The sequence below is a fragment of the Streptomyces sp. NPDC014801 genome (genome assembly GCF_043082085.1).
In the GTDB taxonomy this organism is placed as follows: Bacteria; Actinomycetota; Actinomycetes; order Streptomycetales; family Streptomycetaceae; genus Streptomyces.
Map to the genome: position 1 here is coordinate 446,635 of NZ_JBIBXG010000007.1, position 56,116 is coordinate 502,750.

General features: G+C 73.3%; 53 protein-coding genes (2 of these 53 running past the window's edge). 23 read left to right on the forward strand and 30 right to left on the reverse strand.

Annotated elements, in window-relative coordinates; genetic code table 11:
- The 4 genes from ACF1AL_RS19610 to ACF1AL_RS19625 form a co-directional block, all read right to left on the reverse strand.
- Window positions 1-232: the 5' end (the start) of a hypothetical protein gene (locus ACF1AL_RS19610; protein WP_391826630.1), read on the reverse strand. The gene continues 521 nt to the left of window position 1, outside the view; only the first 232 of its 753 coding nucleotides appear in the window; its start codon is at window positions 230-232; its stop codon lies beyond the left edge, outside the window.
- A 188-nt stretch (window positions 233-420) separates the two neighbouring features.
- Window positions 421-951, reverse strand: coding sequence for a copper chaperone PCu(A)C (locus tag ACF1AL_RS19615; protein ID WP_391826632.1), 531 nt, complete (start codon window positions 949-951; stop codon window positions 421-423).
- Complete coding sequence (locus tag ACF1AL_RS19620; RefSeq protein ID WP_391826700.1) at window positions 948-3,347, reverse strand: heavy metal translocating P-type ATPase; 2,400 nt, start codon at window positions 3,345-3,347, stop codon at window positions 948-950. Before ACF1AL_RS19620 ends, ACF1AL_RS19615 begins: the two co-directional genes overlap by 4 nt.
- Window positions 3,348-3,454: 107 nt before the next feature.
- Window positions 3,455-3,670 carry a hypothetical protein gene (locus ACF1AL_RS19625; RefSeq protein WP_391826634.1) on the reverse strand — a complete coding sequence of 72 codons (216 nt, stop codon included), beginning with the start codon at window positions 3,668-3,670 and terminating at the stop codon, window positions 3,455-3,457.
- Between the two features lie 257 nt (window positions 3,671-3,927).
- Between ACF1AL_RS19625 and ACF1AL_RS19630 the strand changes: the two genes are divergently transcribed.
- Complete coding sequence (locus tag ACF1AL_RS19630) at window positions 3,928-5,505, forward strand: carbohydrate-binding protein (protein WP_391826636.1); 1,578 nt, start codon at window positions 3,928-3,930, stop codon at window positions 5,503-5,505.
- A 103-nt stretch (window positions 5,506-5,608) separates the two neighbouring features.
- On the opposite strand, the gene ACF1AL_RS19635 is transcribed toward ACF1AL_RS19630, so the two are convergent.
- Complete coding sequence (locus ACF1AL_RS19635) at window positions 5,609-6,385, reverse strand: MBL fold metallo-hydrolase (RefSeq protein WP_391826638.1); 777 nt, start codon at window positions 6,383-6,385, stop codon at window positions 5,609-5,611.
- Window positions 6,386-6,478: 93 nt separating this feature from the next.
- Between ACF1AL_RS19635 and ACF1AL_RS19640 the strand changes: the two genes are divergently transcribed.
- On the forward strand, window positions 6,479-7,096 hold the full coding sequence (locus tag ACF1AL_RS19640) for a CGNR zinc finger domain-containing protein (RefSeq protein ID WP_391826702.1): 618 nt from the start codon (window positions 6,479-6,481) through the stop codon (window positions 7,094-7,096).
- Window positions 7,097-7,582: 486 nt separating this feature from the next.
- Here the strand turns inward: ACF1AL_RS19640 and ACF1AL_RS19645 are convergent, their stop codons facing one another.
- The 4 genes from ACF1AL_RS19645 to ACF1AL_RS19660 all read right to left on the reverse strand — a co-directional run bounded on the left by ACF1AL_RS19645 (window position 7,583) and on the right by ACF1AL_RS19660 (window position 11,848).
- Window positions 7,583-9,034: an ATP-binding protein gene (locus tag ACF1AL_RS19645; protein ID WP_391821824.1), complete on the reverse strand. Its 1,452-nt coding sequence runs from the start codon at window positions 9,032-9,034 to the stop codon at window positions 7,583-7,585.
- Window position 9,035: 1 nt separating this feature from the next.
- Entirely contained in the window at window positions 9,036-9,752 is a 717-nt protein-coding gene (locus ACF1AL_RS19650) for a response regulator transcription factor (RefSeq protein ID WP_366842053.1), read from the reverse strand.
- A gap of 333 nt (window positions 9,753-10,085) precedes the next feature.
- Window positions 10,086-10,691 (reverse strand): FMN reductase, encoded by a 606-nt coding sequence (locus ACF1AL_RS19655; protein WP_391781120.1) that lies wholly within the window; start codon window positions 10,689-10,691, stop codon window positions 10,086-10,088.
- Window positions 10,688-11,848 (reverse strand): LLM class flavin-dependent oxidoreductase, encoded by a 1,161-nt coding sequence (locus tag ACF1AL_RS19660; RefSeq protein WP_391826640.1) that lies wholly within the window; start codon window positions 11,846-11,848, stop codon window positions 10,688-10,690. The genes ACF1AL_RS19655 and ACF1AL_RS19660 overlap by 4 nt, the downstream gene beginning before the upstream one ends.
- Window positions 11,849-12,068: 220 nt before the next feature.
- On the opposite strand from ACF1AL_RS19660, the gene ACF1AL_RS19665 reads away from it, so the two are divergent.
- On the forward strand, window positions 12,069-13,493 hold the full coding sequence (locus ACF1AL_RS19665) for an MFS transporter (RefSeq protein WP_391826642.1): 1,425 nt from the start codon (window positions 12,069-12,071) through the stop codon (window positions 13,491-13,493).
- A gap of 126 nt (window positions 13,494-13,619) precedes the next feature.
- Here the strand turns inward: ACF1AL_RS19665 and ACF1AL_RS19670 are convergent, their stop codons facing one another.
- Window positions 13,620-14,504, reverse strand: coding sequence for an NADP-dependent oxidoreductase (locus ACF1AL_RS19670; protein WP_391826644.1), 885 nt, complete (start codon window positions 14,502-14,504; stop codon window positions 13,620-13,622).
- Between the two features lie 124 nt (window positions 14,505-14,628).
- Here ACF1AL_RS19670 and ACF1AL_RS19675 point away from each other — a divergent pair, with 124 nt between their 5' ends.
- The 3 genes from ACF1AL_RS19675 (at window position 14,629) to ACF1AL_RS19685 (ending at window position 17,168) form a co-directional block, all read left to right on the forward strand.
- Entirely contained in the window at window positions 14,629-15,045 is a 417-nt protein-coding gene (locus tag ACF1AL_RS19675) for a helix-turn-helix domain-containing protein (protein ID WP_366842060.1), read from the forward strand.
- Between the two features lie 171 nt (window positions 15,046-15,216).
- A complete protein-coding gene (locus tag ACF1AL_RS19680) occupies window positions 15,217-16,323 on the forward strand; it encodes an LPXTG cell wall anchor domain-containing protein (protein ID WP_391826646.1) in 1,107 nt (368 codons plus the stop codon).
- A 149-nt stretch (window positions 16,324-16,472) separates the two neighbouring features.
- Entirely contained in the window at window positions 16,473-17,168 is a 696-nt protein-coding gene (locus ACF1AL_RS19685; protein WP_391826648.1) for a class F sortase, read from the forward strand.
- Window positions 17,169-17,251: 83 nt separating this feature from the next.
- Here ACF1AL_RS19685 and ACF1AL_RS19690 read toward each other — a convergent pair whose 3' ends face one another.
- The gene (locus tag ACF1AL_RS19690; protein ID WP_391706906.1) at window positions 17,252-17,725 is read right to left on the reverse strand and encodes a MarR family winged helix-turn-helix transcriptional regulator; all 474 of its coding nucleotides are present in this window, start codon (window positions 17,723-17,725) and stop codon (window positions 17,252-17,254) included.
- 73 nt (window positions 17,726-17,798) lie between these two features.
- Window positions 17,799-18,365 carry a hypothetical protein gene (locus ACF1AL_RS19695; protein WP_391826650.1) on the reverse strand — a complete coding sequence of 189 codons (567 nt, stop codon included), beginning with the start codon at window positions 18,363-18,365 and terminating at the stop codon, window positions 17,799-17,801.
- A 139-nt stretch (window positions 18,366-18,504) separates the two neighbouring features.
- Between ACF1AL_RS19695 and ACF1AL_RS19700 the strand changes: the two genes are divergently transcribed.
- The 4 genes from ACF1AL_RS19700 to ACF1AL_RS19715 all read left to right on the forward strand — a co-directional run bounded on the left by ACF1AL_RS19700 (window position 18,505) and on the right by ACF1AL_RS19715 (window position 21,300).
- Window positions 18,505-18,843, forward strand: a complete 339-nt coding sequence (locus tag ACF1AL_RS19700; protein WP_384204226.1) for a YnfA family protein — start codon at window positions 18,505-18,507, stop codon at window positions 18,841-18,843.
- Between the two features lie 250 nt (window positions 18,844-19,093).
- A complete protein-coding gene (locus ACF1AL_RS19705) occupies window positions 19,094-19,870 on the forward strand; it encodes an SDR family NAD(P)-dependent oxidoreductase (RefSeq protein ID WP_366842065.1) in 777 nt (258 codons plus the stop codon).
- Window positions 19,870-20,022, forward strand: coding sequence for a hypothetical protein (locus tag ACF1AL_RS19710; RefSeq protein WP_384204223.1), 153 nt, complete (start codon window positions 19,870-19,872; stop codon window positions 20,020-20,022). Before ACF1AL_RS19705 ends, ACF1AL_RS19710 begins: the two co-directional genes overlap by 1 nt.
- 6 nt (window positions 20,023-20,028) lie before the next feature.
- On the forward strand, window positions 20,029-21,300 hold the full coding sequence (locus ACF1AL_RS19715) for a tyrosine-protein phosphatase (RefSeq protein WP_391826652.1): 1,272 nt from the start codon (window positions 20,029-20,031) through the stop codon (window positions 21,298-21,300).
- Here ACF1AL_RS19715 and ACF1AL_RS19720 read toward each other — a convergent pair.
- Window positions 21,290-22,483: an RtcB family protein gene (locus tag ACF1AL_RS19720; RefSeq protein ID WP_391826654.1), complete on the reverse strand. Its 1,194-nt coding sequence runs from the start codon at window positions 22,481-22,483 to the stop codon at window positions 21,290-21,292. The two genes, ACF1AL_RS19715 and ACF1AL_RS19720, sit on opposite strands and share 11 nt — an antisense overlap.
- 200 nt (window positions 22,484-22,683) lie before the next feature.
- Between ACF1AL_RS19720 and ACF1AL_RS19725 the strand changes: the two genes are divergently transcribed.
- The 3 genes from ACF1AL_RS19725 (at window position 22,684) to ACF1AL_RS19735 (ending at window position 26,087) form a co-directional block, all read left to right on the forward strand.
- Window positions 22,684-23,532 (forward strand): DUF3558 domain-containing protein, encoded by an 849-nt coding sequence (locus ACF1AL_RS19725; RefSeq protein WP_384204217.1) that lies wholly within the window; start codon window positions 22,684-22,686, stop codon window positions 23,530-23,532.
- 133 nt (window positions 23,533-23,665) lie between these two features.
- Complete coding sequence (locus tag ACF1AL_RS19730; RefSeq protein ID WP_386420915.1) at window positions 23,666-24,580, forward strand: DUF3558 domain-containing protein; 915 nt, start codon at window positions 23,666-23,668, stop codon at window positions 24,578-24,580.
- A 154-nt stretch (window positions 24,581-24,734) separates the two neighbouring features.
- Window positions 24,735-26,087, forward strand: a complete 1,353-nt coding sequence (locus ACF1AL_RS19735; RefSeq protein ID WP_391826656.1) for a DUF2637 domain-containing protein — start codon at window positions 24,735-24,737, stop codon at window positions 26,085-26,087.
- A 129-nt stretch (window positions 26,088-26,216) separates the two neighbouring features.
- Here the strand turns inward: ACF1AL_RS19735 and lysS are convergent, their stop codons facing one another.
- Entirely contained in the window at window positions 26,217-27,971 is a 1,755-nt protein-coding gene (gene lysS, locus ACF1AL_RS19740; RefSeq protein ID WP_391661907.1) for a lysine--tRNA ligase, read from the reverse strand.
- A 211-nt stretch (window positions 27,972-28,182) separates the two neighbouring features.
- Here lysS and ACF1AL_RS19745 point away from each other — a divergent pair, with 211 nt between their 5' ends.
- From ACF1AL_RS19745 to argS, 4 genes are all read left to right on the forward strand, one after another.
- Window positions 28,183-29,505 carry a hypothetical protein gene (locus ACF1AL_RS19745; protein WP_391826658.1) on the forward strand — a complete coding sequence of 441 codons (1,323 nt, stop codon included), beginning with the start codon at window positions 28,183-28,185 and terminating at the stop codon, window positions 29,503-29,505.
- Window positions 29,506-29,562: 57 nt separating this feature from the next.
- Window positions 29,563-30,693 carry a hypothetical protein gene (locus ACF1AL_RS19750; protein ID WP_391826660.1) on the forward strand — a complete coding sequence of 377 codons (1,131 nt, stop codon included), beginning with the start codon at window positions 29,563-29,565 and terminating at the stop codon, window positions 30,691-30,693.
- 4 nt (window positions 30,694-30,697) lie between these two features.
- Window positions 30,698-31,168: a hypothetical protein gene (locus tag ACF1AL_RS19755; RefSeq protein ID WP_391826662.1), complete on the forward strand. Its 471-nt coding sequence runs from the start codon at window positions 30,698-30,700 to the stop codon at window positions 31,166-31,168.
- 94 nt (window positions 31,169-31,262) lie between these two features.
- Window positions 31,263-33,026 (forward strand): arginine--tRNA ligase, encoded by a 1,764-nt coding sequence (gene argS / locus ACF1AL_RS19760; RefSeq protein ID WP_391821955.1) that lies wholly within the window; start codon window positions 31,263-31,265, stop codon window positions 33,024-33,026.
- Window positions 33,027-33,102: 76 nt separating this feature from the next.
- On the opposite strand, the gene ACF1AL_RS19765 is transcribed toward argS, so the two are convergent.
- From ACF1AL_RS19765 to ACF1AL_RS19775, 3 genes are all read right to left on the reverse strand, one after another.
- Window positions 33,103-33,378 carry a hypothetical protein gene (locus ACF1AL_RS19765; protein WP_391707183.1) on the reverse strand — a complete coding sequence of 92 codons (276 nt, stop codon included), beginning with the start codon at window positions 33,376-33,378 and terminating at the stop codon, window positions 33,103-33,105.
- 236 nt (window positions 33,379-33,614) lie between these two features.
- Complete coding sequence (locus ACF1AL_RS19770) at window positions 33,615-34,817, reverse strand: PLP-dependent aminotransferase family protein (protein WP_391826664.1); 1,203 nt, start codon at window positions 34,815-34,817, stop codon at window positions 33,615-33,617.
- Window positions 34,818-34,908: 91 nt separating this feature from the next.
- Window positions 34,909-36,282 (reverse strand): helix-turn-helix domain-containing protein, encoded by a 1,374-nt coding sequence (locus ACF1AL_RS19775; RefSeq protein WP_391826666.1) that lies wholly within the window; start codon window positions 36,280-36,282, stop codon window positions 34,909-34,911.
- A gap of 218 nt (window positions 36,283-36,500) precedes the next feature.
- Between ACF1AL_RS19775 and ACF1AL_RS19780 the strand changes: the two genes are divergently transcribed.
- On the forward strand, window positions 36,501-37,277 hold the full coding sequence (locus ACF1AL_RS19780; RefSeq protein WP_391826668.1) for a DUF4232 domain-containing protein: 777 nt from the start codon (window positions 36,501-36,503) through the stop codon (window positions 37,275-37,277).
- Between the two features lie 128 nt (window positions 37,278-37,405).
- Window positions 37,406-37,750 (forward strand): hypothetical protein, encoded by a 345-nt coding sequence (locus ACF1AL_RS19785; RefSeq protein WP_391826670.1) that lies wholly within the window; start codon window positions 37,406-37,408, stop codon window positions 37,748-37,750.
- Here ACF1AL_RS19785 and hemB read toward each other — a convergent pair.
- On the reverse strand, window positions 37,714-38,706 hold the full coding sequence (gene hemB / locus ACF1AL_RS19790) for a porphobilinogen synthase (RefSeq protein ID WP_366841989.1): 993 nt from the start codon (window positions 38,704-38,706) through the stop codon (window positions 37,714-37,716). The two genes, ACF1AL_RS19785 and hemB, sit on opposite strands and share 37 nt — an antisense overlap.
- A 191-nt stretch (window positions 38,707-38,897) precedes the next feature.
- Here hemB and ACF1AL_RS19795 point away from each other — a divergent pair, with 191 nt between their 5' ends.
- Window positions 38,898-39,758, forward strand: a complete 861-nt coding sequence (locus ACF1AL_RS19795; protein WP_391826672.1) for an alpha/beta fold hydrolase — start codon at window positions 38,898-38,900, stop codon at window positions 39,756-39,758.
- A 65-nt stretch (window positions 39,759-39,823) separates the two neighbouring features.
- On the opposite strand, the gene ACF1AL_RS19800 is transcribed toward ACF1AL_RS19795, so the two are convergent.
- The 5 genes from ACF1AL_RS19800 to ACF1AL_RS19820 all read right to left on the reverse strand — a co-directional run bounded on the left by ACF1AL_RS19800 (window position 39,824) and on the right by ACF1AL_RS19820 (window position 45,541).
- Entirely contained in the window at window positions 39,824-41,530 is a 1,707-nt protein-coding gene (locus ACF1AL_RS19800) for a uroporphyrinogen-III synthase (protein WP_391707202.1), read from the reverse strand.
- Complete coding sequence (gene hemC / locus ACF1AL_RS19805) at window positions 41,527-42,522, reverse strand: hydroxymethylbilane synthase (RefSeq protein WP_366841987.1); 996 nt, start codon at window positions 42,520-42,522, stop codon at window positions 41,527-41,529. The genes ACF1AL_RS19800 and hemC overlap by 4 nt, the downstream gene beginning before the upstream one ends.
- Window positions 42,519-44,210, reverse strand: a complete 1,692-nt coding sequence (locus ACF1AL_RS19810) for a glutamyl-tRNA reductase (RefSeq protein WP_366841986.1) — start codon at window positions 44,208-44,210, stop codon at window positions 42,519-42,521. The genes hemC and ACF1AL_RS19810 overlap by 4 nt, the downstream gene beginning before the upstream one ends.
- Window positions 44,207-45,016 carry a redox-sensing transcriptional repressor Rex gene (locus ACF1AL_RS19815; protein ID WP_366841985.1) on the reverse strand — a complete coding sequence of 270 codons (810 nt, stop codon included), beginning with the start codon at window positions 45,014-45,016 and terminating at the stop codon, window positions 44,207-44,209. Before ACF1AL_RS19815 ends, ACF1AL_RS19810 begins: the two co-directional genes overlap by 4 nt.
- Window positions 45,017-45,262: 246 nt before the next feature.
- Window positions 45,263-45,541 (reverse strand): glutaredoxin family protein, encoded by a 279-nt coding sequence (locus ACF1AL_RS19820; RefSeq protein WP_391661920.1) that lies wholly within the window; start codon window positions 45,539-45,541, stop codon window positions 45,263-45,265.
- Window positions 45,542-45,786: 245 nt separating this feature from the next.
- Here ACF1AL_RS19820 and ACF1AL_RS19825 point away from each other — a divergent pair, with 245 nt between their 5' ends.
- The 3 genes from ACF1AL_RS19825 to ACF1AL_RS19835 all read left to right on the forward strand — a co-directional run bounded on the left by ACF1AL_RS19825 (window position 45,787) and on the right by ACF1AL_RS19835 (window position 49,984).
- Window positions 45,787-46,728: an HAD-IB family hydrolase gene (locus ACF1AL_RS19825; protein WP_366841983.1), complete on the forward strand. Its 942-nt coding sequence runs from the start codon at window positions 45,787-45,789 to the stop codon at window positions 46,726-46,728.
- A 995-nt stretch (window positions 46,729-47,723) separates the two neighbouring features.
- A complete protein-coding gene (locus ACF1AL_RS19830; protein WP_366842181.1) occupies window positions 47,724-48,503 on the forward strand; it encodes an ECF subfamily RNA polymerase sigma factor, BldN family in 780 nt (259 codons plus the stop codon).
- Window positions 48,504-48,736: 233 nt separating this feature from the next.
- Window positions 48,737-49,984 carry a DUF5667 domain-containing protein gene (locus ACF1AL_RS19835; protein ID WP_366842180.1) on the forward strand — a complete coding sequence of 416 codons (1,248 nt, stop codon included), beginning with the start codon at window positions 48,737-48,739 and terminating at the stop codon, window positions 49,982-49,984.
- Window positions 49,985-50,057: 73 nt separating this feature from the next.
- Here ACF1AL_RS19835 and ACF1AL_RS19840 read toward each other — a convergent pair whose 3' ends face one another.
- From ACF1AL_RS19840 to ACF1AL_RS19870, 7 genes are all read right to left on the reverse strand, one after another.
- Window positions 50,058-51,155 (reverse strand): lysophospholipid acyltransferase family protein, encoded by a 1,098-nt coding sequence (locus ACF1AL_RS19840; RefSeq protein ID WP_391826674.1) that lies wholly within the window; start codon window positions 51,153-51,155, stop codon window positions 50,058-50,060.
- A gap of 14 nt (window positions 51,156-51,169) precedes the next feature.
- Window positions 51,170-52,231, reverse strand: a complete 1,062-nt coding sequence (locus ACF1AL_RS19845; protein WP_366842178.1) for an NAD-dependent epimerase/dehydratase family protein — start codon at window positions 52,229-52,231, stop codon at window positions 51,170-51,172.
- Window positions 52,232-52,474: 243 nt separating this feature from the next.
- Entirely contained in the window at window positions 52,475-52,573 is a 99-nt protein-coding gene (locus ACF1AL_RS19850) for a 30S ribosomal protein bS22 (RefSeq protein WP_003948845.1), read from the reverse strand.
- Window positions 52,574-52,733: 160 nt separating this feature from the next.
- The gene (locus ACF1AL_RS19855) at window positions 52,734-52,943 is read right to left on the reverse strand and encodes a helix-turn-helix domain-containing protein (protein WP_181139929.1); all 210 of its coding nucleotides are present in this window, start codon (window positions 52,941-52,943) and stop codon (window positions 52,734-52,736) included.
- Window positions 52,944-53,072: 129 nt separating this feature from the next.
- On the reverse strand, window positions 53,073-53,888 hold the full coding sequence (locus ACF1AL_RS19860; RefSeq protein WP_391781098.1) for a phosphatase: 816 nt from the start codon (window positions 53,886-53,888) through the stop codon (window positions 53,073-53,075).
- Between the two features lie 276 nt (window positions 53,889-54,164).
- Window positions 54,165-55,337 carry an acetoin utilization protein AcuC gene (locus ACF1AL_RS19865; RefSeq protein WP_366842176.1) on the reverse strand — a complete coding sequence of 391 codons (1,173 nt, stop codon included), beginning with the start codon at window positions 55,335-55,337 and terminating at the stop codon, window positions 54,165-54,167.
- Window positions 55,288-56,116: the 3' portion of an MFS transporter gene (locus ACF1AL_RS19870; protein ID WP_391707220.1), read on the reverse strand. Its footprint extends 392 nt past the window's final position; only the last 829 of its 1,221 coding nucleotides appear in the window; its start codon lies beyond the right edge, outside the window; the stop codon is at window positions 55,288-55,290. Before ACF1AL_RS19870 ends, ACF1AL_RS19865 begins: the two co-directional genes overlap by 50 nt.

Consider the following 56,116-nt stretch of genomic DNA (forward strand, 5'->3'; position numbering starts at 1 on the left):
CCTGGTGCAGCAAAGCCTGGGCGGTGACGACGACGGCCACGATCGCGGGCAGGCCGCGTTCGCGTCCCGCCATGCACCAGCCCGCGGCGGCGGTGACGGCCGCGCCGGCGGCCAGCGCCCAGGCCGGCACGTCACGGCCGGACATCAGGACGTGGCCCAGGGCGGCGAGCAGCACACAGACGGCCGCGAACACCGCGGCCCGTACCGTGCGCGCACACCACCCAGCAGTCATGGCGTCTCATCCTCGCATCCGGGCGCCGGCCGTCCCGGATATGTACGGAATACGACCCCGGTCGACTCGCACTCGACCGCACCTGGACCGGCCACGACCGCGACCGGCCACCCGACGGACGGTCAGCCGACGGACGGTCAGCCGACGGACGGTCAACCACGTGGCCGTGCACACGAGATGGCCGGCCGTCACGGTGTACGACCGCCCGGTCGCACCACGACGGCTACGGCGTCGATCGCGCCACTGTGCCGGAAGCGCAGGGTGAACGGCACGCGGTCGCCCACCCGCCACCCGGCCCGCGCACGCAGGGTGACGTCGACGCCGTGGGCTGACATCGCCAGGGTGCCGCCCGCCGGGACGGTGGCCGCGTCCACCTCGGCCTTGGCGGCGGTCCCGGCGCCGGCGGCGCGGTGCCGGCTGAGGGAGGGGGTGCCGTCGGCGGCCGGGGAGGTGACGGCGACGAGCCGGTCGTCGGTGCCGCCGAGGTTGGCGAGGTCGAAGAACGCGGCGGTGGGGGTGGTGTCGCCGTACGGCAGGAAGACCCGCCCGGACGTGACGGTGATCCGGGGCGGGCTCCCCGCTTGCCCGGCAACGGTCCAGGCGGTGAGCCCGCCGAGGGCGAGCGCGGACACCGCGAGGGGTGCGAGGGCCGCGCGCAGCGCTTCGGTGACCCGCGGCCGGGTGGGCCGCCACGACCCACGGTCGTACGCCGCGTTCACCGGTCGGCTCCGCGCGCCCGCGGCCCGGCGCCGCTCCCCCGGCCCGCGGGCCGGTACGGCGCCCGCCCGCGCCCCGGGGGCTGCCATCCGCGCAGGCGCAGGCTGTTGGCCACCACCAGCACGGAGCTGGCGGACATGGCGGCCGCGGCGAGCATGGGGTTCAGCAGGCCGACCACGGCGAGCGGCAGGGTGACGGCGTTGTAGCCGAAGGCCCACAGCAGATTGGCGCGGATCGTGCCGAGCGTGCGCCGGGCGAGGAGGACCGCGTCCGCGAGGGCGTCGATGTCGCCGCGCACCAGGGTCACGTCGGCCGCGCCGATGGCCACGTCGGTGCCGCCGCCCATGGCGATGCCGAGGTCGGCGCCGGCCAGCGCGGCGGCGTCGTTCACGCCGTCGCCGACGACGGCCACCCGGTGCCCGCGCTCCCGCGACCGCCGTACGAGGGCGGCCTTGTCCTCGGGACCGCAGCGGGCGTGGACCTCGTCGATGCCGAGGGCCGCGGCGACGGCCCGCGCGGGCGCCTCACGGTCACCGGTGGCGAGGACCGGCCGCACGCCGAGCCGGCGCAGCCGGTCCACGGCGCGGTAGCTGCCGGGCCGTACGGTGTCGCCCACCTCGATCAGCGCCTCGGTGCTTCCGTCCACCCGGACCACGACGGCCGTGCGGGCGGCGTCCTCGGCCCCGCGCAGCGCGTCCGCGAGCGCGGGCGGCAACGCCCCGTCGGGGGCGAGCACTTCGACGATCCGCCCCTCGACCCGGCCCCGTACGCCATGCCCCGGCAGGGCGGCGAAGTCCCGGACGTCCGGCAGCGGTTCCGGCCGGCCGGCCGCGCCGACCGCCTCGCTCGACGGGCGTCCTGCCCCCTGCCCGGCCCGGTCCTGCGCACCGCGCTCCCGCCCCGGCGGGTCCTGCCGGGCCCCCTCCCCGGCCCGGGCGTGCGCGGCGATCGCACGGCCCAGCGGGTGCTCGGAGCCCTGCTCGACCGCGCCGGCCAGGCGCAGGACGGCGTCCCGGCCCAGCCCGCCCGGTACGGCGGTGACGCGGGTGACGGTCATGCGGCCCGACGTGAGGGTGCCGGTCTTGTCGAGGACGACGGTGTCGACGTGCCGGAGCCCCTCCAGGGCCCGCGGGCCGGACACCAGCACCCCCAGCCGTGCGCCCCGCCCGGTCGCGGCCATGAGCGCGGTCGGGGTGGCCAGGCCCAGCGCGCAGGGGCAGGCGACGACGAGCACGGCCACGCTCGCGGTGACGGCCGCCTGCGGATCGGCCCCGACGCCGAGCCAGAAGCCGAGCGTGGTGACGGCGAGGGCGAGCACGGCGGGGACGAAGACGCCGGCCACGGTGTCGGCGAGCCGCTGCGCCCGCGCCTTGCCGGCCTGGGCGTCGCCGACCAGCCGCGCGATGCGGGCGAGCCGGGTGCCGTCGCCGACGGCGGTCGCCTCGACGAGCAGCAGTCCGCCCGCGTTGACCGCGCCGCCCACCAGGGCCGACCCGGGCCCGGCCTCGACCGGTTCGCTCTCCCCGGTGATCAGGGACAGGTCCACGGCGGAAGCGCCCTCACGCACCACGCCGTCGGTGGCCACCCGCTCCCCCGGCCGTACGACGAAGAGCTGCCCGACCCGCAAGTCCTCGACGGGGACGAGCCGTTCGCCGCCGTCGCTCTCCCGGACGGTCACCTCCTTGACGGTGAGCCGGGCGAGCGAGCGCAGTGCCGCGCCGGTGCGGTGCCGGGCGCGGGCCTCCAGCAGCCGCCCGGCGAGCACGAACAGCGGTACGCCGACGGCCGCTTCGAGGTAGAGGTGCGCGGCGCCGTCCGACGCGGAGGGCAGGAGGGCGAACGGCATCCGCATCCCGGGCGCGCCCGCGCCGCCGAGGAACAGGGCGTAGGCCGACCAGGAGAAGGAGGCCGCCACGCCCAGCGAGACCAGGGTGTCCATGGTGGCCGCGGCGTGCCGCAGCCCGCGGACCGCCCGGACGTGGAAGGGCCATGCGCTCCACACGGCGACCGGCGCGGCCAGCGCGCAACACAGCCACTGCCACCAGCGGAACTGCAGCGCGGGCGCCATCGACAGCACGAGCACCGGCACGGCGAGCAGTGCGGTGACGAACAGCCGGAACCGCTCCCGCCGGGCGGCGTCCTCACCGTCGAGACCGGAGCCCCCGTGGTCGAGGGCTTCGGTCTCGGCACTCCGCCCCGCGCGAGACCGCTCCCGCGGCGGTTCGGGGAGGGCGGCCGTGTACCCCGCGCCCTCGACGGCGGCGACCAGTTGCGCGGGGCTGACATCCGGCGGGTGACTGACCCGCGCCCGGCCAGTGGCCAGGTTGACGGTCGCGGTGACGCCGTCCAGCCGGCCGAGCTTCTTCTCGACCCGCCGCACGCAGGCCGCGCAGGTCATCCCGCCGACGGTGAGATCGGTCGTCACCGGCACGACGAGCGGTTCGGCGACCGCAGGGCCCCTCCCCGCTTCGACGACCGTCGGCGGCTTGCCCGCTTCGACGGCCATCAGCGGCCTCCCCCGTGCATGCCGTGCATGCCGCCCATGTCGTCGGCATCGCCGTCGCCGGGTCGCGAGTGGCCGGCCGGGCCGCCGTGCAGACCGGGCGAGACCGGTCCGACGGCGGCCCCGACGGCGTAGGAGACGGCGAAGACCGCGACGAGGAGCAGCAGGAAGCCGAACAGGGCGGGTGGGGGCGAGAGGTTCCGCCGGGGTGCGTCCATCGACTGCGCCTCCTGATCACGTCGTACGACTGTGGCGCGGTAGGAGTCGGGGCGGGGACGGGGTGAGTTCCGCGGGAGCCGTGTGGCGTGCGTCACCCGAACCGCACACCGCGGCAACGACCGACGCGATTCACATATCTGAATAACAATCATGGACAAGACCGTTGACGTGTCCACACCACCACCTTACGGTCCCTGAAAGCGCTTTCCAGCACCCAGGCAGTTCATTCCTCTGACCCCCCTGTGGAGGCGACCGCATGCATCTCCGACCACTTCTCGCGTCCGTGGGCCTGCTGGCCGGCACGCTCGTCGCGCTCTCCGGTACGTCCGCGCAGGCGGCCACCGCGCGGTACGAGGCCGAGTCCTCGCCGGCCGTGTGCACGGGCACGATCGACTCCGACTGGAGCGGCTACTCCGGCAGCGGTTTCTGCAACGGCACCAACGCGAGCGGCGCCTACGCCCAGTTCACGGTGAACGCCGCGAGCGCCGGCTCGGCGACGCTGAACATCCGCTTCGCCAACGGGACGACCAGCGCGCGGCCCGCCTCGCTGATCGTCAACGGCACGACCGTGCAGACGCCGTCCTTCGAGGCCACCGGCTCCTGGTCGGCCTGGGTCACCAAGACGGTGACCGTGCCGCTCGCCGCCGGCGGCAACACCGTCCGGCTGAGCCCGACCACCTCGGGCGGCCTGCCCAACCTCGACTACCTGGACGTCACCACCACCGACTCCACCCCGCAGCCGACGGGCCCGGTGCTGTACGTGGCACCCAACGGCACCGACGGTGCCGCCGGGACCCAGTCCGCGCCGACGACGCTGCCCTCGGCGATCAGCCGCATCACCCCCGGCGGCACGATCTACCTGCGCGGCGGGACGTACAGCTACTCCTCGACCGTCACGATCCCGCTGGGCACCGACGGCACCTCGTCCGCCCGCACCACACTGTCCGCCTACCCGGGCGAGACTCCGGTGCTGAACTTCTCCGCGCAGACCGAGGACCCGGCCCACCGCGGACTGCAGCTCTTCGGCTCCTACTGGCACCTGTACGGCCTGGTCGTCGAGCACGCCGGGGACAACGGGATCTACGTCGGCGGCAGCCACAACGTCGTCGAGCGCACGGTGACCCGCTTCAACCGCGACACCGGGCTGCAGCTCGGCCGGATCGCGTCCACCACGCCGAAGGACCAGTGGCCGTCGGACAACTTGATCCTGAGCGCCGAGTCGCACGACAACGCCGACTCCGACGGCGAGGACGCGGACGGGTTCGCGGCGAAGCTGACCACCGGCACGGGCAACGTCTTCCGCTACGCCGTGTCCCACAACAACATCGACGACGGCTGGGACCTGTACACCAAGACCGACACGGGCGCGATCGGCCCGGTGACCATCGAGTACTCGCTGTCGTACACCAACGGCACCCTCTCAAACGGCACCGTCAACGCCAACGGCGACCGCAACGGCTACAAGCTCGGCGGGGACGGCATCGCCGTCGACCACGTCGTGCGGCACAGCATCGCGTACAAGAACGGCAAGCACGGGTTCACGTACAACTCCAACCCCGGCTCGATGACCGTCTCGAGCAACATCGGCATCGACAACGCCCAGCGCAACTTCTCCTGGGACACGGGGACGTCGGTGTTCCGCGACAACACCTCGTGCCGGTTCACGGTCAGCGGCTCCAACGACAAGACCGTCGGTGACGCGGACGCCTCCAACCAGTTCTGGACCGGCACCAACGGCTCCCGCTGCGCCTCCTACAGCGGCGCCCTCGGCTGGTCGTTCGCCTCGGACGGGCACCTGGTGGTGACGCTCGGCGGGAAGGTGGTGACGCCGTAACCGACGCGCCGGGGCGGGCCGTTGCCCCACCGGCCCGCCCTTCGCGAGACCCGGCCCGCGACGAGCGGGCGTGACGGGCCGGGCGTCACGGACCGGGCGTCGGTCAGTCCACCACGAGCCGGTCCGCGAGCCCGGCGTCGGCGAAGGCCTTGACGATGTCCTCGCGGCCCTCGGTGAAGTGGGCCCAGCTGTCGCAGTGGACGGGGACCACCCGGCGGGCGCCGAGCAGACGGGTGGCCTCGGCGGCCCCGGCGGCGTCCAGGACGAGCAGCGCGTCGTCGAAGAGACCGGTGCGGGGCGCGCCCGCGAACAGCACCGCGGTGTCGACGGGGCCGAAGCGGCCGGCGATCTCCCGGACGGCGTCCAGGGAGGCGTTGTCGCCGCTGACGTAGACGGTGGGCAGGCCCTCGCCGGTCAGGACGAAGCCGGTGACCTGGCCGGTGACCGGCTCGACCTCCTCCTTGGCGCCGGGGCCGTGCACGGCGGGCACGCCGGTCACCGTCAGGGTGCCGCCGCCGGGCCGCTCCAGTGCGACGGACTCCCAGTCGGCGAGGCCCTTGGCCGTTCCGCCGAGCCGCGCGGCGCCGCCCGGCGTGGTGAGCGTGAGCGGCACGTCCGCGAGCAGGGCGCGGCCCGCGTGGTCGAGGTTGTCGGGGTGCTCGTCGTGGGAGAGCAGGACGACGTCGACGCGGCCGAGGGCGGCCGGGGTGGTGCGGGACGGGGCGAGCTTGGTCAGGGAGCGGCCGCCGCCGATCGGGTAGGTGCCGGGCTCGTCGAAGGTCGGGTCGGTGAGGAAGCGCAGGCCGCCGTACTCGAAGAGGGCGGTGGGGCCGCCGTGGACGTGGACGGGGACGTCGGGCGAGGACACGGAAGCGGACACGGAGCAGCACCTCACAGCTGAGTCTCACGGATGACCAATTGGCTATCCGTGAGAGACGGTAGTCCTGTCTCACGGATGGGCGCAAGCCGTACCATGAGATGCATGACGGATTCCGCGCCCGCCGAGACCCTGGAACCGGCCGCCCCGCCCGCGCCGGGCGCCGAGCAGTACCCGGCCCTCGACCTCGCCAACAGCGCGATGGCCCTGCCGGGCGGGCACACGCTCGACCTGCTCGCGACCCCGGCGGACGCGGGCCACTGGCTCACCGGGCACGGCCTCGCCCCGGCCGACGCCGGGCTGCGGGAGGTGTGCGCGGCCCAGCTGCGCTCGCTGCGCGAGCAGATCCGCGCCCTGATCGCCTCCCGGGTCGACGGGCATCCGGCGCCGGCGAGCGCGCTGGCCGCGGTCAACGAGGCGATGACCAAGGCGCCGGCGGCGGCGCTGCTGCACTGGGACGCGACGCGCGGCCTGCACCGGGCGTCCGCCCACCCCACGACCCAGATCCTCGAACACGCGCTGGCGGCCCTCGCCGCGGACGCCGCCGAGCTGCTCACCGGCGCCGACGCCGAGCGCCTCACCGCGTGCGGCTCGCCGCCCTGCACCCGCTACCTGCTCCGGCACGGCCGCCGGCAGTGGTGCTCCGTGCGCTGCGGCGACCGCGCCCGAGCGGCCCGCGCGTACGCCCGCCGAACGGGCCGCGACGACGCCTGACGCTGCGGTGCGCTGCGCTGCGCTGCGCTTGTGCCCCGGGGGTACGGTGCCCGGCGTTGCGGTGACCGCCGTGGGGTGCGCGGCCCGGCGGTGCGGGGTGCCGCTGCGCCCACCCGTGCCGCCCCAGCGGCACGACTGCCCGCAGCTACGCGAGACGGCGGCCCGCAGCTACGGAGGCAGGTAGCGGCGACGGCCCGCAGTCGCCGGCGGCGAGAAGGGGACGTGGTGGGGGGTGTCCGCCCGCAGCGGACGGCATTGCCTTCGGGCGCCCTCTTGAAGAAACGTAAGGCCGTACCGAGGACGGACACCCCCCACCACGGCCCCGACCCACCCACCGGCAGAAGGCGCTACATCAGCCCCCACCGGACAGGAACGGGCCGCCGCAGGCATTCAGGGGCGCGGGGAACTGCGCGACAAGCCACGACGGACCCGCACCCGGCGACGAAACCGCACCCACCCGCACAGCCGCCGCAGGCACCCGCGCCGTCAGCCCGCGCCCCCGCCCCCGTCCTCCTCCCGGCGGGACCCCGCCACCGTGAATCCGATCACCGAGCCCCCACCCTCCCGGTGCTGAGCGAACGGCGCTCCACCGTGCGCCAGGGCCACCTCCCGCACGATGGACAGCCCCAGCCCGGACCCCGGCAGGGACCGCGCGTCAGGGGCCCGGTAGAACCGGTCGAAGACCCGCAGCAGATCGGCGTCGGCGATCCCCGGCCCCCGGTCGAGCACCTCGACGCGCACGGTGCCCGGCCGCGCCGGCCCCGCCACGTTGATCTCGATCGGCCCGGTGCCGTCGCGGTCGAACTTCGCCGCGTTCTCCACCAGGTTGGACACCGCCCGCTGCAGCATGCCCGGCCGCCCGTACGTCGTCGTCTCGCCGCTCACTCGCAGCACGATCTCCCGCCCGGTGCGGCGTCGGGCGAGGCCCGCGACGTCCTCGGCGAGGTCGGCGAGGTCCACCGGCTGCGGCGGCTCGCTGTCGGACTGCCCGGCGGCGAGGTCGACCAGCTCGTTGACCAGGTCGGTCAGCTCGCGGGCCTCCTGGCCGAGGTCGGCGACGAGTTCCTCACGCGACCCCGGCGGCAGTTCGTCGATCCGCTTCAGCAGGGAGATGTTGGTCCGCAGCGAGGTCAGCGGGGTGCGCAGCTCGTGGCCCGCGTCCTGGACCAGGCGCCGCTGGTCCTCCTCGGACTGCGCGAGCCGCCCCAGCATCCGGTCGAAGGCGCGGCCGAGGCGCCCCACCTCGTCGTAGCCGGTGACGGGCACCTGGATGCCGAGCCGGCGGGTGCGGGCGACGTCCTCCGCGGCGGCGGTCAGGATGATCAGCCGCCGGGTGATGCGCCGGGCCAGCCACCAGCCGAAGAGACCGGCCGCGACCACGACGGCCGCCATCAGGATCAGCGTGCGCTGCTGGAGCGCCCGCAGCAGGTCCTCGGTGTCACTGAACTCCTGCGCGACCTGCACCGCGCCCCGCTTCCCACCGAGGGAGACGGTCGCGATGCGGTACACGTCGCTGCCGACGTCGACGTCCTTGTGCAGCACCATCCGGCCGGCGCCCGGGCTGGCCGCTGTGGTGCGGTCGGCCTCGGTGACGGGCAGCGCGGGGCTGCCGCTGTCGGAGACCGCGCCGTCCGCGCCGAGCACCTGCACGTTGGTGCGGGCCGGGCGCACCACGTCGTGGCCGGGCGCCAAGGAGGAGAAGTCCTCGGGGGACATCCGGTGCTGGCGCACCTCGTCGCGCACGTCGTGCACCACCTCGTCGAACACCGACTGCTGGTCGACGCGCACGAGCCGTGCGGCGGCGTTGTACGACAGGATGCCGACGAGCACCGTCACGGCGGCGGTGACGGCGGCGAAGGACACGGCGAACGTGGTGCGCAGGGACACCAGTCCGGGCCGCCGCCCGGACACCAGGCGGCGCAGGCGCCCGCGCCCCATGTCAGTCCTCCCGCAGCACGTAACCCACGCCGCGCACCGTGTGGATCAGCTGGGGGGCGCCGGGCTCGTCGAGCTTGCGGCGCAGGTAGCCGACGTACACGGCGAGGTTCTTGGAGCCGGGGCCGAAGTCGTAGCCCCAGATGCGGTCGTAGATCGTGGAGTGGTCGAGGACGATGCCGGCGTTGCGCACGAGCAGTTCCAGCAGTTCGAACTCGGTGCGGGTCAGTTCCAGCTCGCGGTCGCCGCGCCAGGCCCGGCGGGCCTGCGGGTCCATGCGGATGCCGGCGGCCTCGATGTGCCGCGCGGGCGGCTGCGGGTCCTCGCGCGCCGGGGCGGGGGCGGGGGCGTCGGGGTGGGTGCGGCGCAGCAGGGCGCGCAGCCGGGCGAAGACCTCCTCGACGTCGAACGGCTTGACGACGTAGTCGTCGGCGCCCGCGTCCAGGCCGGCGATCCGGTCGGCGGTCTCCACCAGCGCGGTGAGCATGAGGATGGGCGTGCGGTCGCCCTCGGCGCGCAGCACGCGGCAGACCTGCAGTCCGTCGATGCCGGGCATCATCACGTCGAGGACGAGGACGTCCGGCGGGGACTTGTGGGCCTGGGCGAGCGCCTCCACGCCGTCGGCGACCGCGGTGACCTGGTAGCCCTCCAGGGTCAGGGCGCGTTCCAGGGCGTGGCGGATGGCGCGGTCGTCTTCGGCGAGGAGCACTGTCTGGGGCACGCGACCAGTCTGCCAAGGCCTCCGGCGGCACGGCCGGGCGAGCGGTGCGACGATCACCCTTCTTACTCGGCTCTCACCGTCCCGGGGGACCCCCTGACCAGGACACCACGCCCCACCAAAGCCAGAACCACGAGCCGCAACCACGACCCACCGAAGCCAGAACCGCGAGCCGCAACCACGCCCTACCGAGGCCAGAACCGCGAGCCGCAACCCCGACCCACCCAAACCCGCACCACGAAACCCGCACCCCGACTCACCCAACCCCGCACCACAACCCACCGAAGCCGGGGTCCGTCCGACACCGGCCCCGGCTTCGCCCCCCCCCGCGTTCCGTCAGCCCGCAGGCCGCAGGGCCGCCAGCTGCTGCTCGAAGGGCACGACCTCGAAGGCGTCCCGCTGGGCCGGCGGGCGGGCCGTGGTGAGGCCGTTCATCAGCGCGCCCAGTTCCCGTGCCGCCCGTTCGATCCGCTCGGGCAGGCCCTCCGCGCCCCAGTCCTCGGAGGCGGCGTAGACGCCGGTGGGGACGACGACGGCGCGCAGGTAGGCGAACAGGGGCCGCAGCGCGTGGTCCAGCACCAGGGAGTGCCGTGCGGTGCCGCCGGTCGCGGCGACCAGCACCGGCTTGCCGGCCAGCGCGTCCTTGTCGTGCGCGCCGAGCGCGTCGAAGAAGGACTTGAACAGTCCGCTGTACGACGCCGAGAACACCGGCGTGACCACGATCAGCCCGTCCGCGCCGGTCACGGCGTCGAACGCGGCGGACAGCTCCGTGCCGGGGAAGCCACTGGTGAAGATGTGCGCGATCGCGACGGCGAGGTCGCGCAGCTCGATCACCTGGACCTCCGCCCCGGTGTGCCCGGCGGTCGCGGCGGCCAGCCGGTCGCCGAGCAGCCGGGTGGAGGAGGGCACGCTCAGCCCTGCCGAGACGACGACGAGCTTCATACGGCGGCCTCCTTCTGGTCCGACACGGCGGTCTGCTTCTGGTCCGACACAACGGTCTGCTGCTGCTCCGACCCGGCGGTCTGCTGACGGGCGGTGGCGAGCAGCGAGGCGTGGGTGGGCGCCTCGGGCACGTCGGCCGGGCGGCCGGCGGCGAACTCCTTGCGCAGCACCGGCACGACCTCCTCGCCGAGCAGGTCCAGCTGCTCCAGCACGGTCTTCAGCGGCAGCCCGGCGTGGTCCATCAGGAACAGCTGGCGCTGGTAGTCGCCGGCGTACTCGCGGAAGGACAGCGTCTTCTCGATGACCTGCTGCAGGGAGCCGACGGTCAGCGGGGTCTCCCGGGTGAAGTCCTCCAGGGAGGGGCCGTGGCCGTAGACGGGCGCGTTGTCGAAGTAGGGCCGGAACTCGCGGACGGCGTCCTGGGAGTTCTTCCGCATGAACACCTGCCCGCCGAGGCCGACGATGGCCTGCTCGGGCGTGCCGTGCCCGTAGTGGGCGTACCGGTTGCGGTACAGCTCGATCATCCGCTTGGTGTGGTCGGCCGGCCAGAAGATGTTGTTGTGGAAGAAGCCGTCGCCGTAGTACGCGGCCTGCTCGGCGATCTCCGGGGAGCGGATGGAGCCGTGCCAGACGAACGGCGGTACGCCGTCCAGCGGGCGCGGGGTGGCGGTGAAGCCCTGCAGCGGCGTGCGGAACTTCCCTTCCCAGTTCACCACGTCCTCGCGCCACAGGCGGTGCAGCAGGGCGTAGTTCTCGATGGCGAGGTTGATGCCCTGCCGGATGTCCTGCCCGAACCACGGATAGACCGGGCCGGTGTTGCCGCGGCCCATCATCAGGTCCACCCGGCCGTCGGCCAGGTGCTGGAGCATCGCGAAGTCCTCCGCGATCTTCACCGGGTCGTTGGTGGTGATCAGGGTGGTGGAGGTGGACAGGACCAGCTTCTCGGTCTGCGCCGCGATGTAGCCGAGCATGGTGGTCGGGGACGAGGGCACGAACGGCGGGTTGTGGTGCTCACCGGTGGCGAACACGTCCAGCCCGACCTCCTCGGCCTTCAGCGCGATGGCGACCATGGCCTTGATGCGCTCACGCTCCGTCGGCGTCCGGCCCGTGGTGGGGTCCGGCGTGACATCACCCACGCTGAAGATCCCGAACTGCATGGTCGCTCACTCCCCAATTAGTTGATTGTTGAACTATACCGCCCAACCGTGAGCGCCGCCGCCATATTCCACCTCTCCGCTCCAGGGGTGCGCCCGACGGCCACACCCCCGCCCACCTCGACGTATGCGCACCATGGGCCCGCCACCCGCGGAGACCGCCGCACGGCCACCGCCGGAAAAGACCTTGACGCCCGCCATCGACCCCCCGATATTTATCTGCGTGACACAGACACTGCATCACGCACACTCCAAGAGCCCCCCGCTCACCGCCCGTGCCCGTTGGGCAGTCCTCGGCGTCGTGCTCGCCGCCGACGTGCTCGACCTGCTCGACGCGACGATCACCAACATCGCCGCCCCGACCATCACCGCCGACCTCGGCGGCGGTGCCGCGCTCGTGAAGTGGCTCGGCGCCGCCTACGCCCTCGCCCTCGGCGTGCTGCTCGTCCCCGGCGGCCGCCTCGGTGACCGCTACGGCCGCAGGCGCACCTTCCTCATCGGCCTCACCGGGTTCATCGCCGCCTCGCTGGCCTGCGGACTCGCCCCCACCCCGGCCGTCCTCGTCGCCGCCCGGCTCGTCCAGGGCGCGTTCGGGGCGCTGCTCATCCCCCAGGGCTTCGGCATCCTCGGCGCCACCTGGCCGCGCGAGGAGATCGGCAAGGCGTTCAGCCTGTTCGGCCCGGTCATGGGCCTGTCCGCCGTCGGCGGCCCGGTCCTCGCCGGCTTCCTCGTCGACGCCGACCTCGCCGGCCTCGGCTGGCGCCCGATGTTCCTGATCAACCTGCTCCTCGGCGGCGCCGCCCTGGCCGCCGCCCACCGCCTGCTGCCCCGCGACCCCGGCACCCCCGGCACGGTCGTCGACACCCCGGGCGCGCTCCTGCTCGCCGGGGCGATGCTCGGCCTGCTCGGCGGGCTCATCGACGGCTCCGACCACGGCTGGGCGGGCCGCCCGCTCGTCCTGCTCCTCGCCGGGCTCGCCCTGTCCGCCGGGTTCGCCCGCCGCCAGTCCACCGCCCCCGAGCCGCTCATCCGGCCCAGCCTGCTGCGCCACCGCGGCTTCACCTCGGGCCTGCTGCTCGGCGTCGTCGCCTTCGCCGCCGTCGCCGGCCTGCTCTACGCCCTCTCGCTCTACCTGCAACGCGGCCTCGGCCGCACCCCCACCGGCACCGCGCTCGCCCTGATCCCGCTGTGCGCCGGGATCGTCGTCGCCTCGATCGCCTGCCACCGGCTCCTGCACACGCACGGCCGCCGGCTCGTCGTCACCGGTCTGCTGCTGCTCCTCGCCGGCTGCGGCTGCCTGCTCGCCGTCACCCGGCACGACACCCCCGGCGGGTGGTCGCTGGTCCCGCCGCTGCTGCTGGTCGGCCTCGGCATGGGCACCTGCTTCGGCACCGTCTACGACGTGACCATCGGCGACATCGCCCCCGACGAGGCCGGCAGCGCGAGCGGCTCGCTCAACGCCGTGCAGCAGCTGGCCAACGCGGTCGGCGCGGCGGCCGTGACGACGGTGTACTTCGCCGCCGTACCGCACGGCGGCGAGGGCCACGCCCTGACCGTGACCCTCACCGTGGTCGCCGCCTCCGTCACCGCCTGCCTGCCCCTCGTACGCCTCCTGCCCCGCAGGGCACCCGAGGGCCACGGACACTGACGCGCACGGGACCGGTCGTCGGCTCCTCGGGCGGCCGCATCCACCGGCCCCGTGGACGGGACTCCGCCGCGAGTGCTCCGCGCGGCAACGGCGTCGACGATGTCGGGGGCGGAGAGGAGGCCGGCGCTACGGCACCAGCACCAGGCGGCCACGCACCCCGCCCTCCGCGAGGCGGGCGTGCGCCTTGGCCGCGTCGTCCAGGGCGAACGTCTCGGCCACCCGCAGCGTCAGCACACCGTCGTCCACGAGCCGCACCAGCTCCGCCAGCCGCGCCCCGTCGGCGCCGACCTCGACCGCCGTGGTGCGCACCCCGCGCTCGGAGGCGGGCTGGGCCTGCGGAATCACTCCGGCGTACGCGCCGCCGTCCCGCACCCACGCCAGTGCCGTCCCGCCGAGAACCGCCGCGTCCAGCACCGCGTCGAAGGCACCCGCCGTCCCCTCGGTGACATGCGCGGCGCCCAGCGACCGCACCAGTTCCGCGTCGCCCTCGCGGGCCAGCCCCGTCACCGTGACGCCCCGGTGCGCGGCCAGCTGCACGGCGTACCCGCCGACCGCCCCGGCCGCCCCCGTGACCAGCAGCGACCGGCCCGGCGTCAGCTCCAGCAGATCCAGGGCCTGGACGGCGGTCAGCGCGTTCAGCGGCAGGGCCGCCGCGTGCACGGCGTCCACCGTGGCCGGGGCCGCCGCCACCGCGTCCGTGTCGACGACGACGTACTCCGCGTGGGCGCCGAGCGGCGCGGCCACGCCGGGGTGCAGCGCCACGACCTCGTCACCGACGTTCCAGGCCGAGGCGACCCCGGTCGCGTCGACCGTGCCGGCGACGTCCCAGCCCAGCCCGATCTGCTTGCCGGCGCCGCCGAACATACCGGCGCGCACGCCCGCGTCGACCGGGTTCAGCGCGCTCGCGGCCACCCTGATCCGCACCTGTCGCGCCCCCGGCTCCGGCAGAGCGGCCTCCACGATCTCCACGGCCTCCGGTCCGCCGAAGGTCCTCACGACTGCAGCACGCATGGCAACTCTCCCTGTTTCCGAAGCACTTGACTTGCTTCCTGTCCGGTGGAAACAACCGTAGGAAGAGTTACTATCCAGGGGGAAGTAGTTACCTGAAGGTGCGTACATCACCCGGAGGAGAGCCATGGCGACCACGACCGCCGCCCAGCGCCGCGACCAGGCCCGCATCGCGTACGACGCCTTCCTGCGCGAATGCCCCACCAACCAGCTCCTCGGCCGGCTCAGCGACAAGTGGGTCAGCCTGGTCGTCGCCGCCCTCTCCGGCGGCCCCCTGCGCTACAGCGACCTCAGCCGCAAGATCGCCGGCGTGAGCCCCAAGATGCTCACCCAGACCCTGCGCGCCCTCGAACGCGACGGCATCCTCACCCGCGCCGTCACCCCGTCCGTCCCGGTCCGCGTCGACTACGCGCTCACCCCGCTCGGCAGCAGCCTCGCCGCCCTGCTGACGGCGGTGAAGGACTGGGCGGAGACCCACTTCGACGAGGTCCACGCGGCCCGCGAGCGCTACGACGCCCAGAACGGCGGGCAGCCCGGCGAATGACCAGGCCAGAGGCTGTTACCGGGCGGTGACGGTTCCCGTATCGATCAAGGTCATGCGATCGGCAGACTGAACGCATCGCACACCGCCAGGGCCGAGACCGGGGGGCCGGACGGAACACCGCGCGGGGCGATCTCCTGCCGTCACCACTTTGCCGTCCCTGGGGGGATCACCATGTCTGCCGCATTCCCGCGCCACCGCTCCGTCCTCCGCGCCGCCGTCGCCACCGCCGCGCTCGCCGGCGCCCTGTTCGCCCCGGCCGCCGCCTTCGCCGCCGACGGCCAGGGCACCACCGCCGACGGCGGCTCCGCGTCGCACTGCACGGTGACGCAGACGATCCCCTCCGCCTTCGGCGGCTGGACCGTCGACCTCACCAACAGCCTGGCCAACGGCCCCAAGGCCGTCCTGAAGGACGACAAGGGCGCCACCGTGGCCACGGTGGACCGGGCCCACCCGGCCGACCTCACCAACGGCCTGAAGATCAAGAACGCGGACACGGTCAGCCCCGTCTTCCTGGACCGCAGCCAGGGCGACCCGGCGCCGTGGCGCGAGACGCCGTTCCCGGCCCTGCCGAAGGACTGCGTGCAGACGGGCACGGGCAGCGGCACGGGCACGGGTTCCGGGACGGGGACCGGCTCCGGGACCGGTACGGGGACGGGCACGGGCACGGGTACGGGGACCGGCACGGGCAGCGGTACGGGGACGGGCTCCGGCACCGGGACCGGCGGCGTCACCGTCATCGGCAAGTGCACCGTGCTGCAGACCATCCCCTCCCGCTTCGGCGGCTGGACGGTCGACCTGACCAACAGCCTGGCCAACGGCCCGAAGGCCGTCCTGAAGGACGACAAGGGCCGGGCGGTGTCCACCGTGGACCGCCACCGCCTGGAGGACACGGCCAACGGCCTGAAGATCAAGAACGCGTACGGCACCTCCCCGGTCTTCCTCGACAACAACCAGGGCGGCGACTCCCCCTGGCGCGAGACCCCCTTCCCGAAGCTCCCCAAGGGCTGCGTGAACACGGGCACCGACAAGGGCACCGGCACGGGCACGTCGAAGCCGACCGGCACGGGCACGGGCACCACCACGGGCACGCCGCAGACCGCCGCCAAGACCACCCAGACCAAGGTCGTCCCGGCCGGCGGTGTGGCCGCGGGCGCGGAGGGCACCGGCGGTGAGCAGAACACCGCGCTGCTCGTGGGCGGTACGGCCATCGCCGCGGCCGGTGTGATCGGCCTCGGTTACGTGGTGCGCCGCCGCCGCCGCGCCGGCGCGGGCGTCTGACCCCCCGTCACCCACCCACCCCGGGCGGGCCACCGGACTCCACCGGCGGCCCGCCCGATGCGTCCCCACTCGCTCCCACCCGCCCCACCGGCCCCACCGGCCCCAACCAGCCCCCACCCGGCCCACAGGGGCCCAGCCGAGGAATCCCGATGCACCCGCCCTCCGCCCAGGACGCCCCGTCCGCGCCCACCCGCCGCCGACTGCGCTGGATCGCGGTGGCGGCCGTGGCCGCGCTGGCCGTCGGCGGCGGGATGACGGTCACCGCCCTGCACGACGGCACGAGCGCGCCGGCCGCGCACGACCCGGCCGCACACCTGGCCGCCTCCGCACCGCCCGCGCCCGCCTCACCACCGGCCACGGCTGCGGCATCGCCCCCGCCGGCCCCGCTGCCGGCCTCCACGCCGGTCCGCGTCCGTATCCCCGCGGCCGGCGTCGACACCGCGCCCGTCCTCAGCCTGGGGCTGGCCGCCGACGGAACCGTCGAGGTGCCGTCCGTCGCCCAGGCCGACCGCATCGGCTGGTACCGGGAGGGCGTCACCCCGGGCCAGACCGGCCCGGCCGTCCTCATCGGCCACTACGACACGGTCGAGGGCCCGGCGGTCCTGCGCAACGTCGCCCGCGTCAGGCCCGGCGACACCATTACCGTCGACCGCGCCGACGGCCACGCCGCCGTCTTCGCCGTACGCACCCTGCAACAGGTCGACAAGAAGCGCTTCCCCACCCGCCAGGTCTACGGCGACACCACCCGCCCCGAACTACGCCTCATCACCTGCGGCGGCGACCTGCGCGACGGCCACCGCCCGGACAACATCATCCTGTACGCCGACCTGATACGGACGACCTGATACGGACGGCCTGATACGGACGACCCGATGCGGACGGTCTGACCGCCTGGCGAGACTCCGGCGACCGGGGCCCGCCGCCCCGCCTAGACCTCCCCAGCCCGCAGGCGGGCCACCTGGTGGGTGCCGAAGTCCGTGGTGCGGCGCATGTGGTCGACGATGACGCGGAGTTCGGCGTCGTCCAGGTCGTCGAAGAGGGCGTACCAGCCGCCGCCCAGCCGCTCCCACATGCGGCCGAACTCGGCGATCCGGTCCGGCACGGTTACCACCAGCACCTTGCGCCGGTCCGCCGTGTCCCGCTCGCGGCGCACATAGCCGGCCTTCTCCAGCCGGTCCACCAGCCGGGTCGCGGAACCGGTCGTCAGGCCCGTCAGCTCCGCGATCCGGCCCGTCGTCACCGGGCCGGCCTCCAGCGTGAGCAGGTTCAGGCACTGCAGGTCCGTGGGGTGCAGCCCGAGGTGGTCCGCGACGGCCTGGTTGAACAGCGCGTACGAGGCCATGTACCGGCGGGAGACCCCCGACAGCTCCTCCAGCAGCCGGGACCGCGCGTCCTGCGACATCCACCGCACCCTTCGCTTGCGTGATGCAGAAATCGTACGACGCAGGGACAGCCGCGGTCGCGGCCCGCGGAGGTCAGAAGGAGTACGCGTCCCCGGTGTCCAGGACCAGCACCTCGTGGCGGTCGTTCGCCCGGTTGTGGTCCGCCACGCCGCCGCCCCACAGGGTGCCGATCTCCAGCCGTACCTCCGCCGGCCGGCCGCGCAACCGCAGGTCCAGCGTGATCCGCTCGCCCACCTCGCCCGCGGCGAGCGCGCCCGTGCGGCACACCACGTCCCGCTCCCCCGTGCGCACGCACCCGTCCGGCAGCCGCTGCGCGTCCTGCGCCGGCGGAACCGACCAGCGCAGCCGGACCGCCGCCTCCGGCACCGCGGAGGGGCCGTGGTTGCGCGGCGTCAGCTCGACCCGGATCCGGCCCCGCCGCAGCTCCGCCGACCCGTGGTACGCGAGATCCGCCTCCCCCGCCGCCCGTTCGGACCGCCCGCCCTGCACGGCGCGCTCGGCCTGCTCGCCCCTGACCACCTGCCCGGCTCGGGCCTCCGGCTCCGCCGAGAGCCCCGTCCCGGCGGCGCCCGCCGGACCCGCCGCCGTGACCACGCCGAGCGCCGCCAGCGCCGTACCCCACATCGCAAGCCCGCGCACGCCACCCACTCCTCACCGGCCGTCGGTCACCTCCCTGCGATGTATCCCCCGCACGCCCCCGCGCAGGCGCCGTCCATCAGGTGACAGCCGCCCCGCCGGCACCGGCGGACCCCCTAGGAGCGTGTGCCAAGCTGCCCCCATGGCCGTCCTGCGTTCCGCCGCCCTGTTCGTCCTCGCCGCGATCCTGGAGATCGGCGGTGCCTGGCTGGTGTGGCAGGGCGTGCGCGAGCACCGCGGGTGGCTCTGGGCGACCGGCGGGATCCTCGCCCTCGGCGCGTACGGCTTCGTCGCCACCTTCCAGCCCGACGCCCACTTCGGCCGCGTCCTCGCCGCGTACGGCGGGATCTTCGTCGCCGGTTCGCTGCTGTGGGGCGCCGTCGCGGACGGCTACCGGCCCGACCGCTGGGACGTGACCGGCGCCCTCGTGTGCCTGGCCGGCATGGCCCTGATCATGTGGGCCCCGCGCGGCAACGGCTGACCACCCCGGCCGTACGCCCCCGCCGGGCCCCCAGGCCGCGAGGACTCCGGGCTTCCAGGCCGCCAAGCCGCCGGCCGCCAAGCCGCCAAGCCTCCGGGCACCCAGGCAGCCAGGCTTCCGGGCACCGCGGCCGCCAAGCCGCCACAGCACCCTCCCCCACCCCACCGCCCTAGCGGCGCCCGACCGGGCCGCCACCCCCGTCGCCTACCCTGGGCGCAGACCGATCGCACACGCGCCCGAGGAGCAGCCCATGGCCACCGCCGCCCCGTCCGCCGCCTCCCGCATCGCCGTCGTCACCGGCGCGAGCAGCGGCATCGGCGCCGCCACGGCCCGCCGTCTCGCCGCCGCGGGCTACCGCGTCGTCCTCACCGCCCGCCGCAAGGACCGTATCGAGGCGATCGCCGAGGAGATCAACGCCGCCGGGCACTCGGCCACCGCCTACCCGCTCGACGTCACGGACCGCAACGCCGTCGACGAGTTCGCGACCGCCTTCTCGACGATCGGCGTGCTGGTGAACAACGCCGGCGGTGCCCTCGGCGCCGACCCGGTCGCCACCGGCGACCCGGACGACTGGCGCACGATGTACGAGACGAACGTCATCGGCACCCTCAACCTCACCCAGGCCCTGCTGCCCAAGCTGGAGGCGAGCGGCGACGGCACGGTCGTCGTCGTGTCGTCCACCGCCGGCCACGCCACCTACGAGGGCGGCGCCGGCTACGTCGCCGCCAAGCACGGCGCGCACGTCCTCGCCGAGACGCTGCGCCTGGAGATCGTCGGCAAGCCGGTCCGGGTCATCGAGGTCGCGCCCGGCATGGTCAAGACCGAGGAGTTCGCCCTCACCCGCTTCGGCGGCGACCGGGAGCGGGCCGAGAAGGTCTACCAGGGCGTCGCCGAGCCGCTCACCGCCGACGACGTCGCCGAGACCATCACCTGGACGGTCACCCGCCCCAGCCACGTCAACATCGACCTGCTGGTGGTCCGCCCGCGCGCCCAGGCCTCCAACACCAAGGTCCACCGGGAGCCCTGATGGCCGACGAGCCCGAACCGTCCCTGGAACAGCGCCGGCTGGCCCAGGAGACCAAGGACGAACGCCAGGTGTGGATCTTCCTGGCGTACTTCCTCTTCGGCATCCACATCGTGGCGTTCATCATGATCTACGCCGTCCGGCACGCTAAATAGGACGTCGTGGAACGACACATATCCTTCGACGCCCTGCGCAACTTCCGCGACCTGGGCGGCTACCCGACCCCGGACGGCACCCACCGCGTCCGTCCGGGGCTCCTCTACCGCTCCGACTCCCTGGGCAAACTCGCCCCGGGCAGCGCGGACTGGGACCGCTTCCTGGCCCTCGGCATCGGCACGGTCGTCGACCTGCGCTACCCGTGGGAGATCGAGCGCGCCGGACGCGTCCCCGAGCACCCGTCCCTCACCTACCACAACCTGAGCATCGAGCACCGCCCGTACGACCAGGCCGCGTTGACGCCGGACATCGAACCGGGCCCGTATCTCGCCGAGCGCTTCATGGAGGTGGCGGAGGACGGCGTCAAGGAGATCCGGGCCGCGCTGGAGACGATCGCCGCCTCGGCACGCGCCGGCACCCCCGTCGTCTTCCACTGCGCCTCCGGCAAGGACCGCACCGGTGAGATCGCGGCCCTCGTCCTCGCCCTCCTCGGCCTCGACGAGCCGACGATCGTCGAGGACTTCAGCCTGACGGAACTCGCCACCGCGGCCCTGCTCGCGGACTGGCGCACCCGCAACGGCGGCGCGACCCCCGCCTGGCCCGGCTGGGGCCGCGCCCCCGCGGCGGTGATGCGCCTGTTCCTCGCCGCCCTCACGGAGCGGTACGGCAGCGTCGAGGGGTACGTCGCGCAGGCCCTCGGCCTGGACGCGGACGCCCTCGCGGCCACCCTGCGCGAGGCCCTGCTGGAACCGCGCCCCACCACCTGGCCGCCCCTGACGTTCCGCGAGGCCACCGAGGCCGACGCCGCCGCCCTGGTCCGCCTGCGCGACAGCGCGGCACTGTGGCAGCTGGCCCGCGGCATCGACCAGTGGAAGCCGGGCGAGAAGGACGAGGCGCACTTCGTCCGCCGGATGCGCGAGGGCGAGGTCTGGCTCACCCACGCCGGCGGTGTCCTCGTCGGCGCCTGGGAACTGTGGTGGTCCGACGAGGCGGCCTGGGGCCCCCGCCCCGCCGACGCCGGCTACATCCACCGCCTGATGACGGTCCCCCACACCGCCCCGCCCGGCACGGGCCGCGCGATGCTGGCGCAGGCGGAGTCCCGCATCACGGCAACGGGCCGCCCCCACGCCCGCCTGGACTGCCTCTCCACCAACCCCCGCCTGCGCGCCTACTACGAGTCGGCGGGCTACGAGGTGGCGGGCGAACAGCCCGCAAAGACGGACGCCGGCGGCAGCCCGTACGCCGTGACCCTGCTGGAGAAGCGGCTCAGCCCTTGACGCAGACCACCTGCTTCAGCTTCGCCACGACCTCCACGAGGTCCCGCTGCTGGTCGATGACCTGCTCGATCGGCTTGTAGGCGCCCGGGATCTCGTCGACGACGCCGGAGTCCTTGCGGCACTCCACGCCCTGGGTCTGCTCCTGAAGATCCTTGGTCGTGAAGCGCCGCTTGGCCGCGTTGCGGCTCATGCGCCGGCCCGCGCCGTGCGAGGCGGAGTTGAAGGACTTGTCGTTGCCAAGGCCCTTCACGATGTACGAACCGGTGCCCATCGAGCCGGGGATGATCCCGTAGTCGCCGGAGCCGGCCCGGATCGCGCCCTTGCGGGTCACGAGCAGGTCCATGCCGTCGTACCGCTCCTCCGCCACGTAGTTGTGGTGGCAGGAGATCTCCGGCTCGAAGGTCGGCTTGGCCTTCCTGAACTCCTTGCGGATCACGTCCTTCAGGAGCGCCATCATGATCGTGCGGTTGTACTTGGCGTACTCCTGCGCCCAGAACAGGTCGTTGCGGTAGGCCGCCATCTGCGGGGTGTCCGCGACGAAGACGGCGAGATCGCGATCGACCAGGCCCTGGTTGTGCGGGAGCTTCTGGGCCACGCCGATGTGGTGCTCGGCGAGTTCCTTGCCGATGTTGCGGGAGCCGGAGTGCAGCATCAGCCAGACAGAACCGGTCGAATCAGCACAAACTTCAACGAAGTGGTTCCCCGATCCGAGCGTGCCCATCTGCTTCGTGGCGCGCTCCTCGCGGAACTTCACCGCCTCGGCGACGCCGCCGAACCGCCCCCAGAAGTCCTCCCAGCCGGCGGTGGCGAAGCCGTGCAGGCGGCTCGGGTCGACGGGGTCGTCGTGCATGCCCCGCCCCACCGGGATCGCCTGCTCGATCTTCGAGCGCAGGCGGGAGAGGTCGCCCGGGAGGTCGTTCGCCGTCAGGGACGTCCGTACCGCCGACATGCCGCAGCCGATGTCCACGCCGACCGCCGCCGGGCACACCGCGCCCCGCATCGCGATGACGGACCCGACCGTCGCCCCCTTGCCGTAGTGCACGTCCGGCATCACGGCGAGGCCCTTGATCCACGGCAGGGTCGCCACGTTCTGCAGCTGCTGCATCGCCGCGCCCTCGACCGTCGCCGGATCCGCCCACATGCGGATCGGGACCTTCGCGCCCGGCAGCTCCACGTACGCCATCTCGACTACCTCGTTCCCCCGGAAAACATTTCAAAAGACTCGAATCGCAAAACCGGTGCCAAGGTCGACGAAAAGGACAACGGACCGGCATCCACGGTCGTGCGTGCGATACACATGGTGCACTGGGGGCGCCCCCGTGCGGCAAGCGAATAACCAGCGCGGACGCGACCGTCCCCGCACTGTCGAGAGGAGCCTCACCCGTGCAGCGCAAGGCGTACGTACCCGGCACCGTCGCCCTTCTCGCGGCGCTGCTGGCCGCCTGCACCAGCGGCTCCGACGAAGGCGCCGCCACCGACAACTCCAACCCCGGCCGACCGGGCACCGCCACCGCGGCCGCCGAGCCCGGCAAGTACCGCACCCTGCCCGAACCGTGCGGCGTGGTCGGCCACGACACCCTCGACGCGCTGCTGCCCGGCATCCGGCAGCTCACCGACGAGGAGCAGCGGCAGAAGGCGTACGAGGGCGAGGCGGCCCTGACATACAACACGGACCGCAAGGTGGGCTGCCGTTGGAAGGTGGAGTCCGCGGCCGCCACCGACCACCTCTCCGTCGACTTCGAGCGGGTCGTCTCCTACGACGGTGCCGTCAGCGACGACAGCCAGGCCCAGCAGCTGTTCGCCCGGCTGCAGACCGCGGCCGGCCTGCCGGCGCCGAGCACCTCGGCCACCTCCGACTTCGGCGGCGGCGGCGCGGCCGGCACCCCGTCGGGCGCGCCCTCCGCCTCCACGTCGCCGTCCGGTTCGCCGTCCAACTCCCCTTCCTCCACGGTCTCCGGCTCCACCTCGCCGTCGCCGTCCTCCACGGTCGAGCTGCAGCCACGCACCCTGGACGACGTCGGTGACGAGGCGTTCCTCGACGACCAGCTGGGCGGCCCCGGTTCGACGGCCAAACAGCGCACCGTGACTGTGGCGTTCCGCACGTCCAACGTCATCGTGACCATCCGGTACGAGGAGCAGCCGACGACCGTCGGCGTGGTCCCGGACAGCAAGGAAATGCAGGACAGGGCCCGGAAACTGGCCGCACAACTGGACGATTCGCTGACCGGCTGACCCGCCCCGCGCCGCCCGCGGGGGCCGTCCGGGAAGCGGACGAGGCACGGCGGCGCGGCGTGCGCACGGCGTACCGTGGCCCCTCGGACCCGTTCCGACCGCAGGAACCACGAGCCACATGAGTGAAGGAACCATGCAGCGACGAGCCCAGCGTGACGACCAGCGAGTGAAGCGAGAAGAGCGCCCGCAGCGCGTATCGCGGCTGAACCGCGTCCTTGTCTGCGCGGCCGCCGTCCCCGTGATGCTGGTGGCCGCCGGCTGCTCCTCCTCGGACTCCTCCTCCGGCTCCGGCGACCAGGACAAGGCCGCCTCCGGCGCCGGTGCGAGCACCTCCTCGTCGGCGAGCGCGTCGCCGACCGTGCAGGCGGCGGCGTACGCCAAGCTGCCGCAGGCGTGCGGGGTGCTGACGCAGAAGACCCTGCAGGGCCTGGTGCCCAAGGGCACCAAGGGCAAGGAGGGCAGCTCCAGCGACATCGCCACGCGGGCCAGCTGCTCCTGGAGCAGCCTGGACAACAAGGGCGTGAAGGGCTCGCAGTTCCGCTGGCTCAACGTCGCCCTGCTGCGCTTCGACTCGGACGCCGCGCGCGGCTCCGGCGACCAGCAGGCGCACGCGTACTTCACCAAGCAGGTGCAGGACGCGCGGTCGACGGCCGGCGCGCAGAACACCACCTCGCGGCCGGTCGCCGGGACCGGCGACGAGGCGACGACGGTCCGCTACGACCTGAAGAAGAAGGAGGGCGACTTCAAGCAGCAGACGGTGGTCGCCCGCGTCGAGAACGTCGTCGTGACCGTCGACTACAACGGTGCCGGTCTCGCCGGCGACAAGGCGCCCAGCGCCGACGAGCTGACGAAGGCCGCCGAGCAGGCGGTGAAGGAGGCCGTGGCCTCGGTGGCGGCCGCCAACGGCGACGGCAGCGCGCCGGGCGGGGGTACGGCGTCCAAGGCGCCGTCGGGTTCCCCGTCGGCGTCGAAGCCCGCCTCCCCGTCGGCGTCCGCGTCGCGGTCCGCCACCCCGTCGGCCTCGGCGTCGGCCGCGAAGAAGAGCTGACGCCCTTCCGCTCGGTCAACTGGGCCCGGTCTGGGCCCGTTTGCCGGAGCCCGTCCCTCCGCTGGGGCGGGCTCCCGCCGCACCGGCGACACGTTCGCCGCACACATGTGCCACCCTGTTGCGCGCAACAGCATGCAAGGGGAGGGGAGTACGCGTGGCCGCGCCACCGCAGCTGACTCGGATGCACCGCATACTCATCGGTGTCGTCGTGTCGGGCGCCCTGATCATCGCCGGTATCGGTTTCGCCGGGTCCTACGCCGCCGTCCGCGAACTGGCGATCAAGAAGGGCTTCGGCAACTTCTCCTACGTCTTCCCGATCGGCATCGACGCGGGCATCTGCGTACTGCTCGCCCTCGACCTGCTGCTGACCTGGATCCGCATCCCCTTCCCGCTGCTGCGCCAGACCGCCTGGCTGCTGACCGCGGCCACCATCGCCTTCAACGGCGCCGCCGCCTGGCCCGACCCCCTCGGCGTCGGCATGCACGCGGTCATCCCGATCCTCTTCGTCGTCTCCGTCGAGGCCGCCCGGCACGCCATCGGCCGCATCGCCGACATCACCGCGGACCGCCACATGGAGGGCGTCCGCCTGATGCGCTGGGTCCTCTCCCCGCTGCCCACCTTCCTGCTGTGGCGGCGCATGAAACTGTGGGAACTGCGCTCCTACGAACAGGTCATCAAGCTCGAACAGGAACGCCTCGTCTACCAGGCCCGCCTGCGCTCCCGCTTCGGCCGCGCCTGGCGCCGCAAGGCCCCCGTCGAATCCCTGATGCCCCTGCGCCTGGCCCGCTACGGAGTCCCCCTCTCCGAAACAGCCCCCGCCGGCCTCGCAGCAGCAGGCATCGAGCCGGCCCTGATCCCTGCAGCGCCGAGGCCGGAGCTCGATGCGGCTGCGCAGCCGCAGTCCGTGCCTTCCGTAGCTGCGGGCAGTCGTGCCGCTGGGGCGGCACGGGTGGGCGCTGGGGGTACCTCCCAGGCCGTTCAGGCACTGGGGGAGGCGCCTCACAGCGAGCAGCGCCTTGAACCCGCCGACGACTACGCCGGGCAACCGGTCGACGAACCCGTACTCGACGAGAGCCCTTGGTTCCACAACGTCCGCGAGGTCGAGTACCAGGGCGGTTACGACCCCGACTACGACCCCGCAGAGCAATACGCCCAGTGGATCGCCGAGCAACAGCAAGCCGAGCAGTACGAGGACCAGTACCAGGAAGAACCCCCCTTGGAGGAGCCCTCTCCGGAGGAGACCGGCAGTTTCCCCATCCCCGTCGGCCCCAACCGCACCCGCGAACTCGGCGACGGCGGCGGCACGCCGGACCCCGAGCCGACGGAGGAGGACTTCTACCTGGTCTTCCGCAAGTCGATCGACGGCAGCTACCCCACCGCCGCCCAGTTCCGTGAGGACGTGGAGGCGACGTTCGGCATCACCCTGTCCAAGCGGGACGCCGAGCGGATGGTGAACCGCTTCTCCAACCGCTACACCGCGGAACTGCAGGACGACCACATCGCGTGAGCGCGGCGCCCGCAGACGTACACGCACAGGCGCAGCGAGAAGGGGCCCTCCACCGGTGGAGGGCCCCTTCTCACGTGCGGTGAACCGGCGCGGTGAACCGGGCGAGGTGAACCGGCGCGGTACCGGCGCCTACTCGCCGAGCAGGCGCCGCACCCGCTCCTGCCCCACCGCGAGCAGCAGCGTGGGCAGGCGCGGACCGGTGTCCCGCCCGACCAGCAGGTGGTAGAGCAGCGCGAAGAAGGACCGCTGGGCGGTCTTGATCTCCGGCGGCAGCTCCTTGGGCGTGGCGTCGGCGGAGAACCCGGCCTGGACCTTCGGCACGCCGTAGACGAGGTGGGTCAGCCCGTCCAGCGACCAGTGCTCGGCGAGCCCGTCGAGCAGCAGCCGCAGCGACTCGCGGCCGGCGTCGTCGAGGGACTTCAGCAGCTCGGTGTCGGGCTCCTCGCGCACGATGGTGCGCTGGTCGGCGGGGACGTAGGTGTTGATCCACGCCTCGGCCCGGTCGTAGCGGGGCCGGGCCTCGTCCAGGGAGGCGAGCGGCTGCTCCGGGTCCAGTTCGCTGAGGATGCGCAGCGCCTGGTCCTCGTGGCCGGCGGTGATGTCGGCGACGGAGGCCAGCGTGCGGTACGGCAGCGGGCGGGCCGTCTTCGGCAGCTCGCCGGCGGCGGTGCGCACGGCGCGGGAGTGCGCGGCGACGTCGGCCGGGAGGGCCGTGCCGTCGGCGACCTTGGCGTCGAGGCGGTCCCACTCGTCGTAGAGCCGCTGGATCTCCTGGTCGAAGGCGATCTTGAAGGACTGGTTGGGCTTGCGGCGGGCGTACAGCCAGCGCAGCAGCTGCGGCTCCATGATCTTCAGCGCGTCGGCCGGGGTGGGCACGCCACCGCGGGACGACGACATCTTCGCCATGCCGGAGATGCCGACGAAGGCGTACATGGGGCCGATGGGCTGCTTGCCGCCGAAGATCCCGACGATCTGGCCGCCGACCTGGAAGGAGGAGCCGGGCGAGGAGTGGTCCACGCCGGACGGCTCGAAGATCACGCCCTCGTAGGCCCAGCGCATGGGCCAGTCGACCTTCCAGACCAGCTTGCCGCGGTTGAACTCGCTGAGCCGGACGGTCTCGGAGAAGCCGCAGGCGGTGCAGGCGTAAGTCATCTCCGTGGAGTCGTCGTCGTACGCGGTGACCGTGGTGAGGTCCTTCTCGCAGTTGCCGCAGTACGGCTTGTACGGGAAGTACCCGGCGGAGCCGGAGGAGCCGTCGTCCTCGCCGGCGGCGCCGGAGCCCTCGGCGGCCTCCAGCTCGGCCTCGTCGACCGGCTTCTGCCCTGCCTGCTGCTTCTTGACGTCGGCCGGCTTGGGCTTGGTGCGGTACTGGTCGAGGATCGCGTCGATGTCCTTCCGGTGCTTCATGGCGTGCAGGATCTGCTCGCGGTAGGCACCGGAGGTGTACTGCTCGGTCTGGCTGATCCCGTCGTACTCGACGCCGAGCGCGGCCAGCGACTCGATCATGGCCGCCTTGAAGTGCTCGGCCCAGCTGGAGTACGGCGAGCCCTTCGGCGCGGGGACCGAGGTGAGCGGCTTGCCGATGTGCTCGGCCCAGGTCTCGTCGATCCCGGGGACGCCGGCCGGCACCTTGCGGTAGCGGTCGTAGTCGTCCCAGGAGATCAGGTGGCGCACCTGGTGGCCCCGGCGGCGGATCTCGTCGGCGACCAGGTGCGGGGTCATGACCTCGCGCAGGTTGCCCAGGTGGATGGGGCCGGAGGGAGAGAGTCCGGAGGCGACGACGACCGGTTTGCCCGGGGCCCGACGCTCCGATTCCTCGATGACCTCATCCGCGAAACGGGAGACCCAGTCGGTGGTCTCGGTGCTCTGAGCCACGATCGGCACGTCCTCTTTTTCTGGAGTTCTCAGGGGGAGTTCTCAGACGGCGGCCGTACGGTCGCAGGGCCGCGCGCACCCATTGTCCCAGGCCCGGCCCCGAGCCGGAAAACGACTTCTCCCACACTTCTCCCGGGCTTGCCCCAGGCTTGGCACAACCGTTCCCCCGGCCCGCTGGTCCAACTGCTCGACGGACCGGCCGACGGGAGAGGTGGGGGCCATGCGGGGCAGCGGCAGACGGGCACGGATCGGCGGGGCGGCCGCGGCGGCGCTGCTGCTCGGGGCGGCACCGGCGGCGTGGGCGGCGGAGACGGCTCCTGCCGGGCCGGCGGCCTCCTCGCAGGCGTCGCCGACGGCCACGGCCTCCGCCTCCGCCTCGGCCTCGGCGGATCCGGTGACGCCGTCTTCGGGTCCGGTGACGCCGCCTTCGGATCCGGCCGCCCCGCCGGTGACGACCCCCGCGGCTCCGACGGCGCGGCCGGTCCCGGCGGCCCCGGTGCGTCCGGCGGCCCCCGCCGCACCGGCGGCGCCCGCCGCCCCGTCCCAGGCGGACGTCCGCACGACCCTGAGCCCGGAGCCGGCGACGGTGGCCCCCGGCCGGATCTTCCAGCTGAACGTGAGCACGGACCTGATCACGGGCACGGTCCCGGAGCTGGCCACGGTGATCACGCTCCCGCGCGGGCTGACCTACCAGCGCCCCACGGAGCACAACGACCTGGAGTACATCCGCTGCGTGCCGTCCGCGGACGGGCGCACCGTCACCTGCCGCTCCCTGGACGCGCCGCACGAGCACGTGTGGGAGCAGCTGGCCGTGCGGATCGACCCGGACGTGGCGGTGGGCACCACGCTGCCGATCACGGCGACGACGGTCATCGGGGACGCGGTCGACACGCACCCGGAGGACAACACGGCGTCGGTGTCCGTGACGGCCGGCTCCGGCCCGGACCTCGGCGTGGTGTGGAAGCAGGACCGGATCTCGGTGCGGCCCGGCGAGGACGTGCACACCGAGCTGGTGCTGACCAACCACGGCCCCGGCGCGGTCCGGTACACGGCGGTGCGCTTCTGGATGGGCTGGGACTACTGGCCGAAGCCGGGCTACGACCAGGGCTGCTGGGCCGACCCGGGCGAGCTGACCTGCGATGTCCTGGACCTGGCCGCGGGCGAGTCCCGCACCTACTCCTTCACCTGGAACTTCCCGGCCAAGGCCGCCGGCACCACCTACCGGGTGCCGACCGGCGTCTACCCCACCGGCCTCCTCGACCCGAACCCGGCGAACGACGAGGCCCCGATCACCTTCACGATCACCAAGCCGGGCACGCCCGCCCCGAAGCCGACGCCCACCGGCCCTGCGACCCCCGCCGCGCCCGCGACACCGCCGGCCGCCACTGGGGTGACCCCGCAGGGCGGAGGCGGCGGGCTCGCGGCGACCGGGTCGGACGGACTGCCCCTCGCCGGTGCGGCGGCCGCCCTGGTGCTGACCGGCGGCGTGCTCGTGGCGCGGGCCCGCGGCCGTCGCCGGGAGCAGGGCTCTCACGCGCACTGAGCGGCGACACGCCGCTGTCGCCCTTCGCACACTCGACGAACACGGAGAAGAATGCACATGCCAAGACGCTGGGCACGCGCGCACGCCGTCATGGGAAGCGCCGCGCTGACTCTGCTGGCCGTATCGGCGACCGCGGCGCAGGCGGCGCCGGCCGCCGACCCGGTCGACGTGTCCGTACAACAGAGGTTCGTCCACGACATGGTCGCCCCGGGCGGGACGGTGGCGATCCACGTCTCTGCCGGGGCCCTCACCGGCCGGCTTCCCCACCTGGCGCTCACGACGACGCTGCCGGCGGGCGTGACGTACGCGGGCGTCGGCGAGGGCACGCACGACGACTGCACGGTGTCCGCCGACGGCCGCACCCTGACCTGCGTACGCAAGGACGACTCGGCGCGGTCGGTGTCGGCCTCCGTCAACGTCAAGGTCGGCCAGGACGTGCCCGTGGGCACGGAGCTGTCGTTCACCACCACCGCCGACATCGGGGACACCGTCGATCCGAAGCCCGCGAACAACACCGAGTCGGGCTCGGTGAAGGTCCGGCAGCCGGCAGACCTCGGCATCGCCTGGCAGGCTCCGGCCGGTCCGGTGAAGACCGGGCAGGACGTGAAGACGTCTTTGGTGGTGACCAACCACGGTCCGGGCGCGGTCCCGCTGGAGGCCGTGCGCCTGACCATGGACGGGCCCTACGGGCCCGAGACGATGGACCGCGGCTGCTGGTGGGACCCGTACATGATCACCTGCGACGTCTTCCGTGAGGTGGCGCCGGGCGAGACGGTCACGCTCCCCTTCACCTGGAATTTCCCCGACAAGGCCGCCGGCACCACGCAGCGCGTGCCCACCGAGCTGTACGGCAGCAGCCCCCTGGACGGCAACCCGGCCAACGACAAGGCCACGCTCGTCCTGAAGATCGTCAAGGGCTCCGGGCCGACACCGACCCCGAAGCCGACACCGACCCCGACGCCGACCTCGAATCCCACGGCGACGCCCTCCGGCACGCCGGCGCCCACGCCGTCCTCCTCCACGACGGCGCCCGCCACCGGCACCGGCGCGACCCCGCGGGGCGGTGACGGCCGGCTCGCCGCGACCGGCACCGCCCCGCTGACCGCGGTGGGCGCCACGGCCGCGGCGCTCACCGTCGCGGGCGGCGCGCTCGTGCTGGCGCGACGCACCCGCCGCCGGGAGCACTGAGCCGGTGTCCCGCCGATGGGCCGTGGGCGCGGCCGTGCTCGCTTTGCTGGCCGCGCCCACGCCCCTGGCGCGGGCGGTGGACCCCGTCACCGCCGGCGGGTCCGCCGACCTGCGCCTCGCGTGGCGCGAGCCCTCCGGGCCGGTCGCTCCCGGCGAGAGCGTCGAGACGCCCCTGGTGGTGACGAACCACGGTCCGGCCACGGCCACCCTCCCCGTGGGCCGGCGCTTCCCGCGCGAGGCGGCCGGCACGACCTACGAGGCGCCGGCCTCCGTCGGCGGCGTCCCGGACGACCCGGACATGTCGAACAACGCGGACAGCGTCCACTTCGTCATCGCCGCCCCGCCCCCGGCCCCCCACCGCCCGGCCCGCGACGCCACCGCCGGGGCGACCGTCACCGCCGGGGCGGCCGCAGGCGCCTTGGTGGCCGCCGGGGGCGCGGTGCTGCTGTGGAGGCCGTCGCGCCGCGCCCGCTGACGGCGGGTGCCGTACGAGCCCAGAAAACCGCTTCACCCCCCGTGGGATACTGGCCGTGTCCAGACACCCCACGAGGAGAACGGCACCCATTCCTATGGCCTCGGTCACGTCCCTCACCGCTTCCGTCCACCAGCGCCTCGCGTCCGCGCTGTCGGCTGCCCTTCCCGAGGCCGCCGGCGCGGACCCGCTGCTGCGACGAAGCGACCGGGCGGACTACCAGGCCAACGGCATCCTCGCCCTCGCCAAGAAGGCCAAGGCCAACCCGCGGGAACTGGCCACGCAGGTCGTCGCGCAGGTGACCACCGGTGACGTGATCAAGGACGTCGAGGTCTCCGGCCCCGGCTTCCTGAACGTCACGGTCACCGACCGGGCGATCACCGAGAACCTCGCCGCGCGCGCCGCGGACACCGACGGCCGGCTCGGCGTGCCCCACGCGGAGCACCCGGGCACCACGGTCGTCGACTACGCGCAGCCGAACGTGGCGAAGGAGATGCACGTCGGTCACCTGCGCTCCGCGGTGATCGGCGACTCGGTGGTGCAGCTGCTGGAGTTCACCGGCGAGAACGTGGTGCGCCGGCATCACATCGGCGACTGGGGCACCCAGTTCGGCATGCTCATCCAGTACCTGGACGAGCACCCGCACGAGCTGGACCACCAGGGCGGCGAGGTGAGCGGTGAGGAGGCGATGTCCAACCTGGACCGCCTCTACAAGGCCGCGCGCAAGAAGTTCGACTCCGACGAGGAGTTCAAGACGCGCGCCCGCCGCCGGGTGGTGGACCTGCAGGCCGGCGACGAGCACACGCTCGCCATGTGGCAGAAGTTCGTGGACGAGTCGAAGATCTACTTCTTCTCCGTCTTCGAGAAGCTGGACATGGAGGTCCGCGACCCCGACATCGTCGGCGAGTCCGGCTACAACGACATGCTCGCGGAGACCTGCCGCCTGCTGGAGGAGTCCGGCGTCGCGGTCCGCTCCGAGGGCGCGCTGTGCGTCTTCTTCGACGACATCAAGGGCCCGGACGGCAACCCGGTCCCGCTGATCGTGCAGAAGTCGGACGGCGGTTACGGCTACGCGGCCACCGACCTGTCCGCGATCCGCGACCGCGTGTTCAACCTGAAGGCGAACACGCTGCTGTACGTGGTGGACGCCCGCCAGTCCCTGCACTTCAAGATGGTCTTCGAGACGGCCCGCCGCGCCGGCTGGCTGAACGACGACGTCAAGGCGCACCAGCTGGCCTTCGGCACGGTCCTCGGCAAGGACGGCAAGCCCTTCAAGACGCGTGAGGGCGAGACGGTCCGTCTGGTCGACCTCCTCGACGAGGCGATCGACCGCGCCTCGGCCGTGGTCCGCGAGAAGGCGCAGGACCTGTCCGAGGAGGAGATCGCCGAGCGGGGCGCCCAGGTGGGCATCGGCGCGGTGAAGTACGCGGACCTGTCGACGTCGGCGAACCGGGACTACAAGTTCGACCTGGACCAGATGGTCTCCCTGAACGGCGACACGTCGGTCTACCTCCAGTACGCCTACGCCCGTATCCAGTCCATCCTCCGCAAGGCCGGCGAGGTCCGCCCCGCCGCCCACCCGGAGCTGGAGCTGCACGAGGCGGAGCGCGCGCTGGGCCTGCACGTGGACGCGTTCGCGGAGGTCGTCGCGGAGGCGGCGACGGAGTACGCCCCCCACAAGATGACGGCGTACCTGTACCAGCTGGCGTCCCTGTACACGACGTTCTACGACAAGTGCCCGGTGCTGAAGGCCGAGACGCCGGAGCAGGTGGAAAACCGCCTGTTCCTCTGCGACGTGACGGCCAAGACCCTCCACCAGGGCATGGCCCTCCTGGGCATCAGGACCCCCGAGCGCCTCTGACCGCGAGCGCACGACCGACGGCCCCGCCCGGATCTTCCGGGTGGGGCCGTCGGCATTCAGGGCAGTCCGCGAGCACTCACTCCACCGGTGACTGCTCCCCGATCTTCAGATAGAGCTCGCCGCTGGCCGAGTTGGCGTACTCGGACGCGACCCAGCCCGCAGCGCCGAGAATGGTGCGGACCGCCGAGCGCATGGCCTCCGCCGCGGCGGAACCCACGGCCAGCGCCCAGGGGTCCGGTCCGCCCGGCCCGAGAAGCTGCCGCGTCAGCTCCGGATGCGGAGCCCACTTGACGTAGACCCCCGCGGAGTCGTCGCTGTACGGCGCGTGGAAGACGACGGCTCCGGAGACCACCCTGCTCAGTCCGTCGAACGAGCTTCCGGCGTAGACGGCCGGAATCCCTGCCTGAGCCAGGTCATCGCGAACCTGGAGAGCGATCCGTATCAGACGCAGTTCCGTCTCCGCATCACACCTGTGAGGGGTTCTCCAGGTGTCGTCCGTCCCTGCCACTTCCGGCTCCACGTTCTGTTCGGTCGTGCCCCGGCCTGTCCGCAACGGGCGGCCGGGGCACGGTCGTTGTGCGGCCGGCGTCACGCCGAGGCCAGGCCCGCTGCCAGGCGGCGCAGGCCCTCGTCGATTTCTTCCGGGGTCTGCGTCACGAAGCACAGGCGCAGGGTGCGCGGGTCCGGGGCGGACGCGTAGAAGGGTGCGCCGGGGACGTAGGCCACGTCGTGCCGCACCACCCGCGGCAGCAGCGCCGTCGTGTCGTACGACGACGGCAGCCGGACCCAGAGGAACATGCCGCCCTCGGGTCGGGTCCACGTCGAGCCGGCCGGCAGCGCGTCCGGCAGCCCGGCGAGCATCGCGTCCCGGCGCTCCCCGTAGACCTCCCGCACCCGCTCCACATGGGCGTCGAGGACGTCGAGATACCGCGCGGCGGCGAGCTGGTTGACGGTCGGGGTGTGCAGGTCGGCGGCCTGCTTGGCGACCGCGCAGGCCCGGCGCAGCCCCTGCGGTGCGCGCAGCCAGCCCAGCCGCAGCCCCGGCGCCATCACCTTGGAGAAGGAACCGAGCAGCACCGTCCGGTCGCGGGCGTCCTCGTGCGCGGCGATCCACGGCACGGGCTCACCGTCGTAGCGCAGCTCGCCGTACGGGTCGTCCTCGACGATCCACAGCCCGCACCGCGCGGCCACGGCGGCGAGTTCGGCGCGGCGGCCGGCGGGCATGGTGCGGCCGGTGGGGTTCTGGAAGGTCGGCACGGTGTACAGCAGCTTCGGCCGCTCCCGCGCCACCAGCTCCTCCAGCGCCCGCGGATCGGGCCCGTCCGCGTCCCCCGGCACGGCGACGACGCGCGCGCCGGCCAGCCCGAAGACCTGGAGGGCGGCCAGGTAGCAGGGGTTCTCCACGAGCACCGTGTCGCCCGGGTCGATCAGCGCGGTCGCCAGCAGGGACAGCGCCTGCTGCGAACCGGTGGTGATCAGCAGGTCGTCCGCGCCGGTCGGCAGCCCGCGCCCGGTGATCCGCGCGGCCAGCGCCTCGCGCAGCACCGGCTCCCCCTCGGTCGTGGCGTACTGCAGGGCCCGCGCCGGCGTGTCCTCCAGCACGGCGCGGAAGGCGGCCGCGATGCCCGTGCGGTCGAACAGCTCCGGGGCGGGCAGCCCACCCGCGAAGTTGATCACCTCCGGGCGTGCGGTGACGGCGAGGATGTCGCGCACCGGCGAGCCCCCGATCGTCGACGTCCGCGCGGCGAGCGGCGGGACGGGCGCGGTCAGGGCGGGTGCGTCGACGGTCATGACACGGCTCCTCGGGTCGGCGAATGCCTTGCGTGACCGCAGCGTAGAGAGGTACGTGCCGTCTACACCGGCCTTTTCGCCATACGGACGCTCAGTACTCCGACACCTGCTCCCACGCCCCGCCGCCCAGCGGGTAGACCCAGTACGGCTTCTGCGACCCGCTCGTGCGGAACGGCCGGCCGTGGTCGTCGACCCGCACGGTGCCGTGCCGCGTCCCGCTGGACCACTCCAGCTCCAGGTACCAGCGCACGTCGTGCCCGCTGGTGTGCGCGTTGACGTAGAACACCTCGGGGTCGGACTCGCTCACCTTGTAGGGGAAGTCGCGCTGCCCGCCGACCGGCATCGCGAGGGGGTTGCCCAAGTCGAGCGAGACGTCGAAGGACTTGGTGTCGACGCCCCCTCCACAGCCGTTGCCCATCGCGTACTTGTTCCACGTCAGCGGCTTGTCACTGCTCACCACGCGCACATGCAGGGCCTGCAGCACGACCGTGCGCGCGCCGGTGCCCTGCACGGTCAGCGTCACCATCTGGTGGTCGGCGGCCACCGCACCGAGGGCCACGGCCCACCCCTCCGCGTCCTGCTGCGGGGGCGGCTTCGGCACATTGCCGGGGCTGCGGTCCACCAGGAAGCTCTGCTCGCAGGGGACGTCCCAGTAGTACGGGGTGGTGGCGACCGTGACGGCGACGGGGCCCGTCTCGTCGCGCGCGTGGTCGTCCGGGGTGGCGGTACGGCTCGGGGACGGAGCCCCGGTGGACGCGGGCGGCGTCGGGGACGGCGAGGGGGACGCCGACGCGCTGTGGCTGGGGGCGGCGGAACGGGCCGAGGGGCGCGGGGACTTGGCGGCGGCGACCGTGGCACCGGCCGCCCGCTCGCGTGTGTCCGTCCCACCGGAACGCCCGGGCACCAGACTCACCGTGAGGGCCACGGCGGCGGCGACCGCGGCGACCCCGGCCCCGGCGAGCACGGCGGTGCGCCGGCGGCGCGGGGGCGCGGCGGGCCGGGGTGCGGGCGGGGGGACGTCCGTGGGGAGGGGGGTGCCCGTCTCCGCGGGGTCCGCCACGGGGGGCTCCGCCTCGCCGAGTTCCGCTCCGGGCTCATTGCCGGGCTTCTCGCCGAGCTCCTCACCGGGCTTCTCACCGGGCTTCTCGCCGGGTTCCTCACCGACGGGGCCGCCCCCGCCGGACGCGTCCGCGCCCGGCTCGTCCTTCGGCCCCGTGACCTTCATCCCCCGCAGCGCGTCCGCGCGCACCCAGCCGCGGTGCAGCTCCAGCAGTTCCTCGGGCGTGGCCCGGCAGGCGCGGGCGAGGCGCTCCACGGGGGCGTAGTCCGGCGGTACGACGTCCCCGTTGACGTAGCGGTGCAGCGTGGACGTGCTCATGTGCAGCCGCTTGGCGAGCGCCCCGTAGCTGAGTCCCGATCGCTCCTTCAACTCCCGCAGCAGCGCGGCGAAGTCGTCCCCCGACACCGTTTCCCCTCTCCCCCGTCCCGGGACCGCGTCCCAGGCGTACAGCGTTTTCGCAGGTCAGAGCCGTCCCAGCATCCCATTGTTCCGTATCCCCCGGGTCTGCTGGCGCCCGGGACGGCCGCGGCCGCAGGCTTTCGGTCATTCCGGCACGCCGCCGGCGACGACACCCGGCGGCGCGCTTCCCACCTGTTCACGACATCACGACCGAGGAGTCGGCCATGCCCGCACGTATCACCCGGACCCGCCTGTTCGCCGCCGCGACGATCGCGCTGACGGCCCTCACGCTGACGGCCTGCGAGGGCGGAACGTCGGACACCGGCGCCCGGGGCCCGGCCTCCTCCGCACCGGGCACCCCGGACGCGACGCCCTCCACCGGCACGGGCGGCACGGCCGCGGGCGCGGCCGGTTCGGGGGGCGCGCAGGGCTCCGGCGGCACCGCGAACGGCTCGGGCGGCTCGTCCCCCGGCACGAGCGGCGGGACCGGGGCCACCGGCGGCTCGTCGCAGGGCACCGGCGGCGCCACCGCGTCCGGCGGCCACAAGGGATCGGGTCACGCGGGATCCGGCGGCGCTCACGACACGGACGACCGCCCCGGCAAGTGCTCCGCCGCGAACGTCCGGATCACCGCCACCGAGCTGTCCCGCCCGCTCAACCACCTGCTGCTGACGGCGACGAACCGCGGCAAGAAGACCTGCCTGCTGCCCGCGTACCCGATGGCCCGCTTCGGCGAGGCGCAGTCCGTTCCGCCGGTGGCGCCGGAGACCCGGCCGCAGGCCGTGACCACGCTGGCGCCGGGGCAGTCCGGCTACGCGGGCGTGCGGCTGTCGGCCGGCGACGGCAGCGCCGAGGGCGGCACGACCGTGCACAGCCTGACGGTGCCCTTCGAGGACGGCTCGATCGCCACGGTCTCGCTGCCCGCCAAGGGCCTGTACGTCGACAACAGCCTGACGGTCACGTACTGGCAGGCCGGCCTGGACGCGGCCGTGGACTGGTGATGCCGCGTCCCGGACCGCGTCCCACGGGGACGGTGTTCACGCAGGTCAGAGCCGGTTCGGTCGTTCCGGCGTCCCACATCCGCGGGCGGCTGTGGCGCGCCGGGCGGCCGAGCGGCGAAGGTGACGTCATGCCCGTACGCCATCCGCCCCGCACGACGGCGCCCGCACGTGGGGCCCGTCCGCGGACCCGCGCCCGCCGTGTGGCCGCCGCAGCGGTCCTCGTCCTGCTCGCGGCGGCCGCCCTGACGGCCTGCCGTGACGGGCAGGGCCTGCGCGACGAGGGCCCGTCGTCCGACGCCCTGCCGACGTCGTCCGGCACCGTGCGGTCGCCGTCGTCCGGCACGCTGCGGTCGTCGCCCGACGCCCTGCCGCCGGCATCCGATGCCCTGCGGTCGTCGTCCGGCGCCCCGCCGCACGCGTGCGCCGCCGCGCCCGCTCAGCGCAGCTTCTGCGCGACCTCGGTGGCCCAGTAGGTGAGGATGGTGCGCGCTCCCGCCCGCTTGATGCCGGTGAGCGTCTCGAGGATCGCCCGGTCGCGGTCGATCCAGCCCTTCTCGGCGGCGGCCTCGATCATCGCGTACTCGCCGGAGATCTGGTACGCGGCGACCGGCACGTCCACGGCGTCCGCGACGCGGGCGACGATGTCCAGGTACGGCCCGGCCGGCTTGACCATGACCATGTCGGCGCCCTCTTCGAGGTCGAGGGCCAGCTCGCGCAGGGACTCGCGCCAGTTGGCGGGGTCCTGCTGGTAGGTCTTGCGGTCGCCCTGCAGGGACGAGGCGACGGCCTCGCGGAAGGGGCCGTAGAAGGCGGAGGAGTACTTGGCGGTGTAGGCGAGGATCGCGACGTCCTCGCGGCCGATCTGGTCGAGCGCGTCGCGGATGACGCCGATCTGGCCGTCCATCATCCCGCTCGGGCCCACCACGTGCGCACCGGCGTCGGCCTGCACCTGGGCCATCTCGGCGTACCGCTCCAGCGTGGCGTCGTTGTCGACACGGCCCTGGTCGTCGAGGACGCCGCAGTGCCCGTGGTCGGTGAACTCGTCCAGACACAGATCGGACATGACGAGCAGTTCGTCCCCGACCTCGGCCCGCACGTCGCGCAGGGCGACCTGGAGGATGCCGTCCGGGTCGGTGCCGGCGGTGCCGAGGCCGTCCTTCTTGTCGTCCTCCGGCACGCCGAAGAGCATGATCCCGGAGACGCCCGCCTCGACGGCCTCCGCGGCGGCCTTCTTCAGGCTGTCCCGGGTGTGCTGGACGACACCGGGCATCGACCCGATCGCGACCGGTTCGTTCACGCCCTCCCGCACGAAGGCGGGGAGGATCAGGTCGGCGGGGTGCAGCCGGGTCTCGGCGACCATCCGCCGCATGACGGGCGTACCGCGAAGCCGCCGGGGACGCGAACCGGGAAAGGAACCGTACTTCGTCATGCCGTCTACGCTACGCCCGCCCGGAGGGTGCCTTTGCCGACGGCGAGTCGGCCCCACGGCGGACCCGCGGGGGCCGTCCGCCGCGGTGTCGGGGATGCCGCGCGGGGAACACGCACCGCTGTGCCCGCGGCGGCACGGACGGGGGCGGCGGGTCCCCGGTGAGGTCGGTCAGGGGCGGGAGGCACACGAGCGTGTTCGAGGGATTCGAGACCAGGCACGTCGAGACCGAAGAGGCGTCCGTGTTCGTGCGGTACGGCGGGGAGGGGCCGCCGGTGGTGCTGCTGCACGGCCATCCGCGCACGTCCGCGACCTGGCACCGGGTCGCCCCGCTGCTGGTGGACCGCGGCTTCACCGTGGTCTGCCCCGACCTGCGCGGCTACGGCCGCTCCCGGGGCCCGGCGCCGGCGCCGGACCACGCCGCCCACTCCAAGCGGGCCCTGGCCGGTGACGTGGTGGCGGTGATGCGCGCGCTGGGTCATGACCGGTTCTCGCTCGTCGGGCACGACCGCGGGGCCGCCGTGGCGTTCCGCCTGGTGCTGGACCATCCGCAGGCGGTGCGGCGGGTGGCGCTGATCGACTGCCTGCCGATCAGCGAGCATCTGGCGCGTATCACGCCCGAGTTCGCCACCCAGTGGTGGCACTGGTTCTTCTTCGCCCAGCCGGACACCCCGGAACGCGTCATCAACGCCGACCCGGACGCCTGGTACCGCGGCGACCCGCAGATCATGGGCCAGGAGAACCACGACGAGTTCCGGGAGGCCACCCGCAACCCGGAGGTGGTGCGCGCGATGCTCGAGGACTACCGGGCCGGCCTCACCGTCGACCGCCGCCACGAGGAGGAGGACCGCGCCGCCGGCACCCGTGTCACCTGCCCGGCCCTGATCCTGTGGTCGCTGCGCGACGACCTGGAGCAGCTCTACGGCGACCCCCTGCGGATCTGGCGGGACTGGGCGACGGACGTCCGCGGCCACGGCATCGACTCGGGCCACCACGTCGCCGAAGAGGCCCCGCAGGCCCTGGCGGCGTCCCTCGCGGACTTCCTCACCGCGTGACGGGGGGAACGACGAAGAGGGCGGAGCGTCCCGTCGCCGGGAAACGCTCCGCCCTCTTCGTCATCTCACGTGGCCGCGCGGCGCCTGCGCGCGCCAGGGCGGCGTTCGCTGGGGCGGGTCACCGGGTCGCCGGCCTCCAGGGCCGCCAGGCGGCGCTTCATGCCGAAGTCGGCCAGGGCCTCCGCCAGCTTGTGGACCGACGGCTCGGGGGCCATGACGTCGACGCGCAGCCCGTGCTCCTCCGCCGTCTTCGCCGTGGCCGGGCCGATGCAGGCGATCACCGTGACGTTGTGCGGCTTGCCGGCGATGCCGACCAGGTTCCGGACCGTCGACGAGGAGGTGAACAGCACCGCGTCGAAGCCGCCGCCCTTGATCGCCTCGCGGGTCTCCGCCGGCGGCGGCGAGGCGCGGACCGTGCGGTAGGCCGTGACGTCGTCGACCTCCCAGCCCAGTTCGATCAGGCCGGCCACCAGGGTCTCGGTGGCGATGTCGGCGCGCGGCAGGAAGACACGGTCGATCGGGTCGAAGACCGGGTCGTAGGGCGGCCAGTCCTCCAGCAGACCCGCCGCCGACTGCTCGCCCGAGGGCACCAGGTCCGGCTTCACACCGAAGGCGATCAGCGCCTTCGCCGTCTGCTCGCCCACCGCCGCGACCTTGATGCCCGCGAAGGCGCGCGCGTCGAGGCCGTACTCCTCGAACTTCTCCCGGACCGCCTTCACCGCGTTGACCGAGGTGAACGCGATCCACTCGTAGCGGCCCGTCACCAGGCCCTTGACCGCGCGCTCCATCTGCTGGGGCGTGCGCGGCGGCTCGACGGCGATCGTCGGCACCTCGTGCGGCACCGCGCCGTAGGAGCGCAGCTGGTCGGAGAGCGAGGCCGCCTGCTCCTTGGTGCGCGGCACGAGGACCTTCCAGCCGAACAGCGGCTTGGACTCGAACCACGCCAGCTGGTCGCGCTGGGCGGGGGCGCTGCGGTCTCCGACCACGGCTATCACCGGGCGGCCGCCGTCCGGGGACGGCAGGACCTTCGCCTGCTTCAGGGTCTGCGCGATCGTGCCGAGCGTCGCCGACCAGGTGCGCTGCCGGGTCGTCGTCCCGGCGACCGTGACCGTCATCGGGGTGTCGGGCTTGCGGCCCGCCGAGACCAGCTCGCCGGCGGCCGCGGCCACCGAGTCGAGCGTGGTGGAGACGACCACCGTGCCGTCGGAGGCGCCCACCTCGGTCCAGCACCGGTCGGAGGCGGTCCGGGCGTCCACGAACCGCACGTCGGCGCCCTCGGCGTCGCGCAGCGGCACACCGGCGTAGGCGGGCACGCCGACGGCGGCCGCGATGCCGGGGACCACCTCGAAGGGGACGCCGGCCTTGGCGCAGGCGAGCATCTCCTCGGCGGCGTAGGTGTCCAGGCCGGGGTCGCCGGGCACCGCACGGACGACCCGCCTGCCGCCCCGCGCGGCCTCCATGACAAGATGTGCGGCATCCCGCAGCGCGGGAATCCCAGCGGTTGTTGACGCGCCGTCAACGACCGCCGGCTGGGGCGTGCCCGTGCCCGGATTCGGGCCCGATGAGGGATCCGTGTCCGTCGGCACGACGCTGACGCCCTGACGGGCGTGCTGGCGTACGACGTCGAGCACCTCGTGCTCGGCGACGAGGACGTCCGCGTTCGCCAGCGCCTCCACGGCGCGCAGGGTCAGCAGTCCCGGATCTCCGGGTCCGGCACCGAGGAAGGTGACGTGCCCGTGCTCAGGACCGGCGGGAAGGGTGGTGGGGCTCAATGTGCTCGCTCCCCCATCAGACCGGCCGCGCCCTGGGCGAGCATCTCGGCGGCGAGTTCACGGCCGAGCGCCGCGGCGCCCTCGTCCGTCTCGGGCACGGGACCGGTGGTGGACAGCTGCACCATGCGGGTGCCGTCGGTGGTGCCGACGACGCCGCGCAGGCGCATTTCCTTGACAATCTGCACGTCGGCGTGGGGGTCCCCCCGCTCGAGCGGAGCCGAGAGTGGGGGAAGGTCGGCCAGCGCACCCACGGGAGCGCTGCAACCGGCCTCCAGGGCGGCGAGCAGGGCGCGCTCTGCCGACACGGCGGCCCGCGTGAACGGGTCGTCGAGTCCGGCGAGCGCGGCGATCAGCTCCGCGTTGTCCGCGGAACACTCGATCGCCAGGGCCCCCTGGCCGGGGGCGGGCAAAACCGTGTCGACCGACAGGAAGTCGGTCACCTCGTCGCTGCGGCCGATCCGGTTCAGCCCGGCGGCGGCCAGTACGACGGCGTCCAGTTCGCCGTCGTGGACGTACCCGATGCGGGTGTCGACGTTCCCGCGTATGGGGACCGTCTCGATGTCCAGCCCGTGGGTGCGCGCGTACGCGTTGAGCTGCGCCATGCGGCGCGGCGAACCCGTGCCGATGCGCGCCCCGCGGGGCAGGTCGGTGAACTTCAGCGCGTCCCGGGCGACGATCACGTCACGCGGGTCCTCGCGCACGGGGACGGCGGCGAGGACGAGTTCCTCGGGCTGCGCGGTCGGCAGGTCCTTGAGCGAATGAACCGCGAAGTCCACCTCGCCCCGCACCAGCGCGTCGCGCAGCGCCGTGACGAACACGCCGGTACCGCCGATCTGCGCCAGATGCGCCCGGGAGACGTCACCGTAGGTGGTGATCTCCACGAGCTCCACGGGCCGTCCGGTCAGCCGGCGCACGGCGTCCGCCACCTGCCCGGACTGGGCCATGGCGAGTTTGCTGCGCCTGGTCCCCAGCCTCAGTGCCTTGTCAGTCATCGCTGGCCCTCGGTTCCGGCATTCTTCTCGGTGCTGTCCTCGGCGCGGGAGACGGCGGCGACCGCCTCGGGGTCGAGGTCGAACAGGGTGCGCAGCGCGTCCGCGTACCCGGCGCCGCCGGGCTCGGCGGCGAGCTGCTTCACACGCACGGTCGGCGCGTGCAGCAGCTTGTCCACGACGCGCTTGACGGTCTGCGTGATCTCGGCGCGGTGCTTGTCGTCCAGGCCGGGCAGCCGGCCCTCCAGACGCGCCATCTCGCCGGCGACCACGTCGGCGGCCATGGTGCGCAGCGCGACCACGGTCGGCGTGATGTGCGCGGCGCGCTGGGCGGCGCCGAACGCGGCGACCTCGTCGGAGACGATCCGGCGGACCTGGTCGACGTCGGCCGCCATCGGCGCGTCCGCGGAGGCCTCGGCGAGGGACTCGATGTCGACGAGCCGGACGCCGGTCAGCCGGTGCACGGCCGCGTCGATGTCGCGAGGCATGGCCAGGTCGAGCAGGAAGAGGGAGGGCCGCGGGCGCGGGATCTCGGCGACCGGCTCGGGCCTGCGGCGCTCCGGGATGCGGCCGATCGCCGCCGCGGTCGCGGCGAGCGCGCCGATCAGCTCGGCGTCGGCCTCGGGGCTGCGGCGGGCGTCCTCGCGGCGCTCGACGACGGTGCCCTTGTCGACCCAGGCGGCGTGCTGCTCCAGCGTCGCCGCGTCCATCCCGGCCACGGCGGCCTCGCCGGCCACGGAGAAGCCGGGCTGCACGGCGGACAGGTCCAGCGGGCAGCCGTCCTCGGTGCCCACGGAGGTGGGCGGCAGCGCCCGCTGCGGCGTGTCGGACACGGCGACGGGGGCGCCGGTACGATCCTCCAGCGCCGCCGTGACGGCCTCCGCCGTCAGGACGAGTCCCGTCGCCCCGGTACAGGAGACGGCGATGTCGGCACGTGTCAGCTCGTCCGGTACGGCGTCCATCCGTACCGCGCGGGCGGCCACGTCCGTGTCGTCGCCCTGGGTCAGGATCTCGGCGAGGCGCTCGGCGCGCTCGAAGGTGCGGTTGGCGACGACGATCTCGGCGACGCCGGCGCGCGCGAGGGTCGCGGCGGCCAGCGACGACATGGAGCCGGCGCCGATGACCAGGGCCGTGCGGCCGCGCGCCCAGGCGGTGACGTCCTCGCCCTGCGCGAGCTGTTCCAGGCCGAAGGTGACCAGGGACTGCCCGGCGCGGTCGATGCCGGTCTCGGAGTGGGCGCGCTTGCCGACCCTGAGGGCCTGCTGGAACAGGTCGTTCAGCAGCTTGCCGGCGGTGTGCAGCTCCTGCGCCCGGGCGAGCGCGTCCTTGATCTGGCCGAGGATCTGGCCCTCGCCGACGACCATCGAGTCCAGGCCGCAGGCCACCGAGAACAGGTGGTGGACCGCCCGGTCCTCGTAGTGCACGTAGAGGTAGGGGGTGAGCTCCTCCAGGCCGACCCCGCTGTGCTGGGCGAGCAGCGTGGACAGCTCGGCGACACCGGCGTGGAACTTGTCCACGTCGGCGTACAGCTCGATGCGGTTGCAGGTGGCCAGCACGGCGGCCTCGGTGGCCGGTTCGGCGGCGACCGTGTCCTGCAGCAGCTTGATCCGGTCGTCCTGGTTCAGCGCGGCCCGCTCCAGGACGCTGACGGGGGCGCTGCGGTGGCTCAGTCCGACGACGAGGAGACTCATGCCGGCATCACGGCGGGTACGTCCCCGTCGGGCCCCTGGTCGGCGGAGCCGCCACGGCCGGCCGCGGGCAGACCCGCGTCCTTGGTGGTGGCGGGAACCGCGTCCGAGGTGGTGGTGGGGAGGGAGGCGGCCTCGGCGGCCTCCTCGCCGGCCTTGCGCTGCTCGTGGAAGGCGAGGATCTGCAGCTCGATGGAGAGGTCCACCTTGCGCACGTCGACGCCGTCCGGCACGGACAGCACGGTCGGCGCGAAGTTCAGGATGGAGGTCACGCCGGCGGCCACGAGCCGGTCGCAGACCTGCTGGGCGGCGCCCGCGGGGGTCGCGATCACGCCGATGGACACCCCGTTGTCCTGGATGATCTTCTCCAGGTCGTCGGTGTGCTGCACGGGGATGCCCGCGACGGGCTTGCCGGCCATCGCCGGGTCGGCGTCTATCAGGGCGGCGACCCGGAAACCGCGGGAGGCGAAACCGCCGTAGTTGGCGAGGGCGGCGCCGAGGTTGCCGATACCGACGATGACCACGGGCCAGTCCTGGGTCAGGCCCAGCTCGCGGGAGATCTGGTACACGAGGTACTCGACGTCGTAGCCGACGCCCCTGGTGCCGTAGGAGCCCAGGTAGGAGAAGTCCTTGCGCAGCTTCGCGGAGTTGACCCCGGCGGCGGCCGCCAGCTCCTCGGATGAAACCGTGGGGACCGAGCGCTCCGACAGTGCGGTCAGCGCCCGGAGGTACAGCGGAAGCCTGGCGACGGTGGCCTCGGGAATCCCTCGGCTACGGGTCGCCGGTCGGTGAGTTCGGCCAGTTGCCACGGTGCTCCTGCGGGTAGAGCGGGGCTGTGGGCGGTCGTACGTCCCCAGACCGCCCCGTCGACAGCAGGCTATGTCTTTGTGAACGCGTGCACAAAGATGGTGTCCGATTTGCCCGGCCAACGTGACCGGGCTCACGCGCGTCTTATGTCGCGTGCTACGTGGGGGCAAAACCGGCTCACTCCTCGTGAATCCCGCCCCCGAGACCAAACCGCATCGATCCTAAGCGACGTTCGGTACGGTCTTGTACTACTCGGTCAGTGCCGCCCGCAGCCGCCGCTCGTCCACTCGCCAGAAGGTGTGCTGCTCGCCGTCGACGAGTACCACGGGGATCTGCTCCCAGTACTGGTCGTGCAGCGCCGGGTCCTCGCTGATGTCCTTCTGCTCCCACGGCACACCCAGCTCCCCGCACACCTTCTCCACCACGACCTGCGCGTCGTCACAGAGATGACAACCGGGCTTGCGGATCAACGTGACGAGACGCTCCGCGGGACTGCGGCGGGGGGTGCGACGGAAGAGGGGGCTCATGGGGCCATTGTCGCGCGGGGACCGGCCGCGCGGATGCGCGCGGTGCGCGGCGGGGGCCGCGCTGGTGGGTGCGGGGCGCCGCGACCGAGGGGACGGTGTTGGCGCCGGTGGTGGCGCCGGCGGCTGCGGGCGCGCGGGTCGCCTGCGTGTCGTGTGACGCGTTTAACGGGGCGGTCGCACAGAGTTCACGGCGTTCCAACCTCTCGGCGCCGGAACCACCGAACAGAATGGCTATGCTCACGGACATGGCCGCTCTCGGATGGCTCACTCCCCGTAGGCGCTCCGCCACGGCGCGGAGCGTGTTGGCAGGCGAGGCCTCGGCGGAGGCCGCGCGCAAGTCCGCCGAAGCCCTGGAGGCCGCCACGGCCGCCCAGGCCGAGGAAGCCGCCGGGGAACCTGCGTTCCCCGTGCCGGGCGACGACCGGGCCGCCGCCTTCTTCGACCTCGACAACACCGTCATGCAGGGCGCGGCACTCTTCCACTTCGGCCGGGGCCTGTACAAGCGGAAGTTCTTCGAGACGCGCGACCTCGCCCGCTTCGCCTGGCAGCAGGCGTGGTTCCGGCTCGCCGGGGTCGAGGACCCCGAGCACATGCAGGAGGCGCGCGACTCCGCCCTGTCCATCGTCAAGGGCCACCGGGTCTCCGAGCTGAAGTCGATCGGCGAGGAGATCTACGACGAGTACATGGCCGAGCGGATCTGGCCGGGCACGCGGGCACTGGCCCAGGCGCACCTCGACGCCGGGCAGAAGGTGTGGCTGGTGACGGCCGCGCCGGTGGAGATCGCGCAGGTGATCGCCCGGCGGCTGGGCCTGACCGGTGCGCTCGGCACGGTGGCGGAGTCGGTGGACGGCGTCTACACCGGCAAGCTGGTCGGCGAGCCGCTGCACGGGCCGGCGAAGGCGGAGGCCGTGCGGGCGCTGGCGGTGGCGGAGGGGCTGGACCTGACGCGGTGCGCCGCGTACAGCGACTCCCACAACGACATTCCGATGCTGTCGCTGGTGGGGCACCCGTACGCGATCAACCCGGACGCGAAGCTGCGGCGGCACGCGCGCGAGCACGACTGGCGCCTGCGGGACTACCGCACCGGGCGCAAGGCGGCGAAGGTCGGCATCCCCGCGGCGGCGGGCGTCGGCGCGGTGGCCGGCGGCACGGCGGCAGCGATCGCCCTCCACCGCCGCCGCCGCTGAAGCCTGCGCCGGCTTTTCTGGGGGGCGCCCTCCGTCGCCGGGTACGCGTCCGCGGTGCCTCCTCGCGGTGTGCCTGCGGCGGCTGTGCGGGTGGGTGCGGTGTCTTGCCAGGTGCGGCTCTCGTCGTGGCTGGTCGCGCAGTTCCCCGCGGTGTGCCTGCGGCGGCTGTGCGGGTGGGTGCGGTGTCTTGCCGGCTGCGGGTCTCGTCGTGGTTGCTCGCGCAGTTCCCCGCGCCCCTTATATGCCTGCGGCGGCCCGCGCGGGTCCGGTGGCCGGTTGCGGTAGCGCCTTCTGTGGGTGGGTGAGTCGGGGCCGCGGTGGGGGGTGTCCGTCCTCGGTACGGCCTTACCTCTTTCCAAGAGGCTGAGGAAAGGCAATGCCGTCCGCTGCGGGCGGACACCCCCCACCACGTCCCCTCCCCGCCGCCGGCGACTGCAGGCCGTCGCCGCTACCTGCCTACATAGCTGCGGGCAGTCGTGAACGCAGGGGCGCCGCCAACCCAGTCCTGCGTAGCTGCGGGCAGTCGTGCCGCTAGGGGCGGCACGGGTGGGCGCAGCGGCACCCCGCACCGCCGGGCCGCGCACCCCACGGCGTTCACCACACCGCAGGCAAGCCGCACCCCAGGGCAACCGCGCCCAAACGCACCGCACCCCCGGAGGGACTGTCACCAAGCGTCATGTCCCGTCAGGTTCGGGCATTCCGCGGGACATACCCAGCCACGGGCCTGCCCAGTCGTCCAAGCGGCCCGTGACCACAACACGCCCCGCACCCACCCCGAATGCGAAGCATTTCGATCAACAACCGTTCAGCAACCACGCCTTGATCGACCGTCAAACGGTAACGGAAGCGACGCAATCGATGATTTGAGCAACTCGGTGTAGCAGGGCCTGCACGAAGCGTTATTCTCCTCAGACGCAATCCGGTACCCCTCCGTCGCCACGACGGGTGAACGGTTCCGCACTGCACGTGATGGAAGCTCTGCCTCTGGGAGTCCCGTGTACCCACACGTCGGGGTTGACGCCTCGGGCCTGGCTACGCTGCGCGCAACGGTCGCGACGGTGCAAAACCTGCTGCGCGGCCTCGTCCCCACCGCGCACGCCGTCCCCGCATTCGCCACCGCCACCCCCGCCGGCCCGTGCTACGCACTGGCCGAGAGCGGGGCCGCGGTCGGCAGAAGGGGGCGGTCGGCGGGTGCCACCACCGCCCGCCGCCCCGCCGCGGACAGCGACAGCGCCCGGATGATGGACCTCGTGGAGCGCGCCCAGGCCGGCGAGGCCGAAGCGTTCGGCCGCCTCTACGACCAGTACAGCGACACCGTGTACCGCTACATCTACTACCGGGTGGGAGGAAAGGCGACCGCCGAGGACCTCACGAGTGAGACCTTTCTGCGGGCCCTGCGCAGGATCGGCACCTTCACCTGGCAGGGCCGCGACTTCGGCGCCTGGCTGGTCACCATCGCCCGCAACCTCGTCGCCGACCACTTCAAGTCCAGCCGCTTCCGCCTGGAGGTCACCACCGGCGAGATGCTCGACGCCAACGAGGTCGAGCGCTCCCCGGAGGACTCCGTCCTGGAGTCCCTGTCCAACGCCGCCCTGCTGGACGCCGTACGCCGGCTGAACCCGCAGCAGCAGGAGTGCGTGACTCTCCGCTTCCTCCAGGGCCTGTCCGTGGCCGAGACCGCGAGGGTCATGGGCAAGAACGAGGGCGCGATCAAGACCCTCCAGTACCGGGCCGTACGGACCCTCGCCCGGCTCCTGCCGGACGACGCCCGCTGATCACACACGCTCAGCGACGCTCAAGTCACGCTCCGTTCCCGTCCGTTGACTTCCCGATCCGATCATCCGCCGTCCGTAACCCAAGTGCCGCGCCGCTCGTTGTGCGGGATGCAGGCTCCCTGTGGTCACGTCCAGGCCAACGCTGATCCCACGATCGAGTGGAAGTGGCCGGGACGTGCAACCCTCAGGACCCCCTGGGGAGTCGACCGTCATGACGAGAGGAGGTGCCGCCAGTGATCGCGAACGTATCGGCGCACCGGCGGGCGAACGCCTTCGCCCAGGCCCTGGAGGAGCAGTCCGATCAGGGCACGGCGGCCGAGCAGCCCGAAGGATCGGCACCGGCCCCAGCCGCCGAGGACCAGACCGAGCAAGGGCGCCTGGTCGCCCTCGCCTCGGGTCTCGGTGCGCTGCCCAAGCCGGAGCTCGACCCGGAGGTCAAGGTCGTCCAGCGAGCCCAGCTCGTGGCCGCGTTCGAGGCCATGCTGCAGGAGGGCGCCGCGGGGGGCGAGGCGGCGGACCCTTCCGTGCCCGAACAGCGGACCCCGCGCACCCGGGGAGCGCACCGGGCGCAGCTGGGGAAATTCCGCCCGCGGACGCGGCTGGCCAAGGGCCTCACCGCGGGCGGGCTCAGCGTCGGTGTCGCGGCCGGCGCCTTCGGCGGAGTCGCCGCTGCCAGCACGGACGCGCTGCCCGGTGACTCGCTCTACGGCCTCAAGCGCGGCATCGAGGACTTCAAGCTCAACTACCTGTCCGAGGGCGACGACGAGCGCGGCCGTTCCTATCTGGACCAGGCGTCCACCCGGCTGAGCGAGGCCCGACGGCTGATGGAGCGCGGCCGGGGCGGCCACCTCGACCACGAGTCCCTCGGCGAGATCCGCCGCACGCTCAACGGGATGACCCACGACGCCGCCGAGGGCCACCGGCTGCTCCACGAGGCGTACGAGCGCGATCCCGACTCCCTGGGCCCCATCCAGGCCCTCTCCGCGTTCTCCGCCTCGCACCGGGAGGTCTGGGGCGCGCTGCGCGACAAGCTGCCCGTGCAGCTCGGCGACGTCAGCGAGCAGGTGTCGTCGGTCTTCGACGCCATAGACGAAGAGGTCGCGCCGCTGCAGTCCCTGCTGCCGCAGACCCCCGCCACCCGCGGCGGCGGCAGCGGCACGCCCGGCGGCGACGGATCGGCGTCCACCGGGTCCTCCGGCGGCCGCCACTCCAGCGGCCCCAGCAGCCGCGCCAGCGGTGCCCCCTCCTCCGGCGACCACACCGGCACCGGCGGTCCCAGCAAGTCGGCGCCCGGTATCGGCGGCATCGACGACGGCCTGCTCGGTGGCAACACCGGCGGCCTGCTCGACCCGCCCAAGGAGACCGGCAGCGCCTCGCCGTCCCAGAGCAAGCCGCCCGTCCCCGAGCCGGACGTCACGCTCCCGCCGCTGCTCCCGGGCCTGCTGCCCGGCCTCGGCATCGACAGCGACGACGCCAACTAGCCGCCTTGCGTACGACGGTGGGGGCGCCCTTTCCCCGAGGGGCGCCCCCACCGTCGTATGCGAGAAGCGGCCGTCAGAAGAACACGGACCGGCGCTGTACCAGCAGCTGGTAGAGGGTGTGCTGGATCTGCTCGCGGACCTGGTCGGTCAGGTTGAACATCAGCATCGGGTCCTCCGCCGCCTCCGGCGGGTAGCCGTCCGTCGGGATCGGCTCGCCGAACTGGATCGTCCACTTCGTCGGCAGCGGGATCGCGCCGAGCGGGCCGAGCCACGGGAACGTCGGTGTAAGCGGGAAGTACGGGAAGCCCAGGAGCCGGGCCAGCGTCTTGGCGTTGCCGATCATCGGGTAGATCTCCTCCGCCCCGACGATCGAGCACGGCACGATCGGCGCGCCCTGCCGCAGCGCCGTCGACACGAAGCCGCCGCGGCCGAAGCGCTGCAGCTTGTAGCGCTCGCTGAAAGGTTTCCCGATGCCCTTGAAGCCCTCCGGCATCACCCCGACCAGCTCGCCCTGGCCCAGCAGCCGTTCGGCGTCCTCCGCGCACGCCAGCGTGTGCCCCAGCTTGCGGGCCAGCTCGTTGACCACCGGCAGCACGAAGACCAGATCGGCGGCGAGCAGCCGCAGGTGACGGCCGGCCGGGTGGTGGTCGTGCACGGCGACCTGCATCATCAGGCCGTCCAGCGGCAGCGTGCCGGAGTGGTTGGCGACGATCAGCGCGCCGCCCTCGGCCGGGATGTTCTCCAGGCCCTTCACCTCGACCCGGAAGTACTTGTCGTACACCGGCCGCAGCAGCGACATCAGGACCTGGTCGGTGAGTTCCTCGTCGTAGCCGAAGTCGTCGACCTCGTAGTCCCCGGTCAGCCGGCGGCGCAGGAACGACAGACCCGCGGCGATACGGCGCTCCAGGCCGCCGTCGGCCTCCTGGGCCTGCGGCTGGGGCGCCTCGGCGCCGGCCTGCTCCGGGGTCACGGGCGTCTCCTCCTGCGCCGCGGGCGCGGCGCCCCGGCTGCCGCGGGCCCGGCCGCCGCCGCGGGTCTCGCGCAGCTCCCGCACCGGCACCGGCTCGCCGCTTGCCCGCAGGCCGCCGGCGCCGCGGCGTCGAGCGGGGCGCTGCACGGCGTTCCCACGGGACCGGTCGTCGTCGAACGGAATGACCTTGGCGTCCGCCATCGTTGCTGCGCTCCTCAGTTGGCGCTCGTGGTCGGGGCGTGATGGCCGCCCGCGACGGGCAGGGCGGCGATCCGGTCGACGGCCCCCGCAAGGGCCTCGGGGGGCAGCAGGCCCGGCCCCCTGCTGCGCACGAAGTCCGCGAAGGTCTCCGCAGTCGTGTACGTCGGCTCGAAGCCCAGGGTCTCGCGCATCTGGGTGGTGTCCACGACCCGGCCGTGGGTGAGCAGCCGGATCTGTTCGGGAGAGAAGTCCGTCATGCCCAGCGTACGCACCAAGGAGCCCGCCCACGTCACGGCGGGCAGCAGCAGCGGCACCGTGGGCCGCCCGAGGCGCCGCGCGCACTGCGAGAGCAGCAGGACGCCGTCGCCGGCGATGTTGAAGGTGCCGCTGTTCAGCGTGCCGCGGCGCGGCTCGTGCGAGGCGATGCGCAGCACCTCGATCACGTCGTCCTCGTGCGCGAACTGCAGCCGCGGGTCGTAGCCGAACACGGTCGGCAGGACCGGCAGCGAGAAGTACGAGGCGAGCGGGGTGTCCGCGCTGGGGCCGAGGATGTTGGCGAACCGCAGCACGCACACCGCGACGTCGGGGCGGCGGCGGGCGAAGCCGCGGACGTACCCCTCGACCTCGACCGTGTCCTTGGCGAAGCCGCCGCTGGGCAGCGACTTGGGCGGGGTCGTCTCGGTGAAGACGGCCGGATCGCGCGGCGCGGAGCCGTACACGTTGGTGGAGGACTTCACCACGAGCCGTTTGACCGTGGGCGACTTCTGGCAGGCACCGAGCAGCTGCATGGTGCCGATGACGTTGGTCTCCTTCACCGTGGCCCGGCTGCCGCCGCCGAGTGCCGTGCCGGTGACGTCCATGTGGACGACCGTGTCGGCGCCGGTCTCGGCGAGCACCCGCGCGACGGTGGGCTGCCGGATGTCGGCGCGGATGAAGTCGGCGCCGCCCAGATGATGCTCGGGCTGCACCGCGTCCACGGCGACCACCCGGTCGACCTGCGGGTCACGCTGGATCCGCCGTACGAAACGGCCGCCCAGTTGACGGGCCGCTCCGGTCACGAGCACGACCTTGCCCAAGATCAGCGCCTTCCTTCCAGACCTCGTCCCACGCCCGCGTTCCCCCTTGCGGCCAACTTAGCGGTTTGGTGTTGCGCTGTGATGACCACCCGATGCAGGAAGTGACGAGAAACGGCCGGGCGGAGCACAGTGGCGCCCGTGTCCCCGGGGACGACCGCCCGCGTCCCCGGGTACGACTGTGGCCCTCCACCCAGTGTGGGGGAGGGCCACAGAACACGCTCTACGCGGCGTTGCTCGCGTCGCTCACTTCTTGTTGCGACGCTGGACGCGCGTGCGCTTCAGCAGCTTGCGGTGCTTCTTCTTGGCCATCCGCTTGCGCCGCTTCTTGATAACAGAGCCCACGACTATCCTCGCTCACTTCTCATCACTCGGTGTTTGGGCGCCATGGGCCCACACGACCTACGAGGGGCTAGCCTACCCGCCCGAGCGCCGAGGTCGTAATCGAGGGGTCCAGGGAGATCACAAGTGCCCTGTACTGATCGCTGATCTCCCACTTGCGCCGTCAGGCAGTCTCCACCCCCACATAGCTCTCGCGGAGGTACTCGTGGACCGCGTTCTCGGGGACGCGGAAGGACCGCCCCACCCGGATCGCGGGCAGATGACCGCTGTGCACCAACCGGTACACGGTCATCTTCGACACTCGCATCACCGCGGCCACCTCGGCCACGGTAAGGAACTGAACCTCGCTCAGAGGCCTCTGCTCAGCAGCCATGACACACCTGAACCTTCCGCACTCGACGGCCACCGGCTTCCCCTTCCGGTGACTCTTCGTCGCTGCGTGCTCACTCCCCAGACTAGGGGCGGGTGATGCAAGTGGGGAAGAGGTGCACCCATCGGCTCCTTACTGTGACAGACACGCTCGATTGAGTACGTAGCGGGTCAGCGGGCGGTAGTGCGCCCCCCGCACCCCGTCGTCAAGCGGAACCACGACGGCCACGCGGCCCTCGGCCTGCCCCACGAACGGCGCCGGATCGTCCGTATCCGCCAGCCCGATCGCCTCGAACCCCAGCTGACCTGCTCCGCAGACCCAGCCGTGATCGCCGACCACCAGTTCCGGCAGCGGCCCGCCGGCGTCGGCCGCCGCGGCCAGCGCCGTCCGAACCGGGAGCGGCGAGTGGGTGTGTGCGCCGGGCGCACCACCGGGGCGTTCCGCGCCGCCCTCGCGGATCAACGCGACTCCTCGTACGTAGTCGAGGTGGTGGGTGCGTAGACCGAACTGGGTCAATATGTCGACACAGCGACCCTGCGCGGGGGTGAGGACAGCACATCCCGCCGCCGACAGCGCGTCCGCGAGGACGGCGTAGAAGCCGAGCAGCCGATGCGGGTGCCCGGTGCCCAGCAGCACGGTCCCGCGGCGCCGGACGACCGCCGCGAGGCGCTCCGCGAACGCGTCCAGCGCGGCCAGCGTACGCTCCGGGTCGATCACGTCCTGACCCGAGGTGTGCAGCGGATCGGCCGAAACACCACACCTGTCCGCCATCAGCTCGATCACATCCCGGGCGGACCACGGCCGTTCGGGATCGAGACCGATCAGCACACGGGGATCGCGGGCCGCGAAGAGCCGGTACGCCCGCAGACTCCGCTCCCGCGAGGTCGCCACGGTACCGGCCAGCCGTACCGCAACGAGATGCTCCCGCAGCTCCCCAACGGACACCACACCCCGATCCTGCCGGACCGCCCCCGGCCCGTCCCTGCAAACCCGGCAAGACCCCACGGTCGGCGTAACGCCCCCGGCACCGCCCAGCCCCACCCGACCGGTCGCGCCGCCTAGTCCGCGGGCATGCGTGCCGCCTGGGGCGGCACGGGTGGGCGCGGGCGGCACCCCGCAACGCCGGGCAGCGCACCCCACGGCGCTCACCAAAACGCCGGGCGCCGAGCAAACGCAGGGCACCGCACCCCACGGCGTTCACCACACCCCCCGCCGCCACACCCCCTACGCCAACAACCCCCGCAGCGGAAACACCGCCCGCCGAGTAGCCAACACCGCCTGATCCAAGCGATCAGCGGGGTCGTACCCCGCCTCCCACTCCGCGAACGACACAGGCCACCGCCCATCCGTCATCCGCCCCGGCCCCAACTGCCGCGTCCGCGCGAACACTTCCTGCCGCCACGACTCGGGAATCACCGACGCCGGCTCCACCGGCCGCCCCGCCGCGATCCCCACCAGATGCGTCCACGACCGCGGTACGACGTCCACCACGGCGTACCCCCCGCCCCCGAGCGCCACCCACTTCCCGTCGGCGTACTCGTGCGCCAGGTCGTGACAGGCGACCTGCACCGCCCGCTGCGCGTCCAGCGACACCGCCAGATGCGCCAGCGGATCCTCGAAGTGCGTGTCCGCCCCGTGCTGCGACACCACCACCTGCGGCCGGAACTCCGCCAGCAGCTCCGGCACCACCGCGTGGAACGCCCGCAGCCACCCCGCGTCCCCCGTCCCCGCCGGCAGCGCGAGGTTCACCGCCGACCCCTCCGCCGCGTCCGCCCCGGTCTCCTCGGGCCACCCGGTCTGCGGGAACAGCGTCCGCGGATGCTCGTGCAACGAGATCGTCAGCACCCGCGGGTCCTCCCAGAACGCCGCCTGCACCCCGTCCCCGTGGTGCACGTCGACGTCGATGTACGCGACCCGCTCCACGCCCAGCTCCAGCAGCCGCGCGATCGCCAGCGCCGCGTCGTTGTAGATGCAGAACCCCGACGCCCCCGCCGGCATCGCGTGGTGCAGCCCGCCCGCGAAGTTCACCGCGTGCAGCGCGTCCCCGCGCCACACGGCCTCCGCCGCCCCCACGGACTGCCCCGCGATCAGCGCGGACACCTCGTGCATCCCGGCGAACGCCGGATCGTCCAGCGTCCCCAGCCCGTACGACTGGTCGGCCGCCGCGGGATCCGCGGACGCCGCCTTCACGGCGTCGATGTAGTCCTCCCGGTGGACGAGCCGCAACGTCGACTCCCCGGCGGCCTTGGCCGCCACCACGTCCACCTCACGGTCCAGCCCGAAGGCGCCGACCAGTTTCCGGGTCAGGGCGAGGCGGACCGGGTCCATCGGATGGTCCGGACCGAAGTCATAGCCCGTTACTGCCTCGTCCCACATCAGCTGTGCGCGGCCGCTCATGCCCGCCACCGTATCGGTCCGGTTGAGCCGCGAACGACCTGGCGTACGCCAACGTCACCAGCACCAACACCATCGGCACCAGCATGGCCCCGCGATAGCTCCACGCGTCCCCGAGTGCCCCCACGAGCGGCGAGCCGATCAGAAAGCCGACGTAGTTGAAGACGTTCAGCCGGGCGATCGCCGCGTCCGACGCCCCGGGGAAGAGCCGCCCGGCCGCCGCGAACGTCTGCGGCACCAGCACGCACAAGCCCAGCCCCAGCAGCGTGAACCCGAGCATCCCCACCCACGCCCCGGGCGCCGCCGCCACCACCGCGAACCCGGCCGCCGCCACCAGGGCCCCAGCCCGCACCACGGCCGCCGCCCCGAACCGCCGCACCCCGAAGTCCCCGATGGCCCGCCCCAGCAGCGTGGTCACCATGTACACGTTGTACGGCACGGTCGCCATCTGCTCCGAGCTGCCCAGCACGTCCTGCAGATACTTCGCGCTCCAGTTGGACACCGTCGAGTCCCCGATGTACGCGAACGTCATCACCAGGCACAGCGGCAGCAGCAGCTTGAAGACCACCCCGTCGGCCGCGGCCTTCCCGCCCGGCTCCGCCCCGGCCCGCCCCGCGCCCCCGTCGACGTACCACCGGCTCCCCACCAGCACCGCCGGCAGCAGCACCACCACGACCGGCAGATACGACACCCACAGCGCCAGGTGCCAGTGCGCCCCCGCCCACGCCAGCGACGCCCCGACGATCCCGCCCATGCTGTACGCCGCGTGGAAGCTGAGCATG

What these genes read in the sequence shown, in the direction of transcription:
- ACF1AL_RS19620 (WP_391826700.1), bottom strand. Translation starts at nt 3,347, where the DNA reads ATGACCTGCGCGGCCTGCGTGCGGCGGGTCGAGAAGAAGCTCGGCCGG.
- ACF1AL_RS19625 (WP_391826634.1), bottom strand. Translation starts at nt 3,670, where the DNA reads ATGGACGCACCCCGGCGGAACCTCTCGCCCCCACCCGCCCTGTTCGGC.
- ACF1AL_RS19630 (WP_391826636.1), top strand. Translation starts at nt 3,928, where the DNA reads ATGCATCTCCGACCACTTCTCGCGTCCGTGGGCCTGCTGGCCGGCACG.
- ACF1AL_RS19640 (WP_391826702.1), top strand. Translation starts at nt 6,479, where the DNA reads ATGAGATGCATGACGGATTCCGCGCCCGCCGAGACCCTGGAACCGGCC.
- ACF1AL_RS19645 (WP_391821824.1), bottom strand. Translation starts at nt 9,034, where the DNA reads ATGGGGCGCGGGCGCCTGCGCCGCCTGGTGTCCGGGCGGCGGCCCGGA.
- ACF1AL_RS19655 (WP_391781120.1), bottom strand. Translation starts at nt 10,691, where the DNA reads ATGAAGCTCGTCGTCGTCTCGGCAGGGCTGAGCGTGCCCTCCTCCACC.
- ACF1AL_RS19660 (WP_391826640.1), bottom strand. Translation starts at nt 11,848, where the DNA reads ATGCAGTTCGGGATCTTCAGCGTGGGTGATGTCACGCCGGACCCCACC.
- ACF1AL_RS19670 (WP_391826644.1), bottom strand. Translation starts at nt 14,504, where the DNA reads ATGCGTGCTGCAGTCGTGAGGACCTTCGGCGGACCGGAGGCCGTGGAG.
- ACF1AL_RS19675 (WP_366842060.1), top strand. Translation starts at nt 14,629, where the DNA reads ATGGCGACCACGACCGCCGCCCAGCGCCGCGACCAGGCCCGCATCGCG.
- ACF1AL_RS19680 (WP_391826646.1), top strand. Translation starts at nt 15,217, where the DNA reads ATGTCTGCCGCATTCCCGCGCCACCGCTCCGTCCTCCGCGCCGCCGTC.
- ACF1AL_RS19685 (WP_391826648.1), top strand. Translation starts at nt 16,473, where the DNA reads ATGCACCCGCCCTCCGCCCAGGACGCCCCGTCCGCGCCCACCCGCCGC.
- ACF1AL_RS19690 (WP_391706906.1), bottom strand. Translation starts at nt 17,725, where the DNA reads ATGTCGCAGGACGCGCGGTCCCGGCTGCTGGAGGAGCTGTCGGGGGTC.
- ACF1AL_RS19700 (WP_384204226.1), top strand. Translation starts at nt 18,505, where the DNA reads ATGGCCGTCCTGCGTTCCGCCGCCCTGTTCGTCCTCGCCGCGATCCTG.
- ACF1AL_RS19705 (WP_366842065.1), top strand. Translation starts at nt 19,094, where the DNA reads ATGGCCACCGCCGCCCCGTCCGCCGCCTCCCGCATCGCCGTCGTCACC.
- ACF1AL_RS19710 (WP_384204223.1), top strand. Translation starts at nt 19,870, where the DNA reads ATGGCCGACGAGCCCGAACCGTCCCTGGAACAGCGCCGGCTGGCCCAG.
- ACF1AL_RS19720 (WP_391826654.1), bottom strand. Translation starts at nt 22,483, where the DNA reads ATGGCGTACGTGGAGCTGCCGGGCGCGAAGGTCCCGATCCGCATGTGG.
- ACF1AL_RS19730 (WP_386420915.1), top strand. Translation starts at nt 23,666, where the DNA reads ATGCAGCGACGAGCCCAGCGTGACGACCAGCGAGTGAAGCGAGAAGAG.
- ACF1AL_RS19745 (WP_391826658.1), top strand. Translation starts at nt 28,183, where the DNA reads ATGCGGGGCAGCGGCAGACGGGCACGGATCGGCGGGGCGGCCGCGGCG.
- ACF1AL_RS19750 (WP_391826660.1), top strand. Translation starts at nt 29,563, where the DNA reads ATGCCAAGACGCTGGGCACGCGCGCACGCCGTCATGGGAAGCGCCGCG.
- argS (WP_391821955.1), top strand. Translation starts at nt 31,263, where the DNA reads ATGGCCTCGGTCACGTCCCTCACCGCTTCCGTCCACCAGCGCCTCGCG.
- ACF1AL_RS19770 (WP_391826664.1), bottom strand. Translation starts at nt 34,817, where the DNA reads ATGACCGTCGACGCACCCGCCCTGACCGCGCCCGTCCCGCCGCTCGCC.
- ACF1AL_RS19780 (WP_391826668.1), top strand. Translation starts at nt 36,501, where the DNA reads ATGCCCGCACGTATCACCCGGACCCGCCTGTTCGCCGCCGCGACGATC.
- ACF1AL_RS19785 (WP_391826670.1), top strand. Translation starts at nt 37,406, where the DNA reads ATGCCCGTACGCCATCCGCCCCGCACGACGGCGCCCGCACGTGGGGCC.
- hemB (WP_366841989.1), bottom strand. Translation starts at nt 38,706, where the DNA reads ATGACGAAGTACGGTTCCTTTCCCGGTTCGCGTCCCCGGCGGCTTCGC.
- hemC (WP_366841987.1), bottom strand. Translation starts at nt 42,522, where the DNA reads ATGACTGACAAGGCACTGAGGCTGGGGACCAGGCGCAGCAAACTCGCC.
- ACF1AL_RS19810 (WP_366841986.1), bottom strand. Translation starts at nt 44,210, where the DNA reads ATGAGTCTCCTCGTCGTCGGACTGAGCCACCGCAGCGCCCCCGTCAGC.
- ACF1AL_RS19820 (WP_391661920.1), bottom strand. Translation starts at nt 45,541, where the DNA reads ATGAGCCCCCTCTTCCGTCGCACCCCCCGCCGCAGTCCCGCGGAGCGT.
- ACF1AL_RS19825 (WP_366841983.1), top strand. Translation starts at nt 45,787, where the DNA reads ATGGCCGCTCTCGGATGGCTCACTCCCCGTAGGCGCTCCGCCACGGCG.
- ACF1AL_RS19840 (WP_391826674.1), bottom strand. Translation starts at nt 51,155, where the DNA reads ATGGCGGACGCCAAGGTCATTCCGTTCGACGACGACCGGTCCCGTGGG.
- ACF1AL_RS19855 (WP_181139929.1), bottom strand. Translation starts at nt 52,943, where the DNA reads ATGGCTGCTGAGCAGAGGCCTCTGAGCGAGGTTCAGTTCCTTACCGTG.
- ACF1AL_RS19865 (WP_366842176.1), bottom strand. Translation starts at nt 55,337, where the DNA reads ATGAGCGGCCGCGCACAGCTGATGTGGGACGAGGCAGTAACGGGCTAT.